Here is a 57500-nt window from a genome sequence, read left to right on the forward strand (position 1 = left end):
GTCCACGACCACGGTGACTACGACCTGGAGTGCGACACCAGCGCGGCAAGCCCACGTGAATGTGCACAGCGGATCAAGGGGTTTCTCCCGCACCGCCCCAGCCCCACCGCCTTCACCCGCCTCCGCCGACGCCACCTGACTGACGCCCGGGAACCACTGACGGCGTGAGGCATGCCTACTCGGCCGTTGGTTCGCTCGTGGCCGGCACCTGAGCCCCCGGGGCTGATCCTTACGGGCAAGAACCTGTTCATGAAGATCCACGTCTACGGCTGGAGTACAACAGGGCGTCCCGGGCTCCTGTGGGATCTCCCGCCTCACGAGAGCCCGCCCCGGGGTACGGGCCGGCCAGCACACGAGAGGCCACGGGAGACACTGTCCCGGGCCTCCTGCTGTTTGATCCGCCAACCTCGTTTCATTTCACTAGAGTTGTTGGTAAACCGGGGGCCAGTGCCCCCACCACGTGACTTTTGCGAGCCTGGGCCCGGCGTCCTGGGTGAGCGGTCCGCAGTGCGGTCGCGAATCGCGCTATGCACCAAGCCGAAGAGGGAGGGTGGCCATCGGACGGCCTTGGCCAGGCCAACCCCAATGAGCCCCAGACGTCGGTGGGCCTCAGCTAGACCACACGTGTGTCACGTGGTGGTCGGGCTGAGGTCTGACACCCGGCCCGGCCACCCAACTGGGAAAGGGTTCGGACCGTTGAACCTCACGTTCGGTGTCAAGGTGTTGGTGGTTCTCCTCTGCATCTTGCTGTCCATCATCGTGGCCATGGTGGCTGGCTTCCTCAGCCACTCCCCCGGCTCCCCCGTCGGCCAGGCCATCCTGTACGGCGGTGGCGCGTTCGCAGGTTGCCTCCTGCTGTGCTTGGCGGTGCTTTCGGCCCTGAGCGTTCTCTGACGCATGGAACCCCGGAGGGCTTTCCCTCCGGGGTTCCGGCATACCAGTCCGCAGCGCTCAGCCGGTCGGCTCTCTCGGCTCGATCTCCTTGGGCTGCTGGTCGGGAAGCAGCCGATTGACCATGGTCTTGGGCTGTGCCTCTATGCCCAACGCCTTCATCGCAGCCATTGAGTTGAGACGGTTCCTCTCTTGCGGGTCCTCGACACGATCAATGAAGGTCATCGCTACTTCGAGGTTGTGATCGTTGTCGATCTTTTTCTCGTTGCTCTCAGCCGCCTTGGCCAGGTTCGCCATCGTGCGCTTCGAGTGGAGCGCCAACGCGCCCCCGCCGCCGCTTGTCATCAATCCACCTGCCAAGCTCGTCACGAGCCGTACGTAATCGCGGTCGGACTTTCCGGCATTCACCAGCGCCAGTACACCCCCAGCCAAGACAATCCCCGCGCCGCCCGCCATGAACACCACGCTCAGGCGGAAGGTCCACTGGGACTGCTTCAGCGTGTGGTTCATGAAGTCGACCTGGAAGTCCTGCCGCTTCTCAGCAAGGCCTTTGGACTGTTCGATGAAGACGTTCTGGACCTGAACAACCCGTTCGGCCTTCAGCTCACCCCAGGATCGGCTGACGGTCCGCCACGCGCGCGAGACAAGAGCTGCTCCTGCTTGCCGAGCCAACTCCGCACCGATGATGCCTGCGATTTGGTAAGCGACCCCGCTTGCCTTCCCTGCCATCGAACCCGCCCCGTCCGCCTGAAGTGCCCCTATGTCAACAGGATTCAGGTTAGCGGCAGGGGACGGCAGCCCCGGACAAGCACGGAACCGGGCAGGGACGGCGCATTTACCTACCTGTCGGCGACGAACGCGCCGAGGCCCAGCTCTGTGCGCACCTCGCCGGTCCCCCGCAGGTGCGCGAGAGCCTTCTGGGCGGTGCTGGCCGCGATGCCGAACTCGGCGCTCAGCTCGACGATGCCCGGCACGCGGCTGCCCGGCGGATAGGTCCTGTCGGCGATCCGCTTGCTGATGATCTCGGACACCTGCCACCACACCGGGCGGGAACGATCAAGCTCACTCACATCGCGAACGTATGACTACGCGGTACCCCGCGCTACCGCAGCTTTATGCGATAACGCGAGATCGCGATATCTAGTGGTCACAGCGTTGCGAGGGGCCAGACGGCCGGGTTAAGCGTTCGGGTGTTGAGGTACGACGCCAAGACAGGTGAAACGCGCGAGGTCAGCGCGCGGAAGTAGTCGCCGGGGAGGCTCGGGGAATTTACGGGCGCATGCGGCGGGGCCGCCCGCTTCGCACGGGCGGCCCCGGGTGGCGCGGTGCGCGCGGCTACGACAGCTGGGACTGGACCCGGGCGGAGATCAGCTCCAGGTGGTCGAGGTCGTGCAGGTCGAGGACCTGGAGGTAGATGCGGCCGGCGCCGGTCTCGGCGTAGCGGCCGATCTTGTCGACGACCTCGGCCGGGGAGCCCGCCAGGCCGTTGGCCTTGAGCTCGTCGACCTCGCGGCCGATCGCGGCGGCGCGGCGGGCGACCTCCTGGTCGTCCTTGCCGACGCAGACGACGAGGGCGTTGGAGTAGACGAGGTCGCCGGGGTCGCGGCCGGCCTCCCGGGCGGCGTCGCGGACCCGGCCGAACTGGCGGGCCGTGTCCTCGAGGGAGGCGAAGGGCATGTTGAACTCGTCCGCGTACCGGGCCGCGAGGCGCGGGGTGCGGGTCGCGCCGTGGCCGCCGATGAGCACCGGCACCTTGGACTGGGCCGGCTTGGGGAGCGCGGGGGACCCGGTGAGGTCGTAGTACGTGCCGTGGTAATCGAAGGTCTTACCGGTCTCGGTGGCCCACAGACCGGTGACGATCTCCAGCTGCTCCTCGAGACGGGCGAACTTCTCCTTGGGGAAGGGGATGCCGTACGCCTTGTGCTCCTCCTCGAACCAGCCGGCGCCCAGGCCGAGTTCGACACGGCCGCCGGACATCTGGTCGACCTGGGCGACCTGGATGGCAAGCACGCCGGGGAGGCGGAAGGTGCCGGCGGTCATCAGGGTGCCGAGCCGGATGCGCTTGGTCTCGCGGGCGAGGCCGGCGAGGGTGATCCAGGCGTCGGTGGGGCCGGGCAGGCCGTCGGCGGAGCCCATGCTGAGGTAGTGGTCGGAGCGGAAGAAGGCGTCGAAGCCGAGGTCCTCGGTGGCCTTGGCGACGGTGAGGAGGGTGTCGTAGGTGGCGCCCTGCTGGGGCTCGGTGAAGATACGGAGATCCATGGCTCCATCCTGCACGCTCGCGGGGGTGTCTTTGCAGACCGGCGCCTTGCGGGTGCCCCGCGGTGGTGTGGGCGGGGGGTGGTCGCCCACCGGCCGTGGGCGTGCGGAGGTCAGCCGGCCTCCCGCTCCGACAGGGCCTCGTCGCGGTACGTCAGTTTGCGGAGCATCTCCAGGACCCGGTCGCGGGACTCGTCCGCCGCGTCGATGGCCTCCACGCACTGCCAGTACGTCGCCTCGTCGTCCGCGGAGCAGGCGAGCCCCACCAGGGCGATACCGACCTCGCCGAGCAGACCGCCGAGGTGCATCAGGACCGGGCGGGGCTCGCCCAGCTCGGTGAGCCGGGCCGCGCGCAGTTCGCCCGGGCCGAGCTCCGGCGTGCCCAGCACCCCGCAGCCACGTCCCGCCAGCTCGGTCAGTCCCAGCGCCTCGCCGCGCAGTTCGGGCGGGCCGGCGACGGCGAAGCGGCTCCCGATCGCCTGCGCCAGAGCCTGCGCCTGCCACACCTCGGTCAGCAGCTCCCGTACGCCGCCGCCCGCGGCCAGGGCGCGCCTGCTCGTCACCATGAGCCGCACAGCGTCCATGCGCTGCCCCCGTCTGTCCGACGCGCTGCCCACGCGTCCGCATCCGTTGAACTCCCTTGCTCACTACCCAGAGTGAGGGCACGTGAGACAAAAAGCCAGAGGAAGACCGAAATCTGCGGACAACGATTCGAACAAGGCCCACTTTACCCTCACGTAGAGTGACGAGGCGGCTCTCCCGCCGGAAACCTGTGCTCGTTGCGGTCGATCTTCGCGGCCAGCGCGGCCAGCGGATCGACACCGAGCACCTCGCAGAACTGGAGCAGATACGCGAGGACATCGGCGACCTCATCACGCACACGGTGCGCGGTATCCGGGTCGTCCATGACGCGGGCGGACTCCTCGGGCGTCAACCACTGGAAGATCTCCAGGAGTTCGGAGGCCTCCACGCTGAGTGCGGCGGCGAGGTTCTTGGGGGTGTGGTACGGCTGCCAGTTCCGCGCGGCGGCGAACTCGGCGAGGCGGTGCTGGAGCCCCGCGAGCCCGAGGGACTCACGGGGCGGCTCGGCGTCGTACGGATCAGTCACGGTTCAGGTGTACCACCGTCACCCCGCTCACCCCCGCCGCCCAGGAGGCGTCGCTCGACGCCCCCACCAGCCGGATGTGCCCGCGCTCGCACATCCGCGCCGCGAGGCGCAGCAGCGCGCCCCGCTGCCCCGGATCGAGCGCCCGGTCCAGCCCGTCGGCGAGGACCGTGAGGGTCTGGAGCGCGGCCGGGACCTCGCCGGGCGCGTCGACCTCCAGCACACCGGGCCCGGTGAGCAGCACCAGGGCGAGCGCGGCGTACCGCAGCTCGCCGTCGCCGAGGCGGCCCAGGTCCGTACGGGTGCCGTCGCCCCGGTCGAGGAAGGCGCGGACCAGGCGGCCGGCGTCGTACGGCTCGGCGAGCAGGTCGGTGACCGGCCCGGCGCATCCGGCGCGCACCGCGTCCACGAGGAGGGCGTGCCGGCGTCCGCACTCGGCGCGGGTGCGCCACAGGACGTCGGCGAGGTTGTCGCAGCCGCCGAGCAGCCGTCCGGTGCCGGCCGGGACGGGGGCCCGCATCCGCTCGGGGCGGGGATCGCAGGGGAAGACGGACCGCAGGGCGACCACCATCTGCTCGGCGGCGGCGAGCACCCTGCGCTGCCCGGGGGTCCTGCCCGCGACGCGCAGCGGCAGCAGCGCGGTGCCGAGCCGGTCGTCCGGCAGCGGGGCACGGGTCACCGGGGCCGCCCCGGCCGTGTGCCAGGCGGCCTGTACGGTGCGCCGGCCGGGGTCGCGCAGGGCGGTCTCCAGGAGGACCACCCCGTCCGCCGTCAGCCGCTCCCCCACGATCCGCAGCCCGGGTTCGGCCTGTACGGCGACCTCCAGCCGGACCGGCCCCTCGGGGCCGTCTGCCGTGCAGCCGATGCGGAATCCGCGGCGGCGCTGGGCGTCGGCGCGGGCCCGCTCCGGCACGCAGGCGCCGGGCTCCGGGAACGCCTCGCCCAGCTCGGCTCCGCCGCCGAGCCGGGCGAGCGCCCCGTAGGCCCGCAGCGCGCTGGTCTTGCCGCTCCCGCTGGGCCCGGCGAGCAGGGTGAGCGCCCCGAGCGGGAGCGTCACGCCGCGATGCCCGGCGAAGGCGGACAGCAGCAGCTCGGTGACGCGCGGCCGGTCGGGGTGGCCCACGGTGCCGTCGGCCCGTCCGGCCGTCAGGGGCCGCGGGCGGCCGTCGGCTCCACCGGGCCGCACGTCCGCTCGCGGCCCCTGTACGGCCGGCGGACCCGGTGCGATCTGCACATCCGGCGCGGTCGGCACACCCGACGCGGTCGGCACATCCGGCGCGGCCGACACACCCGATGCGGCCGACACATCCGGCGCGGCCGACACACCCGGCGCGGCCGACACATCCGGCGCGGTCGGCGGACCCGATGCGGCCGACGCATCCGGCACATCCGGCGCGGTCGGCGAATCCGGCGCGGCCGACACACCCGACGCGGCCGACACACCCGACGCGGTCGGCGGACCCGATGCGGCCGACGCATCCGGCACATCCGGCGCGGTCGGCGAATCCGGCGCGGCCGGGCCCGAGGACGCGGGCGACGGGATCGTGCCCGGCAGGCGGGGCGGGGAAGGCGGGGTCATGTGCGGGACGCTAAGGGGTCCGGTACGGGGCGAACCGTTCCGCTCGATCGCCTTCCCACGATCGGGCGACGCGCTCAGACCCCCGGTACCCCCACCCCCTCCATCAGCCCCGTGACCTCCGTGCCGGCCGGGGTCAGCAGGAAGACGTTGCGGTCGACCCGGTGCATGCCGCTGGCCAGGCCGAAGACGACGCCCGTGCTGAAGTCCAGGACCCGTTTGGCGACCTCGGTCTCCGCGCTGGTCAGGTCCAGCAGGACCGGTATCCCGGACATGAGTGTCTCGGCGACGTCGCGGGCGTCCGCGAACACGTTCACGCGCAGGACGACGAAGCGGCGGCGCGCCTCCGTCGCGGCCTCGGGCAGGGCCCGGTGGCCCACCGCGGACGGCCACGCGTCGCGGCCCCGCAGCGGAACGACCTGGGCGAGCCCCTCCCACTGTTCGTCGGTGACGTCGTGGCTGTTCACCGGCATGCTCCGTCCCCTGTCGCACTGGCTGTCTGCATCGGGCAATTCTTACTCATGGTCACCCGTTCGGCCCAATAACGACACGCTCCGCCATCTCAGGACCCGCACAGCGTGACGTTTGCCCCCGGTTTCCGTGGGGTAGCCGGCGCGCCGTCGGCGACTCTCCCCCGCCGGGACCGGGCCGCCCGGCCGCCGTACCGCGCGACCGCGTTGACCCGGGCCGCCCGGGCCGGTTGCATGGGCGCATGGCTGGTGAAGCGGATGGTGCGGTGGGACCCGTCGTCGCCTTCGAGACGCAAGGGGAGTGGGAGGCGTGGCTGGAGGAGCACCAGGGGGACGCCGACGGGGTCTGGCTGAGGATCCCGAAGAAGGGTTCCGGGATCGCCGGGGTCGACTACGCGACCGCGCTGGAGTCGGCGCTGTGCTACGGCTGGATCGACGGGCACAAGAAGAGGCTGGACGACACCCACTGGCTCCAGCGCTTCACTCCGCGCCGGCCGCGCAGCAGATGGTCGGAGATCAACCGGAAGAAGGCCCTCGACCTCATCGGGCAAGGGCGTATGCGGCCGTCCGGGCTGCGCGAGGTGGAGCGGGCGCGGGCGGACGGCCGCTGGGAGGCCGCGTACGCGAGCCAGAGCACGGCGACCGTCCCCGAGGACCTGCGGGCGGCACTGGACGCGGCGCCCGGGGCCGGTGACTTCTTCGGCACCCTCGACAGCCGCAACCGCTACGCGATCCTCCACCGGATCCAGGAGGCCAAGCGGCCGCAGACCCGGGCGGCCCGGATCGAGAAGTTCGTCGCCATGCTCGCCGAGGGGAAGAAGATCCACCCCTGACCGTCTCAGCCCGCGACGACCGCCTCCGCCGCCGCCACACCGCAGACGCGGGCCGCGCCGTACGTGGCGATGTGCGGGGCGCCGCGCGGCGGGGACTGCGGTACGCCCATCTCCACGACCACGGTGGAGGGGTCGGCGGCGAGCAGCGTGTCCAGGGCGGTGCGCATCCACGGGTGCCGGTGCTCGTCGCGGACCACGGCGACGACGCGGCGGCCGGCCGCCGCCGCCAGCGCCCGGTCACCGGCGTCGGGGCCGGTGAAGCCGCCCGTGGCCGTGCCCGGCAGCAGCCGTTCCAGCTCCGCGCCGACGCCCCACGGGGTCTCGTCGCCCACGGCGATGTTCGGGGCCGGGTGGAAGGTGGCCACGTACACCGGCCCGGTCACCGGCGCGGGGGCCGCGGCGCGGGTGACGGTCACCGCGCGGCGGGCCGCCGTGAGGCCGATCTCCGGCTCGGGTGCGACGGCCGCGGCCGGGGACCGGCGTACGGCGGCGGTCCAGTCGGCCAGGGCGCGCACCCGGGCGGCGGCGTCGGCGAGCCGCTCCTCCGGGAGTTCGCCGGAGCGTACGGCGTTCACCAGCGCGTCTTGGAGGCTCTGCACGGTGCCCTCGTCGCACAGCCCGCCGCCCACGCAGATCGCGTCGGCGCCGGCGGCGACGGCGAGGACGACTCCGTGCTCCAGTCCGTAGGTGCCGGAGATGGCGCGCATCTCCATGCCGTCGGTGACGATCAGGCCCTGGTAGCCGAGTTCGCCGCGCAGCAGGTCGGTGAGGATGCGCCGGGAGAGGGTGGCCGGGCGGTCGGGGTCGAGGACCGGCACCCGGATGTGCGCGCTCATGACGGCACGGGTGCCGGCCGCGATCGCCGCCCGGAACGGCTGGAGTTCGCGCTCGTGCAGCGTGGTGGCGTCGAGGTCGATGTGCGGGATCGCGTGGTGGGAGTCGACGCCGGTGTCGCCGTGGCCGGGGAAGTGCTTGGTGCAGGCGGCGACGCCGGTGGACTGCAGGCCCTCGACGTAGGCGGCGGTGTGCCGGGCGACCAGGGCGGTGTCGCCGCCGAAGGAGCGCACGCCGATCACCGGGTTGTCGGGGTTGGCGTTGACGTCGGCGGACGGGGCCCAGTTGAAGTTGACCCCGCACGCGGCGAGCCGGCGGCCCAGTTCGCGGGCGACGCCCCGGGTCAGGTCGGTGTCGTCGACCGCGCCGAGGGCGTGGTTGCCGGGGAAGGAGGAGCCGGTGCGGACCTCCAGGCGGGTGACGTCGCCGCTCTCCTCGTCGATGGCCACCAGCAGGTCGTCCCGCTCGGCCCGCAGCTGTGCGGTGAGGGCGGTGACCTGCTCGGCGGTGGCGACGTTGCGGCCGAAGAGGGCGACGGAGGCGAGGCCCTCGGCCAGCCGCCGGCGCACCCAGTCGGGCGCGGTGGTGCCGGCGAAGCCCGGCTGCAGTACGGCGAGCGCGTCCCGGGTGAGGGTGTCGGTGCCGGTGGTGAATGTCGTCATCGGGTGGCGTTATCCCTTCACGGCGCCCGCGGTGAGACCGCTGACGGCCCTGCGCTGCAGGAAGACGAAGAGGATCAGGATGGGGACGGCGAACAGGGACGAGGCGGCCATGGTCGCGCCCCAGTCGTCGCCGAACTGGGTCTGGAAGCTGGACAGCCACAGCGGCAGGGTCTGCGCCCCGGCGTCCTTGTTGAGCACCAGGACGAGGGGGAACTCGTTCCAGGCGGTGATGAAGCCGAACATGGAGGTGGACATCAGGCCCGGCGCGAGCAGCGGCAGGATGACCCGGCGGAACGCCTGGGCGCGGGTGCAGCCGTCGACCATCGCCGACTCCTCCAGCTCCTTCGGCACGGCGGCGACGAAGCCGCGCAGCGTCAGGACGGTGAAGGGCAGGATCATCATCATGTAGAAGGCCGTGAGCGGCACCAGGCTGTTCAGCATGGAGGCGTCCCGCACGATCATGTAGATCGCGATGACCATGACCTCCCAGGGCGCCATCTGGGCGAGCATGAAGCCGATGACGAAGCCGCGCCGGCCCCTGAACCGCATGCGCGCCAGGGCGAAGGAGCCGGCCAGCGCGATGACCAGGGAGAAGACGACGGCCAGGAGGGTGACGGTCAGCGAGTTGCGGACGTACGTCCAGAAGTGGTCGGCGTCGGTCGCGGTCCGGAAGTGCTCGAACGTGACGTCGGTCGGGAACCAGACGGGGGTCTCCGAGATGATGTCGCCGGTCGGCTTGAACGCCGTGGCGAACATCCAGTACACGGGGAAGACGCAGACGACGAACAGGACGACGGCCGTGACGTTGGGCCACAGGCGGCCGAAGAGCGAGCGCTTCACAGCTCGTCCTCCTCTTGCTTGAGCACGATCCTGAGGTAGTGGGCGGTCAGGCCGAGCATGATCAGGACGGTCAGTACGGCGATCGCCGCGCCCATGCCGTAGTGCTGGTTGCCGACGCCCTCGACGTAGGCGTAGACGGGCAGGATCTCGGTGAGCCGGTCGGGGCCGCCGCCGTTGAAGGTGAAGACCTGGACGAACGCCTTGAAGATCCAGATGACCTCCAGGAACGTCGTGGCGTAGAGGAACGGCCGCAGGAACGGCAGGGTGACCGCGGTGAAGCCGCGCCAGGCGCCGGCGCCGTCCAGGGCGGCGGCCTCGTACAGTTCGCCGGGGATGGTGGTGGTCGCCGCGTAGAGGTTGATCGCGACGAACGGGACGGACATCCAGACGATCAGCAGGGTGACGACGAAGAACGTCGACATCTGGCTGCTGGTCCAGCTGTAGTCGGCCATGGAGTGCCAGCCGAGCTTGTCCAGGACCCAGTTGACGACGCCGAAGCGCTGCGCGAACAGCCACTGGTAGACGGTGGTGGCGGCCACCACGGGCATGGCCCAGGCCAGCACCAGGCCGATCATCAGGGTCAGCCGCATCCGCTTGCCGAGGCGGGCGAGCAGCAGGCCGGTCAGCGCGCCCAGGACCATGGTCAGGATGACGTTGACCGCCGTGAACAGGATGGAGCGGAGGGTGACCCGCCAGAAGTCCTCGCCGGTGAGGACCTCCCGGTAGTTGTCGATGCCGTTCCACTCGGTGACGTGCTGGATCAGCTGCGCCATGTTGAGGTTCTGGAAGGACAGCAGTACGTCCTTCAGCAGCGGCCAGCCGAGCAGCAGCACGGTGGCCGCGCAGGCGGGCAGCAGCAACAGGTACGGGGCCAGCGCGCCGGTGCGCGACGCGGCTCGCGGTGTGGGCCTGCCGGGTCCCCCGTCGTCCGCCTTGCGGACGTCCGCCGGGCCGGAGGGCGGCCGTTCGGTCTGCACGGTCATGCTCGCGATCTCTCTTCTCGGCGTGCTCAACGCGGGGCGGGGGCCGTCACGTCGGTCGGCCCCCGCTCCGGTCGGAGCGCGTGCGCTACTACTGCTGCTGCGCCAGGCGCTTGTTGAACTCGCCCTCGACCTGCTTCGCGGCGTCGGCCGGGGACTTGCCGTTCAGCACGGCGGTCAGGTACGTCTTGATCGGGTTGGGCGCGTTCTCGACCGCGGCCCACTCGGGGATCAGCGGCGTGGTGCCGCCGACGGCGGCGGCCGGCGCGGCGGCCTCGGCGGGGGCGTTGCCCTTGAGGTTGCCCTGCAGCGACTCCTTGTTGGGGATCACGCCGTTGAGCTTGGCCAGCTGGCCCTCGAACCGGTCGGACAGCGCGATCTTCAGGAACTCCTTGGCGAGGTCCTGCTTCTCGCTGCCCGCGGCGACCGCGAGGTTGGAGCCGCCGAGGAAGACGCCCTCGGGCCGGTCGGCGGTCTCACCCGGGATGGTGAAGTAGCCGATCTCCTTCTCGATGTCCGGGTTGGCCTTGATCGCGATGCCGGCTTCCCAGCCCATGCCGATGAACGCGCCGGTCTTGCCCTTGGCGAAGACCTCGCCCTGCTGCGGGGTGGCCTCGTCCTTGTCCTTGGGGGCCTCGGACAGCGCCTGGAACTTCTTGTACGTCTCCGCGGCGGCGGCGACCTTCGGGTCGTCGAGGTTGGAGACGTACGTGTCGCCGTCCTTCTTGACCAGTTCGCCGCCCTCGCCGATCACCAGGCCGACGAAGTGGTACCAGTTCTGGCCGGGCAGGTAGATCGGCTCGGCGTCGGTCTTCGCACCGATCGTCTTGAGGGCGTCGTAGAACTCGTCGCGGGTCCTGGGGGTGTCCTTCAGCCCCGCGTCCGCCCAGACCTTCTTGTTGTAGAGGACGACGCGGTTGGCGAAGTACCAGGGCGCCGCGTACTGCTTGCCCTCGAAGACGGAGGACTCGTTGAGGGACTCGGTCCAGTCGCCGCCGATCTCGGACTTGAGGTCGGCGAGGTCGGCGAGGCCGCCGGTCTTGGCGTAGGCCGGGGTCTGGGTGTTGCCGATCTCGAAGACGTCCGGCGGGTTCTCCTCGGACAGGGCGGTGGTCAGCTTCTGCTGGATGCCGTTCCACTGCTGGACCTCGAACGTGACCTTCGCCTTGGTCTTCTTCTCGAACTCGGCGGCGAGGTCCTTCTGCCACTGGTCCGGCGAGGAGCCGTCCATCACCCACACGGTGAGCGTCTCGCCGGCGTACCCGTCCGCGCCGGCCTTCTTGCCGTCGTCACCGTCGTCGCCGCCGCACGCCGCGACGGAGAACAGCATGCCCGCGACCCCGATCGCGGCTATCAGCTTGCGCTTCACGCGCCACCCCTCCTCAGGAATGCCTTGCACACCCACGCCCTCGGCGGTGACCCTCACAACGGCGCAACAGCTCGGCGGGCTGGGACCCGGCTTCCTCTAAATGGTTTAGACCAGCAAGGGGAGCTTGGCCTAGACCTATGGCCCTGTCAAGGGTCGTGGACCCACTCCCGGACAACGGCTCCGACACCCCTGATGGAGCGCGGAACTCCGGCCAAACGGGGGCGGGTTGGCGTTTGGACTAGACCAAAGTGAGAACGCACCGTTATAACGGGATCGCCGAGCGTGCGGCGCCGAACCCGGCCGTCCGCCGACGTGCACCGCGGCCGGCACCTGCCGTCCGCGCGCCGGACACCGCAGCCGGAAGGCAGGTCATGAGCACGGACGTCAGCAGCGCCCAGGCCGACACGGGGGCGCCGGGCCGTACCGGTCGCGTTCCGAAGTACTACCGCATCAAGCAGCGGTTACTGCAGATGACCGACGAGCGCGCACCGGGCGCCCCGATGCCGGCCGAGCGCCTGCTCGCCGTCGAGTTCCGCACCTCCCGCACCACCGTCCGCAAGGCCCTGCAGGAGCTGGTCGGCGAGGGCCGGCTCGACCGGATCCAGGGCAAGGGCACGTTCGTCGCCCGTCCCAAGGTCTACCGGACGCTCCAGCTGACCTCGTACACCGAGGACATGCGGGCACAGGGACTCAACCCCACCTCGCAGGTGCTCGACATCGGGTACGTCGCCGCCGGCGCGGAGCTGGCGGCCCTGCTGGAGGTGGAGCCGGAGGACAGGGTGCTGCGCATCGAGCGGCTGCGCCTGGCCGGCGGGGAGCCCATGGCGATCGAGGCGACCCATCTGTCCGACCGGCGCTTCCCCCGGCTGCGCCGGAACCTGACCCGTCACACCTCGCTCTACACCACGCTCGCCGAGGTGTACGGCGTGCGGCCGGCGGAGGCCGACGAGACCATCGAGACCTCCCCGGCGACACCGCGGGAGGCGGCCCTGCTCGCCACGGACGTGGGCCTGCCGATGCTGCTGCTGTCGCGCCACTCGCGGGACGAGACGGGAACGCCGGTCGAGTGGGTCCGGTCGGTGTACCGGGGTTCGCGCTACAAGTTCACCGCGACACTGACGCGGCCGGAAGCCTGACCGGGCGATTCGCTCTCAACACCCGCCTTTTTCAAGGGCGTTCGGCGGCCACGCCGAAAGGGCGTTCCTTGACAGGGCTCATTGGTCCAGTCCAATATCCCAGGGGTCTGAACCAGTCGTGGCGCGTTCCTCCCGCAACCGCCGCGTGCACGGTCCCGCACGGAGGCACCGGGCGACATCGATGTCACGCAGCCGTCCCGGGGCGGCGAGGGCGCGGGCCGCACCGGGACGCCGTGGCGACGGCTTCCCGCCGAATCCTCCCCTTCCTCCCCTCCTTCCGCCTGTCCGCATGCCGTGAGTGATCCCGATCTCCGGAGTACCGCATGACGACGCACCACCGCTTCTTGCACCGCGCCGCCTCCGAGCGCCCCTACTTCAGCGCCGACGGTGAGACCTACCTCGCCGGGACGCAGCTGCGGCACCTGGCCAAGGACCTGCCGCTGCGGGTGCTGTCGAAGGAGCAGTTCGCGTCCTGGCAGGACCACGGTTACGTGGTGGTGCCGGAGGCGATCTCCCCCGAGGCGGCCGGGCTGCTGCTGGAGTTCGCCTGGGACTTCCAGGGCCTGGACCCGCGGCGCCCCGAGACCTGGTACGAGGAGCGCGCCTTCCGCTCGGACCTCGACCGGGACCTGTTCGTCTACGGCTTCGTCGAGGCGTACCAGCACCAGCTGATCTGGGACAGCCGGCAGACCCGGCGGGTGTACGACGCCTTCGTGGACGTGTGGGACTGCGAGGAGCTGTGGGTCACCCTGGACCGGCTCAACCTCAATCCGCCCAATGTGCGCAACCGTTCGCGTTCCCTCATCGACCCCACGGACGAGGGGTTCGACATCGAGCTGCACTGGGACGTGGACACCACGGCGAGCGTGCCGCCGCAGCGGGTGCAGGGCATCATCGCGCTCACCGACACCGAGCCGGACCAGGGCGGCTTCCAGTGCTGCCCGGAGCTCTTCCGCCGGTTCGAGGAGTGGAGGACCGGGCAGCCCGCCGACCGGGACCCGATCCGCCCGGGTGCCGACCGCACCGAGTTCCCGGTCGTCCGGCCCCGGTTGAACGCCGGGGACCTGCTGATCTTCAACGGGATGCTGGCGCACGGCGTGGCCCCCAACACCTCGGCCGGCGGGGTGCGCGCGGTGCAGTACCTGTCGATGATGCCCGCCCTCGAGGAGCACGAGGAACTGCGCCGCTCCCGGGTGGAGTCCTGGCGCACGCTCAGCACCCCGGAGTGGAACCCGACCCTGCTCGGCGACGCGCGGCGGCACGAGTCCCTGCGCTACGGATCCGCCGAACTCAACGAACTGGGCCGGAAGTTGCTGAGACTGGACTCCTGGCACGAGCGGACACGATGAGAGAGGGAGCCGACGTGCACCGGATATGCCTGAGCCTCCCCACCGACCGGGAGTGCTCCGCGGCCATCACCGCCATCGGCGGGGAGGCCTCGTACGCCGCCCGGCACTTCGACGTCGAGGTGCACCTGCTGATCCTCGACTCCGCCGACGAACGGACCCGCGAGGCCCATGCCCGGACGGTCGCCGCGCTGCCCGGGGCCGCGGGCGTCGTCGTGCACCACCTCGACGAGTCCGCCCAGCGGGACTTCCTGCGGCGCGCCGTCGGCCGGGCCGCGCTCCCGGAGCCGGAACGGGTCCTCGGCCTCATGCTCCCGGACGCGCTCTCGTACGGCGCCTGCACCAACCGGGCGTTCCTCGTCGCGGCGGCGCTGGGCTGCCGTTCGGTGCACCGGCGCGACTCCGACTGCGGCTACCAGGTCTTCGACGGCGAGCCCGTGTACCCCGTCCACCACGAGCTGGCCTCCCTGGGCAGGCGCGCCGCCGACGCCGCCGACGGGGTGTCGGAGGTGAGGCTCGGCCCCGCGGTCGCCGACCGGCCCGTGTCGATGGTGGGCGCCTCCTTCATCGGGGAACTCTCCGTCGACGTCGGCGGGATCCGGGAGCTCGACAAGGAGGTGTACGACGAGGTGGTCGGCCTGTGGGCGCCCGGCCACTGGTCCGCCGAGCGGAAGCGGGAGCTGGTCGAGGAGTCCTTCAAGGGCGCCGGGACGCTGCCCTTCACGGGCGACCGCTCGACGCTGACGCTGGTCGACCCGATGCGCGTCGACATGTGCAACATCGCCTTCGACCGGGACGTCTACGAGCGGCTGCCGCTGCCGCCCGCCACCGCGACCATCGGCAGCGACTACTTCCTCATCCACGCCGTGCACGACGCCGCGCTGCCCGGTGTCCTGCACAACCGGCACGTCGAGAACCGCTACACCGGGGAGCGCCGCACCCACGCCGGCTTCCTGGCGTACCAGACGCGGTTCGTGAAGTTCCTGCTCTCCATGCTGTACCTCCACTACGTCTACGAGCGGACGGCCGACGCGGGCGCCTCGCTGCTGGACGACGCCGGGCGGCTCGATCCCGCGCCCTTCGCCGCGTTCCTCGCCGAGAGCGTGCGGCTGGACCGCGCGGAGAACGAGCGGCGGCTGGACACGGTCGCGGCGGCGTACGGCCGACTGGGCGGGAGGTACGCCGAGTTCGCGCGCGGCATGACGGCGGACCGGGAGCGGCTGCTGGACGGGGCCGCGCTCGACATCGAGGACTTCGTGCTGCTGATCGGCGCCTGGGAGGCCCTCGTGCACGCGAGCCGGGGCGCTCTCCGGTGAACGCGGCCCTGCGCGCCGCCCTCGCGGCCGCCACCGAGGACGCGCTCGTCTACGACCTGGACGGGATCGCCGCCCGGTACGACGCGCTGACCGCGGAACTGCCGGGCGTGGACGTGCGGTTCGCGATGAAGGCGTGTCCCGTGGAGGAGGTCCTGGCCCGGCTGGCCGGCCGGGGCGCCGGTTTCGACGCGGCGAGTCCCCGGGAGATCGCCCGGGCGCTGGCGACGGGCGTGCCCGCGCACCGGGTCCACTACGGCAACACCGTCAAGTCCGACCGGGACATCGCGCGGGCCCACCGGCTCGGTGTCCGGGACTTCGCCACGGACAGCGTGGAGGACGTGGCGGCGCTGGCCGGACACGCCCCGGGCGCCCGGGTGTTCTGCCGGCTGGCGACCAGCGGCGAGGGTGCGCTGTGGGGGCTGAGCCGGAAGTTCGGGTGCGCGCCGGACGACGCCGTACGGGTGCTGACGGCCGCCCGGGACGCGGGGCTGGTCCCCGCGGGGCTGTCGGTGCACGTCGGATCGCAGCAGATGACCGCCGAGGCGTGGCAGCGGGCCTTCGCCGCCCTCGCCGAGGTGCTCACCGCGCTGCACGGCCGCGGGATCGTGCCGGACCACGTCAACCTCGGCGGCGGTCTGCCGGCGCTCGGCTACGCCGACCGCCGGGGCGAACGGCTCGACCCCCCGCTGGACAAGATCTTCGCCGTGCTGCGCGAGGGCATGGAGCGGCTGACCGGACTGTCGCCCCGGCCGCTGGACTTCCTCGTCGAACCGGGACGCCACCTGGTGGCCGACCACGGCGCGATCCGGGCGCACGTCTCCCGGCTGACCTCCCGCCGCCTGCCGGACGGGGAGCGCGCACACTGGCTGTACCTGAGCTGCGGCAAGTTCAACGGCCTGTACGAGATGGACCAGGTGCGCCACCCGCTGGTCTTCCCGTCCCACCCGGACACGGCCGACGCGGACCTGGTGCCGGTCGTCGTCGCGGGCCCCACCTGCGACAGCGACGACGCCTACGGCCACGAGCACCGCCGGGTGCGGGTGCCGAGGGCGGTCGCGTCGGGTGATCCGGTCTGGGTGCTGTCGGCGGGCGCGTACGCCGCCAGCTACACGACCGAGGGCTTCAACGGCTTCGGCCCGCTCCCCCGCGTCTGCGTGGGCGGGGGCGCCCCGGAGGTCCGCATACGGCGTGTCGCCGAGGACGACTGGCCGCGGATCGCCGCGCTGGAGGCCGAGGTGTACGGGCCGGCCTCGCTGTCCGAGGGCGTCGAGGCGCTCCGCTCCCGGGGCCGGGCCTCCCCGGCGACCTGCTTCGTCCTGGAGACCGGTGACCGTGTCGCCGGCTATGTGCTCGCCCTGCCCTACCCGTGGCTGCGGTACCCGGATCCGACCCGGCCGGAGGAGCGGGCGTACGACTCCCGCAACCTGCACCTGCACGACCTCGTGATCGCGGGCGATCTGCGCGGCAGGGGACTGGGCAGCGGACTGCTGCGGCACCTCACGGCGACCGCGGAGCGGTCGTCGTACGAGCGGATCTCCCTGGTCGCCGTCGGCGGGACGGCGGGCTTCTGGACCGGTCACGGCTACCGGCCCGAGCCGGGGGCAGAGCTCCCCGGGGATTACGGCGACGGTGCCGTCTACATGTCCCGCCCGGTCCGGCACCACCACACCGGCGGCCCGGAAGAGGGGTCCTGACGTCCATGCTGCCCACCCTCGGCGACTTCCGCCGTGACCAACTGGCGACCGCCGTCCTGTTCTTCTTCCTCGGCTTCCAGTACGCCACCTGGGCCTCCCGGCTGCCCGCCCTCAAGGAACGCTTCGGCCTGGGCGGGACGGAGGTGGGGCTGCTGCTGATGGCCGCCGGTGTCGGGGCGGCGGTGTCCTTCCCCCTGGTCGCCCCGCTGATGCGGCGGCTGGGCGCCCGGCGGCTGGCCCTGTGGTCCGCGCTGGGCCTGGCGGCGGTGCTGCCCGTGCTGGCCGCGGCCGGCAGCTATCCGCTCGCCCTGCTGGTGGTCCTCGTCGACGGTGTGGCCGTCGGCTGTCTGAACGTCGCCATGAACGCGCAGGGTGCCGCCCTCGAGTCCCACTACGGGCGGGCCGCGATGGCCCAGTTGCACGCGACGTTCAGCGGGGGCTCGCTCGGGGGCGCGCTGCTGGCCTCCGGGGTGAACACCGTGACGCACTCGGTGACCGCGCACTTCGCCGTGGCGGCGGTGCTGGGCGTGCTGCTGCTGGCCGGTTCCGGGCCCCGGGTGCTCACCGACGCGCCGGCGCCCCCGGGCGGGGAGCGGCCGGCCGGGGGCGGGAGGAAGGGCCTGCGGAACCTGACGGGCGCCTCGCGCGCGGCGCTCTGGCTGGGTTGCGCCATGGTGTTCGGCACGGTCGTCGAGGGCGCCATGAACGACTGGTCGGCGCTCTACCTGACGGAGGAGACCGGCGCGTCGGGGCGGCTGGCGCCGCTGGGCATCGCCGTCGTCTCGGTGATGATGGTGCTGGCCCGTCTCCTGGGCGACGGCTGGCGGAACCGGTGGGGCGACGCGCGGACGGTGCGGGTGGGCAGCACGGCGGCCGGCGCCGGTCTCGCCCTCGCCCTGCTGGCCGGCGGCACCTGGCCCGCGCTCATCGGCTTCGCCTGCGTCGGCCTGGGCATGGCGACGGTGACCCCCTGTCTCTACGTCGCCGCCGCCGCGGAGGGCCCGGGCGCCCTCGCCCTGGTCGCCGCCCTGGGCACCACCGGCCTCCTGGCGGGCCCGGCCGTGATCGGCTTCGTCGCCGACCACACGGATCTGACGGTCGGCATGGCAGTGGTCGCGGGGTCCGCCGTGCTGGTGGCGGTGTGCGCGTGGCGGGTCGGCTTCGAGGAGCGGGAGAGCGAGGCGGTCCCTCACCGAACGCCGAGGGGCTCCCGCACGTGAGGTCGGCGCGGGAGCCCTTCGACGGGTTCACGGGGCGGACGGCGGAGGACTCCCGCCCCGCTCCCCGGCGTCGAGGACCGGGACCGGGGCGGGGTCCCGGCCGACGTCGCCCCGGTGACCGTGGACCTGCCCGCCGTTCGGCCGGCGGCTCGCCGCCGTCACCGGCCGTGTCGTGCCGCCGGACCGAGTGCGGGATGTGCCCGGAGGGGTGGAGCGCCGGGTTCTCCCCCGGGCCGTTGACCGCTCCCCCTGTCTCCTTTGTCTCCTTCTCCCGCGCCCGCCGGTCATGTGGCGCGTCCGGAGGCCGTCGGGAGGAACAGCAGACCCGGCAGCACCGCCTGGCGCGCGTCCCGCAGGACGGCCCGGAACACCGTGGCGAGGAAGTCGATCTGGGCCGGGTGGAGCCTGTCCTGCGCTCGTGCCCCGTCCCTCGGCACGACCAGGGCACGGCCGAGGCGTGACAGCTCCGTCAGGATGCCGGCCGGCTCCAGCAGCGGGTCGATGGCGACCGGCTCCCCCACCGACAACAGGAGTCCCCGGGCGACCTGCTCCAGCTCGGGATCCTGTTCCACCGCCGCCCGGTACAGCCTGGACCGCCCGAAGGCCACCAGGCGCTCCAGCCCGGCCGGCTCCATCAGGGCCGTCACCGTCGGGATCCTGCCCCACAGGCCGTCCCTGCCCCGCCCACCGCCCAGCCAGGGGCCGAGCATGGGATCGACGTGCACGGCCCGCAGGGCGCGTTCCCCCACGTTGTACGCCAGGTCGACGGCGAACCCGGCCTCCTCCGGGTCGGTGGTGCTCCTCGCCGCGCTCAGCAGCGTCGCCCCGAGGAGCGGCAGGAGGTCCACCTCCTTCTCCTCCCAGTCCTCCTTCATGCAGACGTCGATCCAGTGGTCCAAGGCGTCCGCCGCCTCGCCGGACAGGTCCTCGGTGCCACCGGAGACCAGGTGGTTCCACGCCGCCCGCACGACTCTCTGGTTGGCGGGCGTCTCCCCGGCGCCGACGATCTCGAGGGCCGGGTCGAGACACAGCTCCCGGTAGCGCTCGAAGGGTGCGGCATGGGTGCCGGTGGCGGCCGACATCGCGACACGGGGCAGGTCGGGCACCGTACCGCGCTGGTTCCGCGGGACGGTGCGCACCTGCATCACCTCGTCGTCGGGGCGGTCGGTCAGCGCCTCCACCTCGCCGACGAGCCGCTCGTTCCCCCAGTGCTTGGACGACCTGCTGAGGAAGGACACGACGATGTCGTTGCTCTCCAGCCGGGCCAGGTACTCGTGCCGGCCGTGGCCCGGCCTGCGGTGCGTGATGCCGAGCACGACCAGGCGGACCGGCTGGCCGATCCTCAGGTGCCGGAAATGGCTGAGCGCCGACGCCGAGGCGGTGCACGACACGTGTCCGCCGGAACGCACCTGGGCCCAGACCGGCCGCCGCGGCCGGACCAGGCACTCGTGCAACTGCGTGCCCGTCAGTTCCGTCCAGGCCGCGTGTGCCGCGGGCAGCCAGCGCAGGGCACCGGAGCCGGTCTCCTGGCACAGCACGCCCGCCGGGCGCCGTTCGTCGCCGTCCCCGCGGACCACGGCGACCGGCAGCACCAGCCGCTCGGCCTCCTCCCGGATGCGCAGACCGCTCGCCGTCGTCCCGCCGGCCGTACGGTGCAGCCACAGCGCGTGGTTGCCGACGGCGGGCCGGTCCGGGTCGGTCAGCGCCTCGGCCACCGGGCCGGCGGCATCGGCCGGCAGTCCGGGGACCAGTTCGGCGAGGTGGAGGGCGAGCAGGGCACCGCCGCTGCGCAGCACGAGCCGGCCGTCCGCCAGCCGCCCCGCGGGCCACGCCGGCACCTGCCACGCCGCCCCGGGGCCGGACGGCAGCCGCGGCTGGGCCGAACGGGACACCGTCAGGCTGCCGTCGGCCCCGGTCTCCTCGACGGTCACGGGGAGCGCGCCGTCGACCATGGCCAGCAGGGAGGAGGCCCGTTCCGGGCCCCCCGCGAGCTCCCGGCGGATCCATGCGTCGTCCGCCCAGCCGTCGTCGGAGAGGGCGACGGCACCCGCCGGGAACCCGTGCACGAAGAGGACGCCGGTCCGGTCGCACCCCAGCAGCACGGCGTCGCCGCGCTCGGGGGCCCCGGACCAGGGGACGAGGCGGTTGTCCGGGGTGAGACGCACCGTGCCGCCCCCGGCGTGCTGTGCCGCCGCCGCACGGGTGACCGGATACTGCAGCTCCCGGCCGGCTCCGCCCAGGTGCAGCGCTCCGGAATCCGGTTCGCTCCTGAGCACCGTCAGCACCGCCGGTACGTCGCCCAGCGCTCCGCGCAGTCCCGGACGCCAGTCGTGCAGGACGACACAGGTGGGCTCCGTCATCCCGCGGTGGTGGGCGGAGACCCGCACCGTGTCACCGGGCCGGAACAGGTCCCAGCACAGCCCTTCCAGGGGCTCGGGGCTGCCGCTGTGCAGGGTGTGCATCAGGCCGCTGGGCACCTCGACCAGGCGGCCGGGCGACGACTCGAGCCACAGTCCGTCGGCCTCGCGCGTCCCGTCGGAGTGCCGCGCCGGGCCCGCGACGGTGTACCAGCGCGCCGCGCGTGCCGTCGCCGCCCGGCCGGACCCGGGCCCGGCCGCGGCCGGGCGGTCGGTGAGATGACCGGCGGGGAAGCCGAAGCGGCGGCCCTGCGCCGTCGGATACCGCAGGGAGGGACCGGTGGCGGGGACCACCGGCGGCGCGCTGCCCGCGCGGTCCAGTGACTCGGGCACCACGGACTCGGGACGCCCGTCGCGCCAGTGCCCGGTACGGCTGTCGTGGGGCACGTCGCGGGCGGAGGCGTGGCGTCCGGCGATCCACCGGGTACCGCGGTCCGCGAAGGAGAGCTGCGCCGGGTCGATCGGCGTCGACGGTGCCCCTCCCCTCCCCGCGGCGGGAACCACCGGGGTCAGCCGCGCCTCGAACGTGTCGGGGTCGACCGAGAGCCACGACACCGAGGACTCCCCGGCCTCCGGGGCCACGATCCCGAAGCCCGCCTCCTGTGCGCGCAGCCGGGCGACCTTCGGGTGCCGGTGCCGCATCACCCGTCCGACACGGGCGAGAACGGCGTCCTCGGACCCGGCCGACGGAGCGAGGAGTTCCACGTTGGGCAGTCCGGAGACGACGAACAGCGGCTGGCTCAGCTGCTTGCCGTCCGGCCGCCCTCCGCTCAGCAGGGGGTTCTTCGGGAACACCACGGCCTCGCGGCCGTCGACCGCGTAGGCGGAGTCGCCCGGCAGTGCCGCGCGGAGCCGGAAACGGTCGTCCCCGGTCCGGGTGACACGCACCACCATGCCCGGTTCGACGTCGCTCCACCCGGCGATGTCGGCGCGGCTCAGGACGACGTGGATGCCGGCCCGCAGCTCCAGCCGGATGTTCGGCTCGCGCTGCGTCACCGTGGCGAAGCACGAGGGGTCGCGTGCGGTGAGCCGGCTGAGCAGTGCCTTGGCACGCCGGGCCGGCGACTTGGTCAACCGTCCCTCGAAGGTGCCGTCGTCCTCCCGCCGGCCGCGCAACTCGACCAGGTAGGGCGTGCCCTTGAGGGCGTCCTCCTTGCCCTCGTCGAGGATCCGGCGCAGCAGGTCCTCCCGATGGGCGAAGGTCCGGCGGGTGACCCGGGCGACGAGCGGTTCCGGCTGCGCCTTCGGGCCGAGGTCCAGTCTCAGGTCGAGCGTGACGTCGTTGCGGCGGCGCTGGATCCGTTCGGCCCACATGAAGACGTGCTGTCCCGGACGGATGGCGTCCCTGGCCTTCCGGTCGATGACCGGCCTGAGGTGGAGGAACTCGGCCTCCCGCCCGTTGCTGCGGTCCCAGCGGCCCGTGTCCAGCCTCCCGAGCACCCGGACGACATCGGGTCCCGAGGGGTAGTGACGCAGGACGGACGCGGCCCCGCCCCGGGTCAGCCGGAGCCGGGGGGTGCTCGCCTCCCCGGGACGCTCTCCCGCACCCTCCTCGGCGCCGAACGACCCGCTCCGTGTCTGGACGTCGATGACGTGCGCCTCGTTCGCCGCCCGGTCGAGGCGGACCGTCAGCCGGGCGACGATGCCGAGGTCGGCGTCCTGGCGCAGACGCCGTTCGACGGACCAGCGGATCGCGTGCCCGTGGAGGTGCAGCCAGAACCTGTCCCGGGCCCTGCCCTGCCCGCCCTGCCGGCTCTTCGGGACGACGGTGAGCCGGGTGACCTCGTCACCGTGGAAGAAGGGCAGTTCCCGGGCGTCCCGCAGCGGGCGGTCGTCCAGCATCACGTCGTTCACGTGGACCCGCAGTGTGCGCCCGTATCCCCACTCGAAGAGGAGCCACTCGAACGGGTGACGCCCTCGCCCCGGCCGCTCCTGCCGCTCCGGGCCCACGAAGTACAGGGAGGTCTCCGTCTCACGGCCCTCCACGATGTTCTGCACTTCCATGAAGTCGCCCAGCCCCAGCGGCGGGACCTGGCGGTAGGAGGCCGTGTGGGAGGCGGTGCCCGCGGCCGGACCGGGGACCGGCCGCACCACGACACGGGCGTGCTTGCGGGAGTACGCCGCCCCCTCGACGTGGGGTCGCTCGTCCGGCTCGAGGGGCACCGGCGGCAGACTGACGCGGCGGGTGCCGCCGTCGACCGGGACGGGGAGGAGCACCGCCGTCCCCTCGCCCAGCTCGGCGTTCCAGCCGGTCGCCTTCATGACCACCGGCCACGCCTTGTCGTGCAGTCCGTCCGCGTCGGCGGTGCGCGCCTCGGTGAGGGCGAAGAACCGGCGCACCTCGCGCAGATGCGTGCCGCCGACCGGCCGGACCCGCAGGTTCACGGAATCCACCTGCCACGCCTGGTCCGTCTCGCGGGACCCCTCGGCGAAGCCCCAGGCGGTACGGCCGCGGCCCAGCCGCACCTGGACACGCCGGAGCACGGGCTCCTGGGCCCGTCCGCTCCCGTTCCACTCGCGGAAGGGAGGGCCGAGCGACACCTGTGCCGACTCGAACTCGTCCCGGCCCCGCTGCCGCGCCGAGGGCAGCTCGGCCAGCTCTCCCGGCCTGCTGTGCGACTGCCAGTAGGTGGACCGCTGCGCCGACACACCGGGGGAGGAACCCACGTAGGTGAGGCCGCCCTTGGCCGACTTGGTGATGCGCCACAGGCAGCGGGTGAAGACCCGGCGCCGGCACGGGGTGAAGACCCACTCCCGGCCCGTACGGAAGGCCCGGACCTGGTCACCGCCGGCGGTTCGGGACTCGGTGAAGGCCTCCCACGGGACGTGCAGGTCGAGCACGCGGTGGCCCACCCGCAGCCACACCCGCGGCGCCTCCCCGGAATGCGACGGGGGTGCCGACAGCAGCACTCCGTCGAGGTGGTCCTCCGCCGCGAGCAGTGCGCCGGCCTCGGCGGCCGCCCGGTCGTCCAGTCCGGCGAGCAGGTCGTCGGTGGAGACCGGCCCGCGCACGTCGCGCGGGCCGGCCGCCGGGGGGTTGCGGTTGTCCCAGGTGACCCGGGTGACGACCGCCTCCCGGCCCCGGACCGCGCGCCGCCAGTCGTCGGTGTCGCGGGCGGGCCGCAGCATGACGGACTCCGCCTCGACGGAGACCAGCGCGTTCCCGTCGACCGTCCACGCGCCGTAGGAGCCGTTGCGGGGCGCGGCCGACGCACCGGCGCGCAGCCGGACGAGGTGGCCCTTCCGGAGGTCGTGGAGCGCGTGGAACGCCTCGGGGGTCGCCTGCTGCCCGGTGAGGTGCGGATTCTCCCGGGCCTTGACGCGGCCCGTCCGCATCGCCTGCTCGTCCCAGCCGTCGATGGTCTGCTCGACGGTGTCCGCCACATGGGGAGGCATGTCGTACACGACCACGTCGGGGAAGCCGGGGATGTCGTGCTCCACCCGCCATCCCCCGTCCTTCCTGGTCACCTGGACGGTGTCGGCGAGACACAGGTCGCGCCAGCGCAGGTTGCGGGTGTCGAGGCCGTCCACCGCGGCGTCGAAGTGCTGGTTCGCGGGCACTCCGGCGGGCGGCTCGGTGACGAGGGCGAGCCGGGGCGGGCGGTCGCCCTCGGGCTCGGCCACCCGTACCCAGCAGCGCAGCCCCTCGGGGTCCTGCGCCTCGGCGATCTCCTCGTGCAGCCGTCTGGCCGAGCCCGGTTCCCAGCACCGCTCCGGGAGGAGGTAGGTGTGCCCCGGCCGCCAGGAGAACCGCCACGCGCCGGGTTCCGCGCCGGTGTCCTCGATCAGGGTCAGGACGACCGCCGTCCCGTCGCCGTACGGCAGCCGGGCGGCGAGGAACTCGGTGAAGCCGCGGTCGACGGGGCGCCAGCCGTGCTCCTCGTACCGTGCCACCGTCTCGACGACCGCGTCGCCCTCCCCGCCGTCGGTGAACCCCCTGGAGAGGTCCGGATCCCATTCGGCGAGCGGCCCGTGGTCCTCCTCGGTGAAGGCGGGGGCGTCCGCGAGGACCACGCCCGCCGTCGCCTTCTCCGGGCGCAGCGTGACGCGCACCCGGCGCACGTCGCCCACCCGGTGCGTCACCGGAAGACGCTGGGGCACGCCCTTGATCTCGACGCCCGCGTAGTGATCGTGGCCCAGCTGGAACCGGACGGGGTCGCCGACCCGGGCCCCTTCGTAGGGATAGGCCTCCAGAGGTCGCCCCATACCGCAGTTGACCAGCAGCCGCTCACCGTCCGCGGTCCGTCCGCACACCACGCCGAGCAGACTCGGGGACTTGCCCATGGTCGCCTTCTTGACGGCCTCCTCGCACCGTTCCGGGTGCTGGTACAGGTCGTAGGTGTCCAGTCGGTCCGGCTCGACCGGCAGGTGGTGGAACACCACCTCGTCGCTGCTCCGGTACGCGAGCTGGGCCACCACCGTGCGCGCGTCGGGGAGTCCCCTCCCCCGGCCGGACCCGGCCGCGTGGTGCGCGGAGGTGCCGAGCGGCACGGTCCGCGACCGGAGGACGGGCGTGAGGACCGAGTTCTCCCAGGACCTCTCGACGAACTCCCGGTTGCGCCGGCTCTCCGCGGAAGCGCCCCGCGTCAGGGTACGGACCAACCGGTCGAGTTGCCGGCCGAGCGCCTGCTCGGTCTCCCGGTACATGGCCCGCTCCCAGACGTCGAGGGAGGCCCGGGCGGCACCGGCCGCGGCCAGCCGGCCGTCGTAGGACAGGCTGAGCAGACGGGTCCGTACGGTGGTGTCGACGTGGGAGGCCAGCCGGTCGAACAGAAGCTCCTGGTCGGTGGGCGTGCGCAGACCGAACTCGGTGAAGACGTCGAGGAGTTTGCCCAGTACCCGGGTCTCGTGCTCGTCGTCGCCCCGGACGACGTCGAAGATCTGGAGCAGGTACCAGCGGGTCAGTCGCGCCAGCTCCTTGGGTGCCCGGATCTGGTCCATCCGGGCGGCCCAGGCCTCGACGATGCGGCCGAGGTCCGGGTCGGCCGGACCGCCGCGGGGCCGCGACAGCGCCTGCAGCAGCCGCACCGACGCCCCCGCCAGCCCGACTGCCGAGCCGTTGCTCCTGGCCTTGGCGGTCCAGGAGTCGAAGGCGGCCACGTCCTCACGGGTCTCCAGGTCGCCCGGGGCCGTGAGCAGGACCTCCTGGAAGGTCTGCGGCCGGCGGCCCATGTCACGGTCCTCGGTCAGGCGGTCGGCGGTGACGTCCCGGCGCAGCAGCAGCCGCAGGAGCAGCAGCGCGTTGCCGAGGTGGTGGCGCCGGAACCACGGGTGGAGCCGGCGGGCGGCCTGGTCCAGCAGACGTTCGACGATGGGCGGTTCGCCGTCGAACCAGCGGCTCTGCGGGGTGCGGTCCAGCGGGCCGGAGGCCCCCGAGAGGGCGTCCAGTACGGCGGACACCAGCACGTTCAGGGCTCCCCCGTCCTGGTGGAGCAGCTGGGACTGACGGTAGAAGCGCTGGGTGGAGTCCTTCCACGCCCCGAGGTCCGCGCCGGCGATCGCGCGGTGGGCGAACACCTCCGGGTGCAGTTCCGGGTACACGCCGCGCAGGGCGTACGTCCCCGTCCGGTAGGCGGAGAGGGCGAGCGGCACCAGCATGGACGGGAGGGGCGCGTCCTCGTGCTGTTCGTTGCCGTGGGTGAGGTTCAGCATGTACGCCCCGAGCTTTCCCTCGGTGAGGACCTCGGTGGCGTGCATCACCAGGTCGGCGAGGAAGCGGGCCTCCTCGCCGCCGTGCCGCATCAGCCTGACCGCCGTGCGCAGTGACGACAGCAGCCGCAGGAGCACCACCGGATCGTGTGCCGCGGGGAAGCGGCCGTCCCCGCCCGCGGCGTCCCTGCCGGTCCGCGCCCGGTCCAGCCACGGCGAGAAGGCCCAGGTGGACACGCCCGGGAGCCTGGGTGTGTCGAGGTGGCCGGTCCTGATCACCTGCGGTCCGGCGGAGCCGTCCTGCCGCGCCGGGACCGCCGGTCCGGTCCGCAGGTGCCAGAGGTCGGTGAGCTGACGCGCCCAGGCGCCGAGTTCCCGGTCCTCGACGGGCCCGCCGAACCGCACCGGATAGCGGGGCTGACCGCCGGGTGCGCCCCACCGGTTCGCCAGGACCGCCGCGGCCTGCTCGGGGTGCGACCCGGCCGCCAGGTCCCAGAGGACCTGCTGCCACAGGACGGCGGGCAGGGCGGGGGGCACCGGCGCGTCGCCGGGCAGACCGAGACGGTCGAGGACGCGCTCGGCCCCGGTGCCCGGCCGGGCGTCGCCCCGCAGTCTCCTCAGGCGGCGGAGTCCGTTGAGGGTGACGGCGTCGGCGTCCAGGGCGGCCACGGTCCGTTCCGCGTCCGGGCCGGTGCCCGGGTGCAGCAGGCGTGCCGCGGCGGCCATCAGGTCGGGCTCCAGGTCGGCCCAGCCGACGGCCGGCCGGCAGAGCGCCTTCAGCAGCCGGTTGTGCTCGGCGGCGGTGGAGGCGGTCCCGCTCAGGGCGCGCAGGGCGAGCAGGAACGGCAGGCGTCCCCATTCGTGGTGCAGGGCCCGGCGCGTGAGCTCGTCCAGCCAGGAGTCCTCGCCGCGCAGGTCCGAGGTGATGTCCTCGGCCGCCTCGGGGTGCCGGACGAGGTGCGCGGTCACGGCCAGCAGGAGGGTTTCCTGCGGGTAGTGGGTGAGTTCACGGAACGGCTCCTGGGTGGTCCTGGGTGTGGCGTCGCGGCCCCAGACCTCCGCGGCGTGGCGCAGCCGTGCGGCCGCCCGGGCCGGGCTCTCCTCCGCGCAGGCCCGTAACGCGGCGGTGAGTGCCTCGCCGACCGGGCCGCCGCCGGCCGTGCCGGCCACCGTCCTCAGCAGGTGTTCCATGCACAGGTCCGCGCTGTCGCCCCTCCGGGTGGCCAGGGCCAGCAGCCGGGGAACGACGTGCAGGGCGGTCCAGGGTTCGCAGCCGTCCAGTGACTCCAGAGCGTCCGGAAGCGTCCCGTCCGGCGTCACGGGCGCGTCGAGCACGTCCAGCACGGCCAGGTAGGCGTGAGCGGCGTGCGGGGTGTCGCGCATCGCGGCGCAGAAGTACCAGTCCTCGATCATCATCGTGCCTTGTCGGTCTTGGAGGGGCGGGAGGCGGTGGACGGCGCTCGGCCCACCGCGATCCGTATGGCTTCGGTGCGCAGGGCCGCGTCGAAGCCCGGAGGCGGCGGGCCCGTCCGGTTCAGCCCGAGTGCGTGGCGTTCCAGGGGCGGCCGCAGGAGCAGCCGGCCCAAAGCCTCGTTGTCGACGCCGGCGGCGCGCAGGAGCGGCCCCGGATCCCTGGTGTAGGGCAGCGCGGCGAGGACCTTCCCGGCCTGTACGTCGAGGCCGGCGCGGGCCGCGGCCGGGGCGCTGTCCGGGTGCGCGGCAAGCCATCGGGCCACTTCGGTCCCGTCGGGCTTCCGGTGGGCCCAGCCCTCGAGGAACCGGCGCACCAGACGGCGGACGGGAACGGACAGCACGGGGTCGTTCCAGGCGAGCAGGTCACCGTCGGAGAGCCTCGGGACGTGCGTCAGGAGAGCCAGGGCGATGGTGTCGGCCCGCTCCGAGTCGATGTCCAGGGGCAGGTCACCCGGGCGGGGCACCGGCCGGTCCGCTCCGAGCGCCCGGACCCAGGCACGCATGTCGTCGTCGTACTCGGCGGCGGCCTTCAGGGAGGCGGGACGACCGGGCAGCCCCTCGTCGGCCGCCAGGCGTTCCAGCTCCCGTCCGTACCGCCCGGGGTCCAGCCGCCGCAGCGCCAGCAGCGCCCGCTCGTCGGCGGGGTGGGCTCCGCCGTCCGGGAGGGCCGCCCCGTCGTCGCGGTACCGCTTGCCGGGGCGGTGACGGCTCAGCGCGGTGACCGGCGTCCCGAGACGGTTCTCCAGGTCGTCCCGCACCTGCGTCAGGACGCCGGGTCCCCTGTCCTCCAGAACGGGCGCCGGTCCCCGCAGGACCACGATGAACGGCCGTTCCAGGCGGCCGTTCCCGTCCCGCAGACGCCGCAGCCACTCGGCGATCCTCTCCTGCCACCAGTCGGGGAACCAGTCGGTCAGCTCGGTGCGCAGGACCCAGCCGTCGTCGGCCCTGCGTTCGACGACATCCGGGGTTGCGGGGTCGAACCTGTCGAAGTCCTCCCGGAAGTCGTTCCACTCGCCCTCGGTGGACGTCGCGTACCGCTCCCAGGAGACCAGCGGCCGCGGAGGCCGGTCCACGTCGGTGGCGAACCACCGGCGGGCGGGCAGGCCGCCCTTCCGCAACAGCACGGTCCAGGCCTTCTCGTGGTGGTTCAGGTCCTGCGCGAGGTCGTGGTCGGGGACGTCGAGGAGGACACCGGCGAACGGCCGTCGCTCCAGCCCCCACACGACGTCGAGCCGCACTCTCCTGCTGTCGGTCCCCCACGTGGGCACGGCGCCCCGTGGCCTCTCGCCGTGCTCGCCGGCCGGGGGGAGCGGGACGAGGGGATAGGCGTGTGCCGGGCCCCGTACCGGCCCCGGTGGGGCTTCACGCAGGCGCAGGCTGCTTCTGCCGGTGTAGAGGGCGGGGACGGCGAGGTTGCCGACGATGTCCGTCAGCTTCCCGACTTCGGTCAGGCCGTTCGCCATCGCGGCATGGATCTCGCCGTCCTCCGCCAGCCCGGTGACCAGACCGATGAGGAACTCCTGCCCCAGGTGCTGCCTCACGGGTGCCTGCATGGCCACCACGGCGGGGACCCGCCGGGCCACGATGTGGTGGGCGGCGGTGCCCCAGCCGCTCCGGGAGGCGTTCAGCCCCGCGGTGTCGCAGGAGATCAGTACGACCAACTGGGTGCCCGACACCCGGAAGAGCTCCGCCAGCTCACGGGCCGGTACCCAGTCGGGGCCGGCGCCCTGGGGTCCGTGCAGGACGATGCCGCACTCCTCGTCCCGGTCCATCCACCCGTGGGCGATGACGCACACCACGTGGACGGTGGTGCGCAGCCGCTGGGCGAGCTGCGCGCGGGTGGCGGCGTGCAGCAGTTCGGCTTCGCCGATCACCTTCAGCCGGCGCACCGCCTCGCCGGCCGCCTCCCGCGTCCAGTCGATCCCGCTTCGGGGCGCCCCACCGGCCCGGTCCTCCCGGCGGATCGCGTCCGCCGCCGTGACCACCAGCGAACGCAGGCCCGTCCTGTTCCCCGGGGGAGCGGCTGATTCGAGCACCCGGGAGACCACGAGCCGGCCCGGGGCGCTGACGAGGTGTGCCGTCCGGCCGGAGCCCACCGGATCCGACGCCGACGTGGCGAGCGTGGTCCGGGTCAGTTCCCAGGGCAGCGCGGAGAACACCAGGTTGACGCACCCGATCCTCACCCGCAGCAGGGCGTCCTCCCGGAGGGCGTCGATGTAGGCCTGTTGCAGGGCCTGTTCGACGCCCTCCGGTAAGAGGAGCGGCCGCAGGGCCAGGCCGATGTCCTCGGTGTCGCTCACCTTGTCCCGGAATCCGGCGACCAGCGCGCCGAGGCCCTCGCCCCTGCCGTGCCCCGTGACCCTGCCCCGCGGGCCGGACAACGCGACGGACGCCGTCCAGAGCTCCGTCCCGTCCGCCAGGTCCTCCACCTCGGCGTTCGTCAGCGTCAGTTCGACCTCGTGCGCTCCGCCCATCTCTGAACCCCCGTGTTCATTCGTTCAGCCCGCGAGAAGCAGCACAGCCGCCTCGACGACCAGCACGGCGGCGGCGACCTGCCACTGGAATCTGCGCAGCCGGCCGCCCGGCAGGACCCGCCGGCCCGGTGCCGGCGCACCGCCGCCGGCCGGTGCCGGGCCCGGCGGCCGGACGGCGTGCGACACGGCCAGCCATGCGATCTCGCGCCCGGGGATCGCCAGACGTATGTAGGCGGCGGGCCAGGAACCGTCCCCCGACGTCTGATCCTCACGGAACAACTCCACGCCCTTGAGGACCAGTTCACGCCGGTCCACCTCGGGGTGGGTGTTCATGGTGTGGAAGAACCCCGACACACGGTATCCACCGCTTTTCAGCGCGACCACCAGTTTGGGACGTTTGCCCGCCGGGACGTCGTTGTACAGCAGTTCGTACCACACGTCGTCGAAACTCTGGATGCCGCCGCTCGTCGGAGGGCGGACCAGACCGACGGCGAGCAGCGCCAGTGCCGTGGCCGCGAAGAGTTCCGCCGCGAGCCCGGTCGCGGTGAGCTCCGGATGCGCCGTGACGTAGCGGGCCGGGTCGGCCAGCAGTCCGGTGGGACTCGGCAGGCTTCCCGGCCGCACCTCACGTATGGCGATCAGCAGCGCGGTCGCGGAGGCCGTGCACAGGGCTCCGGCCAGCACCACCCGGGCGGTCTCCACGAACGGGCTCTCCACGCGGGAGGGGCTGCGGCGGCGCAGGCTCAGTTCGAAGGCCAGTCCCGGCACCACGACGACCAGGAAGACGAGGACGGCCGTGAAGGAGGTGGGCAACCCCGACGTCACCCCGCGGAATCGTCGGACTGCCGGGTGGGCTCGGGCGGCGACGCCGTCGTGGCGGAGGCCGGGGCGCCGATCTCGAAGCGCGGCGACACCTCGTCGTGCTGCGGGTCGTCGTGGGAAGGATCCGCGCGCACCACGCCGTAGTGGTCGTCGCCGCCGTCGCCGGACAACCGGACCGGGCGCGGGGGTACAAAGGCCGGCGGTTCGTCGTCCTCGTACGCCTCGTGGAAGGGATTTGCCTCGGACATGCGAACCACCCCCGTGGAACGTCCTGTTCGGAGGAACAACATATATCGCCCGCCGGTCCCTGTCCGGCGGGCGGAGATCTTCCATCCGTTCGGGCGGCGCACCCTGCCGCCCGAACGGATCCGGCGCGGCTACTCCGGCACGGCGCCCAGCGTCTTGAGGACCCCGTACACGCCGACGCACAGGATCGCGGCGCTGCTGAGGACGAGGGCCGCGGTGAGCCAGGGGCTGGTGCGGAAGCGCTCGGGCACTCCGGTGTGGCGCAGGCGCCAGACCGCGACGACCACGGCGAGCAGGAAGATCCCGCCGCCGATGCCGCCGATCTGCACCATCAGCACCGGCGACTGCATCCAGAGGAAGAAGCAGGTCCACAGCAGCGGCAGGCACCAGGTGAGGATGCGGATGGTGCGGGTGCGGGCGCGGACGTCGCTCCAGTCGACGACGCCGAGCAGGCCGAGGGTGTTGGTCCACAGCCGGGGCACGGAGGCGGTGGAGCCGATGAGGGTGGAGAAGAGGACGGCGAAGGCGCCGACGAGGAACAGGTACTCGGCCCAGGGGCCCATGGTGTCGGTGTAGATCCGCGAGAGCGTGGTGATCATCTCGTTGCCCTCGGGCACGAGGCCCTGCGGGTGGAGCACGGCCGCGCCGATGACGTAGAAGGACAGGGTGCACAGCACACAGACGGCGAGGCCGGTGAGGGCGTCCAGGCGCATCACCCTGATCCAGCCCTCGGCGCGTCGGGCGCGCTCCTCGCTGCCGTCGTCGGGGCCGGTCCAGCGGGCGTAGCCCTTCTCCAGGCACCAGTAGGTGTACGTCGTCATCTCGTCGGCGCCGACGCCGGTGATGCCGAAGACGGCCAGCGCGATGCCGACGGTGCCGGCCGGGATCTCGAAGCCGAAGCCGCTGCCCAGTTCGGACGCGCCGTAGCCGAACCCGGTGCCGGGCAGGCCGACCGCGAGGCTGACGGTGACCAGGGTGAAGACGACGACGGAGACCAGGCAGGCGCGTTCGACGAGGCTGTACTTGCCGGACTGCAGCAGCAGGATCGCGGCGACCGTGACGACGACGGCCCACAGCGCCAGGGAACCCCGGCTCAGCGGTTCGCCGATGACCGGCCACAGCACCGAACACGCGGCCGCCGTACCGCCGATGATGCCGCCGCGCTGGAACATCTTGGCGAAGTCCATGCCGATCCAGAGCCAGTTGATCCAGCTCAGCCGGCCGATGCGCGGGCCGACCTCGCGGTAGCCCTCCAGCGCGGTGCGTCCGTTGAGGATGGTCCACCGGGCCAGTTCCATCTGGACCCAGACCTTGACCGCGGTCGAGACGATCACCAGCCACAGCAGCGCGAAGCCGGCCTGGGCGCCGAGCGCGGTGGTGGTGATCAGCTCCCCGGAGCCGACCACGGCGGCCGACAGCACGAAGCCGGGGCCGAGATGGCGGATCCGGTCGCGGAAGGTGGTGGGCGCCGGGCGGGCGTCCTCGGGGCGCAGGGCGTACGGATCGGCCTGCGCGTGCTCCGCCGCTGGGGCGGTGGCGGTGGTCGACATGGCGGTGTTCCTTTGCTGGTTCCGGCGCCGTCGCCGGAGCGGAAGGCAAACAGGGCAGGGCGAAGCAACGGGGGGTGACGTGGTGGGGCGGCGGCGGGGTCAGCCGGCCGCGTGGCGCGGGGGCTCGCCGGCGAGGACACGGAGTACGTCCTCGGCGACCATCAGGCCCATCGCGCGGTTGGCCTCCGGGGTGCAGGCGGCCATGTGGGAGGTGAGGGTGAGACGGGGGGCCGTGCGCAGGACGTGGCCGGCCGGGAGGGGCTCGACGGCGAAGGCGTCGAGCGCGGCGGCGGCCAGGTGCCCGGAGTGCAGGGCGGCGGCGAGCGCGGTGTCGTCGACGAGGCCGCCGCGGGCGGCGTTGACGAGGATGGCGCCGGGTTTCATGGCGCCGAGGCGGGCGGCGTCGAGGAGCGGGGCGCCGGCGGGCGGGAGGTGCAGGGTGACGACGTCGGCGCGGGCGAGGAGCGCGTCGAGGGCGGCGGGCTCGGCGTCCGCCGCGGTCACCGCGTCGTCGGGGACGTACGGGTCGTGGGCGAGGACGCTCATTCCGAAGGCGCGCGCGTAGCCGGCGACGAGCCGGCCGATCCGGCCGAAGCCGACCACGCCGAGGGTCCGGCCGTGCAGTTCCGGGCCGAAGAGCTTGGGCCAGCCGCCTTCGGTGACGGCGGTGTGCGAGGCGCTGATCCGGCGGGCGGCGTCGAGCACCAGCCCGAAGGTGTACTCGGCGACCGCCCGGGAGTTGGAGCCGGGCGCGCAGACGACGGGGATGCCGCGGTCGCGGGCGGCGGCGACGTCGATGGTGTCGGTGCCGACGCCGTGCTTGGCGATGACCCTCAGCCGCGGGGCGGCGTCCATGACCTCGGCGGTGACGGGGTCCATGCCGGCGACGAGCGCGTCGGCGCCGGCGATCCGGTCGAGCAGTTCGTCGTACGGCAGGGCGCGGTCGTCGTACGGGCGGACCGGGCCCGCGCCGCCGTCGGCGAGCAGGGTCCACGGGTCGGGCGAGTGGCGGGCGAAGGTGGGGGTGGTGATGAGGGTGGTGCGGGTCGGTGTGCTCATGCCCGGCCCTTCCGCGCGGCGTCCAGGTGGGTGGCGGCGATCTGCTGGAGGTGGACCACGTCGGCGGCGACGGACGCGAAGGTGAAGCCCTCGTCGAGCCGGCGGGCGGCGCTCGCGCCGTCGCCGTTGTGGATGCCCGCGGCGATGCCGGCGGCCTCGGCGGCCTCGCGGACGCGGGTGAGGGCCTGCTCGAACGCGTCGGCCACGTCCGGGTCGGTGGAGGTCCTGCCCCCGATGGCCAGGCGCAGGTCGGACGGGCCGACGTACACGCCGTCGAGACCCGGGGTGGCGCAGATCTCCTCGACGTTCGCGAGACCGTCGGCGGTCTCGATCATGGCGAGGACGGCGGTCTGCTCGTGGGTGTCGGCCGGGTCGGGGCCGATGCGCAGCTGGGCGCGCATCGGGCCGTAGGAGCGGCGGCCGTGCGGCGGGTAGCGCACGGCGGCGACCGCGTCGGCGGCGTCCTGCGCGGTGTCGACGAGCGGCACGATGACGGCGGCGGCGCCCGCGTCGAGCGCGCGGCCGATGTACGTCGGGTCGTTGGCCTCGACGCGGACCACGCCGACGGCGGTGGAGCCGCGGGTGTCGGTGGCGATGAGGTTGTTCAGCAGGCCCTGGTAGCCGAAGAGGCCGTGCTGGGCGTCGAAGGCCAGGTAGTCGTAGCCGAGCCGGGCGAGGCGTTCGGCGGCGACGGGCGAGTCGAGCAGCGACCAGTAGCCGATGAGGGGGCGGCGGTCGCGCAGTGCGGCGGTGAAGTGCGCGGCGGTGGTCATGAGGGGTCTCCGGACTGCTGGGATCGGGCTGGTCAGCGGTGGTAGGCGGGCATCGGGCCGCGCAGCGCGGAGCCGACGGCGTCGCAGGCGGCGGTCACGTCCTCGGGCAGCGGGCCGGCCTCGGCGGCGGCGATGTTGGCCCGCAGGTGTTCCGGCCGGGAGCCGCCGAGCAGGAGCGCGTCGGTGGAGGGGCGGTCCAGCAGCCAGCGCAGGGCGAGTTCGGTGAGCGGGAGGCCGGCTTCGTCGGCGATCGCGGTGAGCTGTGCGACGGCGGCGAACAGGTCCTCGTTCCAGTAGCGCTCCCGGTACATCGCGGCAAGCCTGGAATCGCCGAAGCGGCCGGTGGCGGGGTCGGCCCCGAAGCGGTGCCGGCCGGTGAGGAGGCCGCCGCCGAGCGGGTTGTAGACCATGGTGCGCAGACCGCTCACCGCCGCGTACTCGGCGTACTCCTCCTCGATCCGGCGGGCGAGGAGGTTGTGCAGCTGCTGCGCGACGACCGGGCGCGGGGCGCCGACCTCGTCGGCGGTGCGGGTCAGCTCGGCGATCCGCCAGGCGGCGAAGTTGGACACGCCGAGCGCGCGGATCTTCCCCTCCGCGACGAACTCCGCCACGGCCGTGAGGGTCTCCGCGAGCGGCGTACGGCGGTCCGGCTGGTGCAGGTAGAAGAGGTCGACGTGGTCGGTGCCGAGCCGCTTGAGGCTGCCGTCGAGGGCGGCGCGCAGACCGGCCGCGGAGAGCGGGGCGTGCTCGCCCTGGTCGGGGTGCGGGATGCCGGCCTTGGTGGCGAGCACGATCCGGTCCCGGCGCCCGGGCAGCAGCCCGGCGAGGATCCGCTCGCTCTCGCCGCCCGCGTAGCCGTTGGCCGTGTCCACGCCGGTGAGGCCGGCGTCGAGGGCGGTGTCCAGCATGGCGGCGGCGCCCGCGCGGTCGACGGTGTCGCCGAACGTCATGGTGCCCAGGACCAGGCGGGAGAGCGGTACGGGGACGGGCGGGAGCTCGATTCCCTGGGGGCTTCCGTGCGGGCCGGGGCGGGTGCCGGTGCTCACGAGCGGTTCCTTCCGGGGCGGTGCGGGTTGCTTCTCGGTGGGTGAACGCTCGCATGACTGCGCGTTATGCGCAAGAGTCTCGCGCGAATCGCGCAAGCTATGTCATCATCGGGGCACCGCGACAGCGAGTTCCCGGAGGAGGTCCGCATGTGCCGTCGAGGCGACACCGCGGTCGTCGCGCTCGCCGACGACCTGTCGGGGGCGGCGGAGGCCGCCGCCCTGCTGCGGCTGCCCGCGCGGCTCGTGCTGCACCCCGACGACCTGGGGATATGCGGTACCAATGGAGAGGCCGTGGTGGTGGACCTCGACTCGCGGTACCTGGACGACGCGGCGGCGGCCGCCGCGGTACGGGCCGCGGTGGACGCGGTGGGGACGGCGGCGGAACGGGCCGCGGCCGACGGGCGCCTGCCCGGGACCGCCACCACCTCTCGCGCGTTTCGCGCAGTCAAGTCCCGCGACCCGTACGCCAGTCCGCTCTGGTTCAAGAAGTGCGACTCCCTGCTGCGCGGACCGGTCGGCGCCGAGGCGGCCGCCTTCGCGGAAGGGGCCGAGGTCCTGGTGATCGCGACCGCCCTGCCCGCCGCACGGCGCGTGGTGCGCGGCGGCGTGGTCCTGGTCGACGGGGTGCCGCTGCACGAGTCCCCGGCCTGGCGCGCGGAGGAGCGCACCCCGCCGCGGTCCGTCGCCGGGGCACTGGCGCCGCTGCCGACCGCGGACGTACCGCTGGAGACCGTACGACAGGGGCCCCTCGCCCTCGCCGGCCGCTTCCGGGAGCTGGCGGCCCGCGGACGGCACCCGGTCTGCGACGCGGAGACCGACACCGACCTGACGGTGATCGCCACCGCGGCGGACCTCCTCGGCCACGGCGCCCGGCTCCTGGGCAGCGGCGGCCTGGCGGCGGCCCTCGGCCGCCGGCTCGCCTCGCGGCGCGCGCACGGGGCGTCGACGGGAACCGGGCCCACGGCCGCCCGGCCGGCGGCGGCACCGTTCCCGACGCGGCCGACGGTGGCCTCGGTGCCGACGGACACCGGGCCGGCGTCACAACCGCCGGCGGCGGCCGCGCCCACGCCGGCCGGAGCGGCCGCCCCGGCGGTCGCGGCCGGGGCTCCGGTCCGGGTGGCCGTCGAGGACGGGGGGCCGGCGGGTGCCGGGGACGTCGCGCGGCCGCTGCTCGTCGTCGCCGGGAGCGCGGAGCCCGTGGTGGCCGAGCAGGTCGGACGGCTGGTCGCGGCCGGGGCCCGTCATCTTCCTCTGGCACCGGGTGAGCTGGCCGGGGCGGAGGGCGTCGTACTGCCCGGGCTCGCGCCCGGCGCGGTGACCGTGGTGTCCGTGGACGGGTCCGACGGGATCCGGCCCGGTGCGGCACGCGCGGTCGTGGCCGGACTGGCCCGGGCCGTCTCCGCGGTGCCGGGGCGGCCGGACCTCGTGCTGACCGGGGGCGAGACGGCCCGCCGGGTGCTCGACTCGCTCGGCGTCACGACGCTGTGGCCGGTCGGCGAGATCCACCACGGTGCCGTGCACTGCAGGACCGCGGACGGCCGGTCGGTCGTCACCCGCCCCGGGAGCTTCGGCGGCCCGGACTCGTTCGTTCGTATCGCGGCGGCACTCCGCCCCCGCCATCCCTCTCAGCAAGGAGACACCCCCGTGAACGCGCAGCAGCCCCTCCCCCTCATCGGTGTCACCATGGGCGACGGCGCCGGTATCGGGCCCGAGGTGATCGTGCCCGCGGTACTGGACGCCGCGACGCTGGGCCGGTGCCGGCCGGTGGTGATCGGTGACGCCGCGCGGCTGCGGGAAGCGGCCCGGATCCTCGGCGTGGACTGCGAGGTCGTGTCCGTGCCGACGCCGGCGGCGGCCGAGTCCGCGCCGGGCCGCATCAACGTCGTCGACCTCGCACTGCTGCCCGCGGACCTGCCCTGGGGCACCCTGTCCGCCGAGGCCGGCGACGCCGCGTACGAGTACGTCAGGCGGGCCGCGGAGCTGGCCCTCGCCGGGGAGATCGACGGCATCTGCACCGCTCCCCTCAACAAGGAGGCGCTGCACGCCGCCGGGCACGTCTACCCCGGGCACACCGAACTGCTCGCCCACTTCACCGGGGTGGAGGAGGTGTCGATGATGCTCTCCACCGAGAAGGTGAAGGTCATCCACGTCACCACCCACATCGGCCTCGTCGACGCCGTCAACCGGATCGAGCCCGGCCTGGTGGAGCGGACCGTGCGCCGCGGCCACGAGGCCATGGTCCGGGCGGGGGTGGCCGCACCCGTCATCGGCGTCTGCGGCATCAACCCGCACGCCGGCGAGAACGGGCTGTTCGGCTACGGCGAGGAGGAGGAGAAGATCGTCCCCGCGCTGGAGACGGTGCGCCGCGACGGCATCGACGCGCGCGGCCCGCTGCCCGCCGACACCGCGTTCTTCCTGGCCTCCCGGGGCGACTACGACCTCATCGTGGCGATGTACCACGACCAGGGCCACGGCCCGGTGAAGGTGCTCGGCATCGAGGCGGGCGTCAACCTCACCGTGGGCCTCCCGGTGATCCGCACCTCCGTCGACCACGGCACGGCTTTCGACATCGCCGGTACGGGCAAGGCCGAGGCCGGTAGCATGATCGAGGCGCTGCGGCAGGCCGCCGAGATGTCCACCGCCCGCTGAAACCCCGCACCGCGAAGGACACTTGATGCCGCCCAACGGATCCCAGGCTCGGCGCGAGGAGATCCTCAGGCTCGCCACCACCACCGGCCTGGCCAGCGTCGAGGAGCTGTCACGGCACTTCGGCGTGACCGCGTCCACCATCCGCCGCGACCTCGCCCGGCTCACCGCCGACGGCCGGCTGGCCCGCACGTACGGCGGGGCGATGGCGCTGAACGCGCACCCGGAGGCGTCGCTGCGCCAGCGCACCACGGAGGCGTACGCGCAGAAGCGGGCCATCGCCCGGTGGGCGGCGGCGCAGGTCCAGCCCGGTGAGACCGTGCTGCTGGACGCCGGGTCGACGGTCGGGGCGCTGGCCCACGAGCTGCGCACGGCGCGGGACCTCACGGTCGCCACCACCGGCCTGACCGCGCTGCACGAACTGGCGGACGTGGAGTCCGTGCACGTGGAGTGCCTGGGCGGCACGCTGCGCCCGCTCAGCCAGGCCTTCGTCGGCCCGCTGACGGAGGCGGCGCTGGAGCGGATGACGTTCGACCGGGTCTTCCTGTCCGCGGACGGGGTGACCGCGGACGGCGGGATCTGCGAGGCGGACCTGCGCCAGACCCGGCTGAAGGAACTGATGGCCCGCCGGGCCGCCCGCGTCTACGTCCTGGCGCACGCGGCGAAACTGGGCCGGGCCCCGTTCCACGCGTGGGCCACGCTGCCGCCCGGCTGGACGCTGGTCACGGACGCCTCGGCGACGGACGCCGACGTGGCCGCGTTCACCGGGCGCGGCACCCGGGTGGTGCTGGCCGAGCCGGTGGAGGAGCCGGTACCGGACCGGCCCGCGCCGCCGGACGGGGACTGAGGGCGGCGCTCCCCGCCGATGCGTTTCGGTCAGCGCACGAGGACCGACAGGGGGGACGGGCGGAGGGGGGCCAGGGGCACGGGGTCCTCGCGGAGGATGACCTGGAGCGTCTCCTTCAGACGGCGGGACGGCTCGATGCCGAGGTGGTCGGTGAGCTGACGGCGGGTGCTGTGGTAGGTCTCCAGGGCCTCCGCCCGGCGGCCGACGCGGTACAGCGCGAGCATCAGCAGTTCGGTGATGCGTTCCCGCCACGGGTGCACCACGCCGATCGCCCGCAGCTCGCCGATCGCGTCCTCGGTGAGACCGCAGCGCAGTTTCAGCTCCAGCTTGGCCTCGTGCGCGGCCAGGTACTCCTCCTCCAGCTGGACCGCCGTGCTGTGGCACAGCGGACTGGTGCCGGTGTCCTGCAGCGGCTTGCCCTGCCACAGGGCGATTCCGGACTCCAGCAGGTCGATGGCGGCCATCGGGTCCCGGTCGGCCATGCCCCTGGCGTCCGCGATCCGGCGCCGGAAGCCGTTCATGTCGATCCGGGCGGGGTCGACCTTCAGGACGTACCCCGCGGAGTGGGTGACGAGGGCCGGTGCCGGCTCGGACGGCTCGGCGAGGCGGTTCAGCGTGCGGCGCAGCCGGGAGACCTGGGCCTGGAGCGCGTTGTGCGCCGTGTGGGGCAGGTCGTCGCCCCAGAGTTCGCTGTAGAGCTGCTCGTTCGTCAGCAGCCGACTGCCGCTGACGAGAAGTGAGGCCAGCAGGATCCGTTGACGGGAGCCGGCGATCGGAACGTGCTCGTCCTTGGTGATGATCCCGACAGGGCCGAGGAGCGTGAATTCCATGGCGAAAGCCTCACACGCTGCGCTCGTCCGATTCTTGAGGCGCATCTCATGCGCCTCTGGACTCCCGCTGGAGACGAGTTTCAGCCAAGCCGGTCATATGACCGTTCATGTCGGACTGGTGATCGGGGGCACTACTGGAACTACGCGCGTCGTGTCAGCATCGAACCGCTGGCAACACACGGGGAGAGGTTGGCTGTGGAGATCAAGCTGTTAGGCACCCTGACTGCCAACTTTGGGGAAGCGTTCTGGACACCCAGCGCGGCCAAACACCGTCAGGTACTGGCCCTGCTGGCGCTGCGGGCCCGGCGCACGGTACCGGTGTGGGAACTGGTCGACGAGCTCTGGGGAGACCACCCGCCGCGCAGCGCCCAGGCGACGTTGCAGACGTACATGATGCAGTTGAGGCGCGGGATCGCCGCCGTGTGCGGCATCGGCGGCATGGTCCGGGCCAAGGAGATCCTCGCCACCGCGCACGGCGGCTACGTGCTCAACGCGACGCCCGACCAGGTGGACGCACTGGAGCACGAGAGCCTGGTGTCCGCGGGACTGGCCGCGGCCCGCAAGCGGGACCACCGGCTCACGTCCGACCTGCTCAACCAGGCTCTGGGGCTGTGGCGGGGCGATGTGCTGTTCGACGTACCGCTGGGTCCGGTGCTGCAGGTGGAGGTGCTGCGGCTGCAGGAGTCGCGGCTGAGCGCGTTCGAGATCTGCGTCGCGGCCGACCTGGCCCTGGGCCGGGGCATCGAGGTCCTGGCCAGGCTCACGGAGCTGGCGGCGCGCTATCCGCTGCACGAGCGCTTCCACCTCCAGCTGATGCTGTCGCAGTACCAGGCGGGCCGGATGTGGCAGGCGCTGGAGACCTACCGGCGGCTGCACACCCGGCTCGTGACGGAGCTGGGTCTCGAGCCCTCGGAGGCGGTCCGCGAGGCGCACCAGCGGATGCTGCGCGGTGACTCGCCGGTGCCCGCCGCGGTCGTCGGCGACTGGGACTGGGGCATGCGGACGGATTTCGGCCACGTGCCGCTGCGCAGCGGCGAGCCCGCGTGACGCTCGCCGCTGCGCGGCGGCGAGCCCGCCTGACGCGGTCAGCGCGCCGTCAGGGCGGTGTGACCGGCCCCGGCTACGGTACCCGGCGGCGGAATCCACCGCCGTGCGCGGTGCGCCGATCGGGGGTCACGGGTGACAGCGACGGGTACGACCACTGCGGAGCCGGCGCTGCTGCTCGTGAGCCACGGCAGCCGCGACCCCCGGCACGCCGGGACGGTGCGGGCGCTGACCGGCCGGATCCGGTCGCAGCGCCCCGGCCTGACGGTGGTGACCGCTTTCCTGGAGTTCGACACACCGGGGGTGGCGGGCGCGCTGGAGGACCTGCGGCGGGCCGGCGTCGGGGCGGCCGTGGCGGTTCCGCTGCTGCTGACCCGCGCCTACCACGCCAAGACCGACCTGCCGGCGGCGCTGGCGGGGGTTTCGGGGCCGAGCGTGCGCCAGGCGGCCGTGCTGGGCGGCTCGGCGCTGCTCGTGCGGGCGGTGGAGCGGCGGCTCTTCGAAGCCGGCCTGTCCCCCGCCGACCGGGCCACGACCGGGGTCGTCCTGTCCGCCGCGGGTTCCAGGGACCCGGAGGCGATCGAGTCGGTCGGCGCGGCGGCCCGGGAGCTGCGGCGGGCCGGGTGGCTCGCGGTGCGGCCGGCGTTCGTCACCGGCCCGCTGCCCCGGCCCGGCGACGTCGTCCGCGACCTGCGCGCGCTCGGTGCGCCGCGGGTGGCGGTCGCCCCCTACGTCCTGGCGCCGGGCCTGCTGCCCGACCGCATCGCGGCCGAGGCGGCCTCGGCCCGGGCCGACGTCCTCTCGGCGCCGCTCGGCGACGCCCCGGAACTGGCCCGGCTCGTCACCCGGCGCTGGCACGAGGCCCACGCCGTGACGAACGCCTCCGCGGTGTGAACCTCCGTGTGCGCCGGCCGTGCGGATCGTCGGCCGACGCACACGGGGAGCGACCCCCGCACGCCCGCACCATGACGGACGCACCCGCCGTGCGAGGCTTCGCGGACGCCCACCGTGCGGACCGCCCACCGGCACACACGGAGAACGACCCCCGCACGCCCGCACCATGACGGACGCACCCGCCGTGCGAGGCTTCGCGGGCGCCGGTCGGTGCGTGCGGGGGACGGCGGCCGCGCCCCCGCCGTCCGGCGGGGGCGTGCCGTGTGGTGGGTTCGGCCGGGCGGGGGTCACGTCAGGGCGTGGAAGGCCCGCCGGTACCACAGGAGTGCGTCCGTCGGGGTGCCCTGGACGGGGCCCTGGCGCACGGCGGTGAGGGCGCCGACCAGGAGGGTGTGGTCGCCGACCGGGATCGTCCGGTGGGTCAGGCAGCGGAAGGCGGCCGTGGCGTCGGGGAACCAGGGGAGGTCGGTGCCGGGCCAGGTGGTGAAGCCGCTGCCGGCGAAGCGGTCGATGTTCTGCCGGGCGAACCGGTCGGCCAGCCGGCGGTGCCGGTCGGCGAGGACGTGGACGACGAACTCCCGCGAGGTGACCAGGGCGTGGTGGCAGCTGGAGGTGTGGGCGACGGCGACCTGGAGGAGCGGTGGGTCGAGGGACACCGACGTCACCGAGCTCGCGGTGCAGCCCCGGCGTCCGCCCCGGCCGTCCGAGGTGGTCACCACGGTGACGGGAGAGGCCAGCTCGGCCATGGCGTCCCGGAACTGCTGGGCGCTCACCAGGGGCGCCTGCTGGGATGTGGGTGTCGACGTCATGATCGCCCTCCTGGGGTCGCGGCAGCGGTGAGTGGCCGGGGCGTACGGGTGGGGCGGATCAGCCGAAGCGGTTCGGGGACATGAAGTCGATGGGCACCGTCGTCTCCTCGCCCCGGACGATCTGGGCGAGGGCCTCCCCGATCCCGGTGGCGTGTTTGAAGCCGTGCGCGTTGTCGCCGCCCGCCACCACGACGCGCGGATCACCGCCGGGCCGGCCGATGACGAACTGGCCGTCCGGCGTACGGGTCAGCATGCAGACCGCGACCTTCGACGGCAGCGGTTCGAGACCGGGCAGCTTGGCCGGCAGCAGGGCGGCCAGGGCGGACCAGTCGAGCGGTCCGACCGAGCGGTCGTAGGCCTCGGGGTCGAGGGGCAGCGCGTCGGCCCGGTCCTCGATGCCGAGCTTGACGTCGTGGCCGCCCTCCGCGCCGTTGCCCCACAGGATCGTTCCGTCGTCCAGTTCCCGCATGAACACGGGGAACTGCTCCAGGCCGAAGGTCTCGTCCTGCGGCTCCAGTGGCCGGAACCAGGTGATGGGCATCCGCACGGTCCGCAGCGGCAGCCCGCCGACCAGCGAGGACAGCCAGGAGCCGACCGTGAACACCACCTGCCGCACCCGCAGTTCACCCTGGGACGTGCGCAGCACCACCCCGCCGGGGACCAGGTCGTAGGTGGTGATCCTGGTGTCGGTGAGGACCCGGGCGCCGCACTTCTCGGCCCGGTTCACCGCCGCACGGATCGACAGCTCCGGCCTGATGATGCCGGCGGACGGCTCCCGGACGCCGATGTGGCCCTCGGGGACCCCCACGTGACGGGGGTAGTGGAAGCGCAGCGCCTGTCCGGTGAGGGTGCTCACCTCGATGCCGTGGCGGTAGGCGGCGGTCAGCGTGCCGCCCGCGACCCGGCCGTCCTTCGGGCCGATCAGCAGGCCGCCCACGGGGAAGAACAGCTGCTGGTCGGCGGAGTCCTCCAGCCGGCCCCACAGTTCACGGGAGCGCCGGGCCAGCGGGACGAGCCCCGGGTGCTCCAGGCAGGTGACGCGGAACATCCGTGAGCCGCCGTGCGAGGAGCCCAGCGAGTGGCCCGGCTGGTGGCGCTCGACGCCGATGGCGTCCACGCCGCGCTCGGCGAGCTGCCACAGCGCGCACGCTCCCCACGCCCCCAGGCCGACCACCGCGACCTCCGCGTCCCACTGCGCCATGTGTCCTCAACTCCTCACCTGTGGCTGCGACCACGACAGGGTCCAGACGACCACGGCGCGGGCGGCCGGATCGTGAGTAGCCGCCACTCACTCCGCCGGACACCGCGGTCACCGGGGCGGCGGCCGAGATGAGTACCCGGCACTCAGGCGGGCGGACGGCGGTCCGGGGTCAGCTGGGCAGGAGCAGGGGTGTGCGACCGCGGAGGTGCAGATGCAGTTTCGAGTGCTGGGCGTCCCCGAGCTCCACGACGACGTCGCGGACCGGTGGGTGCCCCTGACCAGTCCCAAACAGCGGCAGCTCCTGGGGGCGCTGCTGGTCCGGCCCGGGGTGCCGGTCCCCACGGACCGGCTGATCGAGGAGCTGTGGAGCGGGGGTGCGCCCAGCAAGGCGGTGAACGCCCTCCAGGCGCACGTGTCGCGGCTGCGGCAGCTGCTGATCGAGGCGGAGCCGTCCCGGGCCAACACCCCGCGGCTGGTCGCCCGCGACACGGGCTACGTGCTGGAGGCGCGCCCCGAGGAGCTGGACAGCGCCCGGTTCCGGCTGGGCGCGGCGCGGGCCGCCGCGCTCCTGGCCGGTGACCCGCGCGCCGCCTGCGCGCTGCTGAAGGAGGCCCTGGGCCTGTGGCGGGGGCCGGCGATGGCCGGCAGCACCAGCGGTCCGCTGTGCGCGGGGGCGGCGGCGGAGCTGGAGGAGGAGCGGCTGGCCGCCCGGAAACTGCTGTACGACACCTACCTGCGCCTCGGCCTCCGCCACCAGGCCGTTCCCGAGCTGCGCGGTCCGGCTCCCGTCACGCCGGGGGACCGTGGTGAGCTGGTGCGGCTGCGGGCCCGGGTCGACGAGCTCGTCGACGAGCAGCGGCTGCTGCGCTCCCAGGTCGAGGAGCTCTCCCTGCTCCTGGGCTCCGGGGCGCTCAGCCGCCGCTGACGACCGGTCTCACTCCGTGAAGGCGGGAGCCACCTCCTGGGCGAACAGTTCCATGGCCCGGGCGGCGCGGCCGTAGGCGAGGCCGCCGGGGCTGAACTGCAGGCTGACCGTCAGATCCGCGCCGAACTCCTCGCGTGTCCGCTGAAGTTGCGCGCGCACCTGTTCCGCGTCGCCGGCGTACACCTTGTTCGCCGCCAGGGACGCCGCGAAGTCGTAGTTCCTGGCCTTCTCCAGGAATTTCTCGTAACCCGGGTAATCGGCCCGCGTTCCCTTCGCGAGCGGCTCCACCGCCTTCGCCATGTGGTCGATGTAGGAGCGCTCGTAGAATTCGCCGGTCCGGCGGGCCTCGGCGGCGTCGTCCGCCAGATAGCAGGTGTACTTGATCTGAATGCGGCGGGCCGCCGGGTCGTGGCCCGCCTCGTCCCAGGCGGCCCGGTACTTCTGCAGCATCGCGGAAAGCTGCTCGGCGCTGGTGACCGACGGCACCACCTGGAGGTGGTGGCCGGCCGCGCCGGCGGCCGCGCACGATTCCGGGCTCGTCGCGGAGGCGATGAAGACCGGCGGGTGGGGAGCCTGGTACGGCCGGGGCAGCAGGGTGACGGGCCCGAAGCGGTGGAAGCGGCCCTCGAAGACGACGTCCTCCTCGCTCCACAGCCGTACGCACGCCTCGACGCCCTCGTCGAACCGGGCGCGGCTCTCGTCCATCGGGATGCCGAACGCCTCGAACTCCGTGGGCAGGAAGCCGCGGCCGAAGCCGACGTCGAGCCGGCCGTGCGAGAGGTGGTCGAGCATGGCCAGCTTGCCCGCCAGTTTGACGGGGTGGGTGAACGCCGGGACGACCGCGCCCGTCGTGATGCGGATGCGGCTCGTGCGGGCGGCCATCGCGGTCAGCAGGGTGACCGGATCGGGGGAGTAACCGCCGTACCCGGTGAAGTAGTGCTCCACGGTCTGGACGTGTTCGAAGTCCAGCGCCTCCGCGAGTTCCACCAGGCGGAGGGTCTCGTCGTAGTAGGCCGTTGCGCTCTTCTGCGCGGGATCGATCACCGGAAAGAAATTCACGCCGAATTTCATAAACGCTTCGCCCCTCGTGTCGACTGGGTGTACGGCCCTCTCGTGCGGTTCTTTCCGAATCATGAGCCCGGACTTCCCGGCGGAGCAAGCCTTCCCGGGCAGATTGACGGCGTGTCAAACCCGTGTCAGGCCAGCGCACTTGCCGCATCGGCGGGCCCGTCACAAACGTAGAGTCGTTCGCGTCGCCCATGTCGGCGACGGGAAGACAATCCCCGAATCCTGCCGGAGGGTACTTATGCGCGGGGCCTACAAAGTTCCGTACGCGAGTCGCGGAAGCATCCTCGGTGCGACGGAGGCGGCGGCTCTGGGAAAGCTGCTCGAATCCGGTGAGTCACTGTCCATGGGTTCCTGGAGGGAGCGGTTCGAGCGGCGTTTCAGCGAGTACGCCGGCACCCGGTACGCGCTGAGCGTCACCAGCGGCACCGTCGCCCTGGAACTCGCCGTCCACCTGCTCGACCTGGCGCCGGGCGACGAGGTCGTCGTCACCCCGCAGACCTTCCAGGCGACCGTGCAGCCCCTGCTCGACCGACAGGTCCGGGTGCGGTTCTGCGACATCGACCGGGAATCGCTCAACATGGACCCGGCGTCGCTGAAGAACCTCATCACGGACCGGACCCGGGCCATCCTGCTGGTCCACTACGGCGGCTGGCCCGCCGAGATGGACGAGATCGTGACCATGGCCAGGGAGCGGGGCATCCTCGTCGTCGAGGACTGCGCGCACGCGCTGGGGGCCCGCTACGACGGCCGGCGCCCCGGTTCGCTCGGCGACATCGGCTGCTTCAGCTTCCACGCGTCGAAGAACATCACCACGCTCGGCGAGGGCGGCATGCTCACCTTCGACCGCGACGACTGGGCGGAGCGGATCGACCGGCTGCGCTCCAACGAGGTCGACGGGGTGTTCGTCGCCGGGAGCGCGTCGCCGCTGGAGGCGCCGGAGCTGCTGCCCTGGATGAAGTACTCGTCGTCGGTGTACCGGGACGCCTGCCTGGGAGTGCGCCGCAGCGGCACCAACGCGACGCTGTCGGAGGCCGCCTGTGTGGTGGGGCTGCACCAGCTCGACCGGCTGGAGGACCTCGTCGACCGGCGGCGGGCCATCGCGGCGCGGCTGAACGCGGTGGTGGACCGTCATCCGCACGCCAGGGCCGGCCGCCCCCGTCCGGGTGTGCACCACGCCCAGCACCTGTACACCTGCTTCGTGTCCGGGCCCCGCGGCACCCGTGAGGCCCTGGTGCGCGGACTCGACGCGCGGGGCGTGGAGGTGCAGCTCCGCTACTTCCCGCTGCACCTGCTGCCGGAGTGGCGGTCCCGTGGGCACGGGCCCGGCGAGTGCCCGGTGGCCGAGGAGCTGTGGTTCACCGAGCACGTCAACCTGCCCTGCCACCCGGGGCTGAGCGACGAGCAGGTGGACCACCTGGCCGAGGCCCTGGACGCGGCCCTGGAGGACGCGCGCACCGTGATCGAGAACGCCGGGAACCGTACGACCGTACCGAGCATGAAGGAGACCTCCCATGCCGCTCATTGACGTCAAGCTCTACGAGGGCCGCCTGGACGGCGCCACCGAGACGGAGCTGATCGCCCGGATCACCGACGCGGTCGCCGAGGTGTTCGGCGACTCGGCGCGCGCCGCGACCTGGGTCGTCCTGCAGGAGGTGCCCGCCACCCGCTGGGGCATCGCCGGCGTACCGGGGAAGCCGCCGCTCTCGGCGCGGGGGTGAAGCCGGGAGCGGCGGCCACACCGGTCCCCCGGCGGGTCCGCGAGAGCGGCCCGCCGGGGGATTCTCAGTTGGCCACGGGTGTCTTCGCCAGGCGCCAGCCCCGGCTGCGGCTGCGCTCGGCCCAGAAGTCGGCGTACCGGCCGTCCTGGGCGATGAGCTCGTCGTGCGTGCCGCGCTGGACGATGTGGCCGCCGTCCAGCACCAGGATCTGGTCCGCGGCGCGCACCGTCTGCAGCCGGTGGGCGATCACCAGCAGGGTGCGGTCGCGGGTGAGCTCCGACAGGGCGTCCTGGACGGCTCGCTCGTTCGCGGGGTCCAGGGACGAGGTGGCCTCGTCCAGCAGGACGATCGGCGCGTCCTTGAGCAGCGCCCGGGCGATGGAGATGCGCTGGCGCTCACCGCCGGACAGTGCCGCGCCGCCCGCTCCGACCTGCGCGGACCAGCCGCCCGGGAGCCGTTCGGCGATCTCGTCGACCCGCGCCTGCCGGGCGGCCCGGCGCACCTCGGCGTCGGTCGCGTCGGGCCGGCCGGCCCTGATGTTGTCCTCGATGGTGCCCTCGAAGAGGTAGACGTCCTGGAACACCACGGAGATCCGGGACATCAGGTCCTCGGCCGGCAGTTCGCGGACGTCCACGCCGCCCACCCGGACGGCGCCCCCGTCCACGTCCCAGAAGCGGGCGATCAGGCGCGCGATCGTCGTCTTGCCGGAACCGGAGGGCCCGATCAGCGCGGTCATCGTGCGCTCGGGGATGCGGAAGCCGACGCCGTCCAGCACCTTGCGGCCGTCGCCGTAGGAGAACTCCACCGTGTCGAACTCGATGTCCGTGCCGGCCGGGTGGACCGGGCGCTCCGGCTCGGGCAGCGGCTTCTCGTCCAGCAGCCGCTGCACCCGGTCGAGGGCCGCGCTCGTCGAGCGCAGCGCCGAGCCGAGGTTGGCGGCCTCCGCCATCGGCTCCACGAACCGCGCGGCCAGCACCAGCAGGGCCAGCAGCTCGGGCACCTCGAGCGATCCGCCGAGGGCGAGGTAGGCGCCGTACACCAGGATCACCGTGAAGGCCGCCTGCACGGTGAGGGTGAAGCCGACCTGTCCGGGGACGCCCGCCACCATGACCTGGCGTCCGGCGTCCCGCTGGGCGGACAGCGCCTCGTCGAGCCGGCTGCCGCCGGCCGCCCCGGAGCCGGGGAAGGCGCGCAGCACCGGCTGCACCTCGGCGTATTCGATGACCCGGTTGGCCCCCTCCGTCATGGTCCCGGCGCGCAGCCGGTCGGCGGCGGCGGTGCGGTTGGTGCTCCAGCGCAGGACCAGCGCGATGAACGGGGCGGTGCAGGTCGCGGCGAGCGCGAGCCGCCAGTCGAACAGGTACATGAGCACGACCACCGCGGCCGGGGTGAGCAGCCCGCTGATCAGCGGGCGGAACAGGTAGCCGGGGACGCGCATGATGCCCATCACGGACTGGGTGGTGAGATTGCTCAGCTCACCGGTCCGGGTCGGGCCGAACCAGCCGAGGGGCAGCGTGGAGACGTGGTCGCCGATGCGGTGGTGCAGCACCCTGGAGAGCGCGGCGCCCGCCTGGAACCCGGCCTTGGTGGCCAGGTAGTGGACCGCGGACTGGGCCACGGCCGCGGCGGCCAGGGCCCACACCCAGGGCCACGCCCGGTCGGGATCGTCGCCCAGCAGCCGCTCGAGCACCGGCACGATCAGGACGAACGCCACCGCCTGCAGGACCGCTCCGAGGACCTGGAGGGCGAGTACGTTCCGCAGCAGCCGCCGCTCGGCGGGACCGACCACGGCCATCAGTTGACGGATCATCAGACGGCCTCCTCGACCGCGGGACGGCCGGCGACGGACGCGCGGACCGTGGTGTCGTCGGCGGACTCCTCCACGCCGCGGGGCTGCCAGGTGGTGCTGCGCTCGTGGGCCCGCCACATGCCCGCGTAGGTGCCCCCGAGGGCCAGCAGTTCGGCGTGGGTGCCCCGCTCCGCCACGCGGCCGCCGTCCAGGACGACGATCTGGTCGGCGTCCTTCACCGTGGACAGGCGGTGCGCGATGACCAGCAGGGTGCGGCCGCGGGTGAGCTCCGACAGGGCGTCCTGGACGGCCGCCTCGGACTCGGGGTCCGCGTACGCGGTGGCCTCGTCCAGGACGAGGACCGGGGTGTCGGCGAGCATGGCCCGGGCGATGGACAGGCGCTGGGCCTCGCCGCCGGAGAACCGGGCGTCCTCGCCGACCACGGAGTCGTAGCCGCGCGGCAGCTCCGTGATCCGGTCGTGGATGCGGGCCCGCCTCGCGGCGTCCATGAGCTCCTCGTCGGTGGCGTCCGGCCGGGCGATCAGCAGGTTGGCGCGGACGGTGTCGCGCAGCAGCCGCACGTCCTGGAAGACGAAGGACATCCGGCGGTAGATCTCCTCGGGGGCGAGGTTGCGCAGGTCCGTGCCGCCGACGCGGATGGTGCCCTCGTCCGGGTCCCAGAAGCGCGGCAGCAGCGACGCCAGCGTGCTCTTGCCCGCGCCCGAGGGGCCCACCAGCGCGGTGGTCGTCCCCGGTGCCAGGGTCAGGTCGACGCCGTCGAGGACGCGGTGCTCGCCGTCGTGGGAGAAGCCGACGCCCTCGAAGGTCACCGCTCCGGGGCCGGCCGTCGCGGGGTGCACGGGCAGGGGCAGTTCGGGGGTGGCCAGCACCTCGCCGATGCGGTCCGCGGCGGCCTTCGCGGCCCGGACCTCCTCCTCGGCGAAGCTGATCGTCAGCACCGGGGTGGTGATGCCCACGGCGAGCAGCGCGAACGGGACCAGGTCCTCGGGCGCGGTGTGGCCGGCGGTGATCAGGGCGGTGCCGCCGAGCAGCACGGTGAGCAGCATGACGGGCGCCGAGAGCACGATCTCGGACAGCGCCCTGGGCGCGACCAGCGAGTCGACCCAGCCGCGGAAGAACGCGGCGAACCGGTCGGCCGCGTCGGTGTAGCGGCGGTGGGCGCGCCGGGTCTGGCCGAAGGTCTTCACCACGGCGATGCCCTGGACGAACTCCACGGCCGCGCCGTTGATGTCGGTCATCGCGGCGTCCAGCGCGGGCAGGTTCTTCTTGAACGCCGCGCCGGTGCGGCCGAACAGGCCGATGCCGAGGACCAGCGGGATCATCGTGATCAGCGCCAGGCGCCAGTCCACCCAGAACAGGTAGGCGAGCGTCGACAGCGGCACGATCACGGCGGCCGTCAGCTCCAGCAGGGAGTGCGCGACCAGGTGGTGCAGTGCGTGCACGTCGTCCTGCACGGCCTTCTTCACGGCGCCCCCGCCGCGCCCCGAGAACCAGCCCAGCGGGACCCTGTCGAGCCGGCCGATGAGCAGCCGGCGGACGGAGAGCTGGAGGTCGTTCTCGGCGAGGTGGCTGACGGCGCTGGCGGTCACCAGGAACAGCAGCCGCACCAGGAGGCAGGCGCCCGCGAGGGCGGTGACGGTCCAGGCGCGGTCGCGGTCCACCGGACCGTCCGCGAGCAGCACCCGGGCCAGTTCGGCCACGGCGACGAACGGGGCGATGTTGAGCAGGGCGGCGACTGCCTGGCAGAGCACCGCCAGAGCCAGCCTCCTGCGGACGGGCTGCAGTAATGACGGAAGCGCGGCGGGTTCCGCGGGCATCGTCGTCCTCCAATTCGGATACGGGGCGTTACTACCCACTGGGTAATACTAGATGTTACTACCCACTGGGTAATAAGCTCTGTCCACCATACGATGGACCGGGCGGGCCGGGTCAAGGAACACCGGGCCACCGGATACCGAGGAGTGGATACATTGCCTGCCATGCCCAGTTCACCCGCACCCGGTGGCCGGGGACGGCGTCCTGTCGACCGGCCGCCGATCACCCCCACGGGCATCGTCGACGCGGCCCTGCGGCTCACCGAGACGGACGGGCTCGACGCCTGGTCGACCCGGCAGCTCGCCGCCGCGCTGGAGGTCTGGCCGCGCGCCGTCTACCACCACATCGGGGACCGTGACGCGGTGGCGGACGCCGTCGCCGACCGGGTGGTGAGCATGATTCCGCTGCCGCCGCAGGAGCTCGCGTGGCGGGAGTGGTTCAGCACGCTGCTGCTGGAGGGACGGCCGTTGCTGCGGCGGTACCGCGGGGTGGCGCGGCGGCTGGTGCGGATCGGGCCGATCATCCCGTCGGCGCTCACGATGATGGACCGGGGGATCCTGGTGCTGCAGGAGGCGGGGTTCGCGGAGGGGGCGACGGCGGCGTACCGGTACCTCACGAACTCCGCGTTCACGCTGGTGATGGTGGAGGACGACCGGGCGGAGAACCTGCCGGAGGCGCGGGTCCGGCTGGCCGGCGCGCTGGCGGCGCACCGTGACGATCCGGAGCGGCGGGGGCTGGCGGCCGTGGGGGCCGCCGTCACCAGCCGGGGCACGGACGATCCGGAGGCGATCGCGGCGCTGGAGGACGACTTCTACGCCTACACGGTGGAGCGCTCCCTGGACGGCGTGGCCGCGGTCCTGGACCGCCCGGACCTCGGCGGCCTGCCGGGCTGAGGGGGCCCGCGGCGGGCCGCGCGGACACCCCCCGGCCCGTACCCGCGCAGGGCACTTCAGACAGCGCCGGACGACACCGGCACGGGGCACCCGTGACGCGCCGGGCTGCGCGAACACCCCCGGCCCGCATCAGCACGGGGCACCCCCTGAGGCAGCGGGCCCGGCAGGCCCGCACCAGCAGGGGGTGCCCCGTGAAAGACCGGCCCGGTCAGTAGTACAGCAGGGCCTGGTCCCAGTTCTCCTCGGGACCGAACAGGCCCCGCGGCTTCAGCGCGTCCGGGTTGGCGGTCAGCACCTCCGTGGGGACCAGCTTGCCCGGGGGCAGGGCCTCCACCCGGCAGGGAACCGCGAGTTCCCGGGACACGGCCTCGGCCAGCCGGCGTTCCACCCCGGCCGCCCGCTCCTCGCGCGCCTCCACCTGGACGTGCAGCAGATCGCGGCCGGCCCGGGCGCGCCAGAACAGGACGCCGTCCGCCTCGGGCAGCCCGAACACCAGGTCCTCCACCTGCTGCTGGTCCACCGTCCCCGTACCCACCGGCCAGGCGAAACCGCCCCGGCCGAGCACCCGTACCACCGGCAGCCGCCACCCGCAGGCGCAGTCCGCGTACTCCACCTCCACCTCGTCGTCGAGGTTGTACCGCAGCAGCGGCATGGCCTCGCGGTACAGCGGCGTCACCACCAGCCGTCCGCGGCCCTCCTCGGACAGCTTCCCGCTCTCCGGGTCCAGGACCTCGCACAGCACCCGGTCCGCCCACAGGTGCAGCCGGCCCTCGGGGCACTGCCCGGCCAGCGTGCCCGTCTCCGTGGAGCCGTACTCCTCCACCACCGGCGCGTTCCACAGGGCGCCGATGCGCGCCCGCCGGGCCGGGGAGAGCGGCTCGCCGCCGACGAACAGGGCCCGCAGGGAGGGGAAGTCGGTCGCCGGGTCCAGGCCCGCCGCCCGGGCCGCGGCGGCCCACAGCAGGGTCTCCGTGGGGTTGGACCACGTCAGCGTGACGCCCAGCCGGTGCAGCAGCCGCACCGTCCGGGCCGCGGGCGTGGCCGCCGAGCGGCTGTCGGCGGGGACCACGGTCGCCCCCTTCGACCGGGCCGCGGCCTGCGCGAGATGGCCCGTGATCATGAGCGCGTAGGGCGTGCGGACCAGGAAGACGTCGCTCGGTTCGATGCCGACCCACTTGCGGGCGTAGCGCTCGGCGAGGTCCGCCCAGTCGTCCTGCGTGTAGTACGACGCGGTCGGCTGCCCCGCCGAGCCGCTCGACTCGTGGTAGGTCGCCAGTTCCGTGCGGTTCACCGCGAGCAGCCCGAACGGGTAGGCGTCGCGCAGGTCCTGCTTGCTCGTCGGTTCCAGGGAGCGCAGGTCGGCCGCGGTGGCGGGGGCCGTCCGGCCGGTGTGGCGGGACCGGTAGAAGGGGGAGCGGGCGGCGCGGGCGAGGAGCAGCGGCAGCTGCCGCTCCTGGAGCGCGCGCAGCTCCTCGATGCTCTTCCAGTCACCGATCCCCGGCCTGGTCACTGTCATGGCGGATGCCTCCTCGGGACGTCGCCCACGCCTGTCGGCCCAGCACAGCAGCCGCGGGCCGGCTTCCTCGTGAGTGCGCGCCACTCATCCGCCCGCGCCGTGGCCGTGCGCTCGGGCGGGCGGTGCCCGGGCGGGGGGCGTCCGAAGCTGAGTGACTGCTACTCAGGTGGCCCCCCGTCCCGGGGTGTTGTGCTGGCCGCGATCCACCGTGTGCACACAGCCAAGACGAGAGGGGCCGGGGTGAAGGTCGAGGACATCCATCTGTCGGGCGTGGGCTGCTACGTTCCCGAGCTCGTGCCGACCGACCTGGCGGTCAAGGAAGGCCGCCTCGACGCCGGGGTCCGGGAGGCGTCGGGCATCGAGTCCGTCGCCGTCGAGGACACCGTGCCGGCGCCGGACATGGCGATCCGCGCCGCGCGGACGGCACTGGCACGATCCGGGCGGGAGCCCGACGACTTCGCCGCGCTGCTGCACAGCAGCGCCTATCACCAGGGGCCCGACGGCTGGTCGGCCCCGCACTACGTACTGCTGAACACCCTGGACCGGCCCATCCCGGCGATGGAGATCCGGCAGGGCTGCCTCGGCATGGTGGCCGGCCTGGAGGCCGCGGCCTGCCGGCTGTCCCTGGACCGGTACACCGGGGGCGGGGACGGCAAGGACAGCGTCCTGCTGACGACGGGCGACAACTTCTCGACCCCGCTGGTCGACCGGTGGACCTCCTCCAAGCTGTTCCTGTTCGGGGACGCCGGTTCCTCGCTGGTGGTGTCGCGGCGCCCGGGCTTCGCCCGTGTGCTCGCCGTCGGCTCGCTGTCGGACCCGCGCATGGAGGCCCTGCACCGGGGCGGCGAGGCGCTGCTGCCGCCGAGCGTCACCGCGGGCATCCCGCTGGACTTCGACTCCCGGGTGCAGTACTGGCGCAAGCAGTGGGCGTCCGGGGTGAAACCGCCCATCGGGCACTTCGGCGACCAGGTCGCGGCGATCGCCGAACGCACCGCCGCCGAGGCCGGTGTCGCGCTGTCCGACATCCGCCGCTTCTGCCACGTCGGCTTCAACGAGGACCCGCTGCTGACCATGTTCCTGGAGCCGCTGGGCGTGAGCCTGGAGCAGGGCACCTGGGACATCTGCCGGCGGATCGGCCACACCGGGGTCAGCGACTTCGTCATCGCCCTGGAACGGCTGTGGCTGGACGGCGAGGTCGGCCCCGGCGACCACGTGATGCTCATCGGCGCGGCCACCGGCATGGAGGCCGGGTGCGCCGTCCTGGAGATCACCGCGGAGCCGACGGCCGAGCAGCGCTCGGTGACGTCGGGCGAGGAGGCGTGATGCTGGAGCACTGCACCCCCTGGCCGGCCGACCGGGCCGAACGCTACCGCCGTGAGGGGTACTGGCGCGGGGAGAGCCTGGTGCGGCTCCTCTCGGACGCCGCGCGCACCCACGGCCCGAAGACCGCCCTGGTCGGCGCCGGCCGCCGGATCAGCTACGCCGAACTGGAGCAGGAGGTGCGGCGGCTCGCCGCCGGCTTCCGGGACCGTGGCATCGGCGACCGCGACCGGGTCGTGGTCCAGCTGCCGAACACGCCGGACTTCGTCCGGGTGTGCTTCGCCCTGCTCACCGTCGGGGCCCGGCCCGTCTTCTCCCTGCCCGCGCACCGGGACGTGGAGATCCGCCACCTGTGCGAGCTCTCCGGCGCGGTCGGCTATGTGAGCCCGGGCCTGCTGCGGGGCTTCGACCACGCCGCCCTCGCCCGCCGCATCCGGAGCGAAGTGCCCACGCTGCGCCACCTGTTCGTGTGCGGTGACGACCCGTCCGGCACGGCGGACGACCCCGTCGTGCCCCTGTCCGAGGTGGACGGCGACCCGGAGGCGGGCGGTCCGTTCCCGGTGCTGGATCCGTCGGACGTGGCGTTCTTCCTGCTCTCCGGCGGGACCACCGCGCTGCCCAAGCTGATCCCGCGGACCCACGACGACTACGCCTACCAGGTGCGGGCCGCCGGTTCGGCGACCGCGCTGACCGAGCGGGACGTGTACCTGGCGACGCTGCCGGTGGCGTTCAACTTCACCTGGGGCTGCCCCGGCATCGTGGGCACGCTGCGGGCCGGCGGCACGGTGGTGTTCGCCGAGGACCCGACGCCCGAGACCTGCTTCCCGCTCATCGCGTCCGAGCGGGTGACCGTCACCTCGGTGGTGCCGAGCGTGGTGCAGCTCTGGCTCGAGGGCGCCGAGTGGCTCACCGACGATCTGTCGAGCCTGCGCACGCTGCAGATCGGCAGCGCCAAGCTGTACCGCGGCATCGCCGAGCAGATCGAGCCGGCCTTCGGCTGCCGCCTCCAGCAGGTGTTCGGGATGGCGGAGGGGCTGTGCACCTTCACCCGGGACGACGACCCGGCGGAGACGGTGCTCGCCACCCAGGGGCGGCCGATCTCGCCCGCGGACGAGATCCGGATCGTCGACGAGGACGGCAAGGAGCTGCCCGCCGGCGGGATCGGCGAACTCCTCGCCCGTGGCCCGTACACCCTCCAGGGCTACTACCGCGCGCCCGAGCACAACGCCCGCGCCTTCACCGAGGACGGCTTCTACCGCAGCGGCGACCTGGCCCGGCTGACCGAGGACGGCAACCTCGTGATCGAGGGCCGCATCAAGGACGTCATCATCCGCGGCGGCGACAAGGTCTCCGCCGCCGAGGTCGAGGGGCACCTCCAGGCGCTGGAGGGGGTGGCCCGGGCGGCGGTCGTCCCGGTGCCCGACGACTTCCTGGGCGAGCGCACCTGCGCCTGCCTGGTACGGGCCGAGGGCGCCGAGGAGATGCTGCTGCCGGAGCTGAAGCGGGCCATGCAGGCCCGCGGACTCGCCGAGTACAAGCTGCCCGACCGGCTCGTGTACCTCGAGGAACTGCCCCTCACCGGTCTCGGCAAGACGGACAAGAAGGCGCTGGCCGCGCTGGTCCGGGGCGAGAAGCCGGCGGAGGCGGGGGCGTTCGTGCCCGCACGCGACCGTACGGGCTGAGTGCCGTCCGCCACGCCCTGTCATCACACGACCGAAGGAAGGCCCGCACCGCCCATGGACACCAGTACACCGACCGGGGACCAGGAGTTGCGCGCACAGGTGCGTGACGCCGTCGCGAAGCTCCTGGGTACCGCGCCGGGGGACATCCCGGACGACGCCAACCTGATCCTGCTGGGGCTCGGCTCGCTCGAAGTCATGCGGCTGAGCAGCCGCTGGCGGCGCGGCGGCTTCCCCGTCGACTTCGACTCCCTGCTCTCCGACCCGACCGTGGCCGGCTTCAGCCGTGCCCTCGCCGAGGCCAGGGCGCGCTCCGGGGCGACCGGGGGTGCCGCATGAGCGCCCCCGAGCCGCTGCTGGTGCGCGGCGCGCACCTGTGCACGGCCGACGACGCCGAACGGGTCCTGCCCGAAGGGTCGCTGCTGGCCGTCGACGGCCGGATCGCCGC

45 protein-coding genes and 1 pseudogene (1 of these 46 running past the window's edge) are annotated in these 57500 nt (G+C 73.3%); 20 read left to right on the forward strand and 26 right to left on the reverse strand.

Going from position 1 to position 57500, the window contains the following annotated elements; genetic code table 11:
- A pseudogene (locus ACFY3N_RS32460) lies at positions 1–168 on the forward strand (chloramphenicol phosphotransferase); the annotation flags it as partial.
- Positions 169–696: 528 nt separating this feature from the next.
- A complete protein-coding gene (locus ACFY3N_RS32465; protein ID WP_390820384.1) occupies positions 697–894 on the forward strand; it encodes a hypothetical protein in 198 nt (65 codons plus the stop codon).
- 57 nt (positions 895–951) lie between these two features.
- Here ACFY3N_RS32465 and ACFY3N_RS32470 read toward each other — a convergent pair whose 3' ends face one another.
- The 7 genes from ACFY3N_RS32470 to ACFY3N_RS32500 form a co-directional block, all read right to left on the reverse strand.
- Positions 952–1620, reverse strand: a complete 669-nt coding sequence (locus ACFY3N_RS32470) for a hypothetical protein (protein ID WP_390820385.1) — start codon at positions 1618–1620, stop codon at positions 952–954.
- A gap of 110 nt (positions 1621–1730) precedes the next feature.
- Positions 1731–1961, reverse strand: coding sequence for a GntR family transcriptional regulator (locus tag ACFY3N_RS32475; protein ID WP_390820386.1), 231 nt, complete (start codon positions 1959–1961; stop codon positions 1731–1733).
- Positions 1962–2226: 265 nt separating this feature from the next.
- Positions 2227–3150 (reverse strand): LLM class F420-dependent oxidoreductase, encoded by a 924-nt coding sequence (locus ACFY3N_RS32480; RefSeq protein ID WP_390820387.1) that lies wholly within the window; start codon positions 3148–3150, stop codon positions 2227–2229.
- Positions 3151–3260: 110 nt separating this feature from the next.
- The gene (locus ACFY3N_RS32485; protein WP_390820388.1) at positions 3261–3731 is read right to left on the reverse strand and encodes a DUF6099 family protein; all 471 of its coding nucleotides are present in this window, start codon (positions 3729–3731) and stop codon (positions 3261–3263) included.
- Between the two features lie 149 nt (positions 3732–3880).
- Positions 3881–4255: a nucleotide pyrophosphohydrolase gene (locus ACFY3N_RS32490; protein WP_390820389.1), complete on the reverse strand. Its 375-nt coding sequence runs from the start codon at positions 4253–4255 to the stop codon at positions 3881–3883.
- Complete coding sequence (locus tag ACFY3N_RS32495; protein ID WP_390820390.1) at positions 4248–5438, reverse strand: ATP-binding protein; 1191 nt, start codon at positions 5436–5438, stop codon at positions 4248–4250. Before ACFY3N_RS32495 ends, ACFY3N_RS32490 begins: the two co-directional genes overlap by 8 nt.
- A gap of 467 nt (positions 5439–5905) precedes the next feature.
- Complete coding sequence (locus tag ACFY3N_RS32500; protein WP_390820391.1) at positions 5906–6301, reverse strand: cell division protein SepF; 396 nt, start codon at positions 6299–6301, stop codon at positions 5906–5908.
- A gap of 239 nt (positions 6302–6540) precedes the next feature.
- On the opposite strand from ACFY3N_RS32500, the gene ACFY3N_RS32505 reads away from it, so the two are divergent.
- Positions 6541–7131, forward strand: coding sequence for a YdeI family protein (locus tag ACFY3N_RS32505; protein ID WP_390820392.1), 591 nt, complete (start codon positions 6541–6543; stop codon positions 7129–7131).
- A gap of 5 nt (positions 7132–7136) precedes the next feature.
- On the opposite strand, the gene ACFY3N_RS32510 is transcribed toward ACFY3N_RS32505, so the two are convergent.
- From ACFY3N_RS32510 to ACFY3N_RS32525, 4 genes are all read right to left on the reverse strand, one after another.
- A complete protein-coding gene (locus ACFY3N_RS32510) occupies positions 7137–8627 on the reverse strand; it encodes a glycoside hydrolase family 3 protein (protein WP_390820394.1) in 1491 nt (496 codons plus the stop codon).
- A gap of 9 nt (positions 8628–8636) precedes the next feature.
- Complete coding sequence (locus ACFY3N_RS32515; protein WP_390820395.1) at positions 8637–9467, reverse strand: carbohydrate ABC transporter permease; 831 nt, start codon at positions 9465–9467, stop codon at positions 8637–8639.
- Complete coding sequence (locus ACFY3N_RS32520) at positions 9464–10450, reverse strand: carbohydrate ABC transporter permease (RefSeq protein ID WP_390820396.1); 987 nt, start codon at positions 10448–10450, stop codon at positions 9464–9466. Before ACFY3N_RS32520 ends, ACFY3N_RS32515 begins: the two co-directional genes overlap by 4 nt.
- A gap of 88 nt (positions 10451–10538) precedes the next feature.
- On the reverse strand, positions 10539–11816 hold the full coding sequence (locus ACFY3N_RS32525) for an extracellular solute-binding protein (RefSeq protein ID WP_390820397.1): 1278 nt from the start codon (positions 11814–11816) through the stop codon (positions 10539–10541).
- Positions 11817–12187: 371 nt separating this feature from the next.
- On the opposite strand from ACFY3N_RS32525, the gene ACFY3N_RS32530 reads away from it, so the two are divergent.
- The 5 genes from ACFY3N_RS32530 (at position 12188) to ACFY3N_RS32550 (ending at position 18528) form a co-directional block, all read left to right on the forward strand.
- The gene (locus ACFY3N_RS32530; protein ID WP_390820398.1) at positions 12188–12952 is read left to right on the forward strand and encodes a GntR family transcriptional regulator; all 765 of its coding nucleotides are present in this window, start codon (positions 12188–12190) and stop codon (positions 12950–12952) included.
- A 323-nt stretch (positions 12953–13275) separates the two neighbouring features.
- Positions 13276–14301: a phytanoyl-CoA dioxygenase family protein gene (locus ACFY3N_RS32535; RefSeq protein ID WP_390820399.1), complete on the forward strand. Its 1026-nt coding sequence runs from the start codon at positions 13276–13278 to the stop codon at positions 14299–14301.
- On the forward strand, positions 14298–15614 hold the full coding sequence (locus ACFY3N_RS32540; protein ID WP_390820401.1) for a DUF6271 family protein: 1317 nt from the start codon (positions 14298–14300) through the stop codon (positions 15612–15614). The genes ACFY3N_RS32535 and ACFY3N_RS32540 overlap by 4 nt, the downstream gene beginning before the upstream one ends.
- Entirely contained in the window at positions 15572–17308 is a 1737-nt protein-coding gene (locus tag ACFY3N_RS32545) for a GNAT family N-acetyltransferase (RefSeq protein ID WP_390820458.1), read from the forward strand. Before ACFY3N_RS32540 ends, ACFY3N_RS32545 begins: the two co-directional genes overlap by 43 nt.
- Positions 17309–17313: 5 nt before the next feature.
- A complete protein-coding gene (locus ACFY3N_RS32550) occupies positions 17314–18528 on the forward strand; it encodes an MFS transporter (protein ID WP_390820402.1) in 1215 nt (404 codons plus the stop codon).
- A gap of 284 nt (positions 18529–18812) precedes the next feature.
- On the opposite strand, the gene ACFY3N_RS32555 is transcribed toward ACFY3N_RS32550, so the two are convergent.
- The 8 genes from ACFY3N_RS32555 to ACFY3N_RS32590 all read right to left on the reverse strand — a co-directional run bounded on the left by ACFY3N_RS32555 (position 18813) and on the right by ACFY3N_RS32590 (position 36037).
- Entirely contained in the window at positions 18813–28010 is a 9198-nt protein-coding gene (locus ACFY3N_RS32555) for a hypothetical protein (protein ID WP_390820403.1), read from the reverse strand.
- A complete protein-coding gene (locus tag ACFY3N_RS32560) occupies positions 28007–30541 on the reverse strand; it encodes a CHAT domain-containing protein (protein WP_390820404.1) in 2535 nt (844 codons plus the stop codon). The genes ACFY3N_RS32555 and ACFY3N_RS32560 overlap by 4 nt, the downstream gene beginning before the upstream one ends.
- A 24-nt stretch (positions 30542–30565) precedes the next feature.
- Positions 30566–31366 (reverse strand): DUF6338 family protein, encoded by an 801-nt coding sequence (locus ACFY3N_RS32565; protein ID WP_390820405.1) that lies wholly within the window; start codon positions 31364–31366, stop codon positions 30566–30568.
- Positions 31363–31611, reverse strand: a complete 249-nt coding sequence (locus ACFY3N_RS32570) for a hypothetical protein (protein ID WP_390820406.1) — start codon at positions 31609–31611, stop codon at positions 31363–31365. The genes ACFY3N_RS32565 and ACFY3N_RS32570 overlap by 4 nt, the downstream gene beginning before the upstream one ends.
- A gap of 129 nt (positions 31612–31740) precedes the next feature.
- A complete protein-coding gene (locus tag ACFY3N_RS32575; protein ID WP_390820408.1) occupies positions 31741–33159 on the reverse strand; it encodes an Nramp family divalent metal transporter in 1419 nt (472 codons plus the stop codon).
- Between the two features lie 99 nt (positions 33160–33258).
- Positions 33259–34218 (reverse strand): phosphoglycerate dehydrogenase, encoded by a 960-nt coding sequence (locus tag ACFY3N_RS32580; protein WP_390820410.1) that lies wholly within the window; start codon positions 34216–34218, stop codon positions 33259–33261.
- On the reverse strand, positions 34215–34991 hold the full coding sequence (locus ACFY3N_RS32585; protein ID WP_390820411.1) for an HpcH/HpaI aldolase/citrate lyase family protein: 777 nt from the start codon (positions 34989–34991) through the stop codon (positions 34215–34217). The genes ACFY3N_RS32580 and ACFY3N_RS32585 overlap by 4 nt, the downstream gene beginning before the upstream one ends.
- 32 nt (positions 34992–35023) lie before the next feature.
- Entirely contained in the window at positions 35024–36037 is a 1014-nt protein-coding gene (locus ACFY3N_RS32590; protein WP_390820413.1) for an aldo/keto reductase, read from the reverse strand.
- Positions 36038–36184: 147 nt separating this feature from the next.
- Here ACFY3N_RS32590 and pdxA point away from each other — a divergent pair, with 147 nt between their 5' ends.
- Positions 36185–38686, forward strand: a complete 2502-nt coding sequence (pdxA, locus tag ACFY3N_RS32595) for a 4-hydroxythreonine-4-phosphate dehydrogenase PdxA (protein WP_390820414.1) — start codon at positions 36185–36187, stop codon at positions 38684–38686.
- Positions 38687–38711: 25 nt separating this feature from the next.
- Positions 38712–39530, forward strand: a complete 819-nt coding sequence (locus ACFY3N_RS32600) for a DeoR/GlpR family DNA-binding transcription regulator (RefSeq protein ID WP_390820415.1) — start codon at positions 38712–38714, stop codon at positions 39528–39530.
- 29 nt (positions 39531–39559) lie between these two features.
- Here ACFY3N_RS32600 and ACFY3N_RS32605 read toward each other — a convergent pair whose 3' ends face one another.
- Positions 39560–40360 (reverse strand): BTAD domain-containing putative transcriptional regulator, encoded by an 801-nt coding sequence (locus ACFY3N_RS32605; protein ID WP_390820416.1) that lies wholly within the window; start codon positions 40358–40360, stop codon positions 39560–39562.
- A 195-nt stretch (positions 40361–40555) separates the two neighbouring features.
- Here ACFY3N_RS32605 and ACFY3N_RS32610 point away from each other — a divergent pair, with 195 nt between their 5' ends.
- Together ACFY3N_RS32610 and ACFY3N_RS32615 are read left to right on the forward strand one after the other, a co-directional pair.
- Positions 40556–41407 carry a BTAD domain-containing putative transcriptional regulator gene (locus ACFY3N_RS32610; protein ID WP_390820417.1) on the forward strand — a complete coding sequence of 284 codons (852 nt, stop codon included), beginning with the start codon at positions 40556–40558 and terminating at the stop codon, positions 41405–41407.
- 132 nt (positions 41408–41539) lie between these two features.
- On the forward strand, positions 41540–42298 hold the full coding sequence (locus ACFY3N_RS32615) for a sirohydrochlorin chelatase (RefSeq protein ID WP_390820418.1): 759 nt from the start codon (positions 41540–41542) through the stop codon (positions 42296–42298).
- A 287-nt stretch (positions 42299–42585) separates the two neighbouring features.
- Here ACFY3N_RS32615 and ACFY3N_RS32620 read toward each other — a convergent pair whose 3' ends face one another.
- Positions 42586–43107 (reverse strand): flavin reductase family protein, encoded by a 522-nt coding sequence (locus ACFY3N_RS32620; RefSeq protein WP_390820419.1) that lies wholly within the window; start codon positions 43105–43107, stop codon positions 42586–42588.
- Positions 43108–43165: 58 nt separating this feature from the next.
- On the reverse strand, positions 43166–44308 hold the full coding sequence (gene solA / locus ACFY3N_RS32625) for an N-methyl-L-tryptophan oxidase (protein WP_390820420.1): 1143 nt from the start codon (positions 44306–44308) through the stop codon (positions 43166–43168).
- 211 nt (positions 44309–44519) lie between these two features.
- Here solA and ACFY3N_RS32630 point away from each other — a divergent pair, with 211 nt between their 5' ends.
- Complete coding sequence (locus ACFY3N_RS32630) at positions 44520–45233, forward strand: BTAD domain-containing putative transcriptional regulator (RefSeq protein ID WP_390820421.1); 714 nt, start codon at positions 44520–44522, stop codon at positions 45231–45233.
- A gap of 9 nt (positions 45234–45242) precedes the next feature.
- Here ACFY3N_RS32630 and ACFY3N_RS32635 read toward each other — a convergent pair whose 3' ends face one another.
- Positions 45243–46292: an LLM class flavin-dependent oxidoreductase gene (locus tag ACFY3N_RS32635; RefSeq protein ID WP_390820422.1), complete on the reverse strand. Its 1050-nt coding sequence runs from the start codon at positions 46290–46292 to the stop codon at positions 45243–45245.
- A gap of 247 nt (positions 46293–46539) precedes the next feature.
- Here ACFY3N_RS32635 and ACFY3N_RS32640 point away from each other — a divergent pair, with 247 nt between their 5' ends.
- Both ACFY3N_RS32640 and ACFY3N_RS32645 read left to right on the forward strand, forming a co-directional pair.
- Positions 46540–47826 carry a DegT/DnrJ/EryC1/StrS family aminotransferase gene (locus ACFY3N_RS32640; RefSeq protein WP_390820423.1) on the forward strand — a complete coding sequence of 429 codons (1287 nt, stop codon included), beginning with the start codon at positions 46540–46542 and terminating at the stop codon, positions 47824–47826.
- Positions 47813–48019, forward strand: a complete 207-nt coding sequence (locus ACFY3N_RS32645; protein WP_040905972.1) for a 4-oxalocrotonate tautomerase family protein — start codon at positions 47813–47815, stop codon at positions 48017–48019. Before ACFY3N_RS32640 ends, ACFY3N_RS32645 begins: the two co-directional genes overlap by 14 nt.
- A gap of 64 nt (positions 48020–48083) precedes the next feature.
- Here ACFY3N_RS32645 and ACFY3N_RS32650 read toward each other — a convergent pair whose 3' ends face one another.
- Positions 48084–49829 carry an ABC transporter ATP-binding protein gene (locus ACFY3N_RS32650; protein ID WP_390820424.1) on the reverse strand — a complete coding sequence of 582 codons (1746 nt, stop codon included), beginning with the start codon at positions 49827–49829 and terminating at the stop codon, positions 48084–48086.
- A complete protein-coding gene (locus ACFY3N_RS32655) occupies positions 49829–51646 on the reverse strand; it encodes an ABC transporter ATP-binding protein (RefSeq protein WP_390820425.1) in 1818 nt (605 codons plus the stop codon). Before ACFY3N_RS32655 ends, ACFY3N_RS32650 begins: the two co-directional genes overlap by 1 nt.
- Positions 51647–51808: 162 nt before the next feature.
- On the opposite strand from ACFY3N_RS32655, the gene ACFY3N_RS32660 reads away from it, so the two are divergent.
- On the forward strand, positions 51809–52537 hold the full coding sequence (locus tag ACFY3N_RS32660; protein WP_390820426.1) for a TetR/AcrR family transcriptional regulator: 729 nt from the start codon (positions 51809–51811) through the stop codon (positions 52535–52537).
- A gap of 208 nt (positions 52538–52745) precedes the next feature.
- Here the strand turns inward: ACFY3N_RS32660 and ACFY3N_RS32665 are convergent, their stop codons facing one another.
- Positions 52746–54053, reverse strand: a complete 1308-nt coding sequence (locus ACFY3N_RS32665; RefSeq protein WP_390820427.1) for a phenylacetate--CoA ligase family protein — start codon at positions 54051–54053, stop codon at positions 52746–52748.
- 210 nt (positions 54054–54263) lie between these two features.
- Between ACFY3N_RS32665 and ACFY3N_RS32670 the strand changes: the two genes are divergently transcribed.
- The 4 genes in view from ACFY3N_RS32670 to ACFY3N_RS32685 are tightly spaced (at most 54 nt apart) and all read left to right on the forward strand, a layout consistent with a single transcriptional unit that may run on beyond the window.
- The gene (locus ACFY3N_RS32670; protein WP_390820428.1) at positions 54264–55376 is read left to right on the forward strand and encodes a ketoacyl-ACP synthase III family protein; all 1113 of its coding nucleotides are present in this window, start codon (positions 54264–54266) and stop codon (positions 55374–55376) included.
- The gene (locus ACFY3N_RS32675) at positions 55376–57055 is read left to right on the forward strand and encodes a (2,3-dihydroxybenzoyl)adenylate synthase (protein WP_390820429.1); all 1680 of its coding nucleotides are present in this window, start codon (positions 55376–55378) and stop codon (positions 57053–57055) included. The genes ACFY3N_RS32670 and ACFY3N_RS32675 overlap by 1 nt, the downstream gene beginning before the upstream one ends.
- A gap of 54 nt (positions 57056–57109) precedes the next feature.
- Positions 57110–57391 carry a phosphopantetheine-binding protein gene (locus ACFY3N_RS32680; protein ID WP_390820430.1) on the forward strand — a complete coding sequence of 94 codons (282 nt, stop codon included), beginning with the start codon at positions 57110–57112 and terminating at the stop codon, positions 57389–57391.
- Positions 57388–57500 carry the 5' portion of an amidohydrolase family protein gene (locus ACFY3N_RS32685; protein WP_390820431.1) on the forward strand. It continues 1408 nt past the right edge of the window, so only the first 113 of its 1521 coding nucleotides appear in the window; the start codon lies at positions 57388–57390; the stop codon falls past the right edge of the window. The genes ACFY3N_RS32680 and ACFY3N_RS32685 overlap by 4 nt, the downstream gene beginning before the upstream one ends.

Origin of the sequence: Streptomyces sp. NPDC000348 (genome assembly GCF_042898795.1) — a bacterium.
Lineage (GTDB): Bacteria > Actinomycetota > Actinomycetes > Streptomycetales > Streptomycetaceae > Streptomyces.

Coding starts and splice junctions, on each gene's coding strand:
- ACFY3N_RS32470 (WP_390820385.1), bottom strand. CDS start 1,620: ATGGCAGGGAAGGCAAGCGGGGTCGCTTACCAAATCGCAGGCATCATC.
- ACFY3N_RS32480 (WP_390820387.1), bottom strand. CDS start 3,150: ATGGATCTCCGTATCTTCACCGAGCCCCAGCAGGGCGCCACCTACGAC.
- ACFY3N_RS32485 (WP_390820388.1), bottom strand. CDS start 3,731: ATGGACGCTGTGCGGCTCATGGTGACGAGCAGGCGCGCCCTGGCCGCG.
- ACFY3N_RS32500 (WP_390820391.1), bottom strand. CDS start 6,301: ATGCCGGTGAACAGCCACGACGTCACCGACGAACAGTGGGAGGGGCTC.
- ACFY3N_RS32505 (WP_390820392.1), top strand. CDS start 6,541: ATGGCTGGTGAAGCGGATGGTGCGGTGGGACCCGTCGTCGCCTTCGAG.
- ACFY3N_RS32510 (WP_390820394.1), bottom strand. CDS start 8,627: ATGACGACATTCACCACCGGCACCGACACCCTCACCCGGGACGCGCTC.
- ACFY3N_RS32520 (WP_390820396.1), bottom strand. CDS start 10,450: ATGACCGTGCAGACCGAACGGCCGCCCTCCGGCCCGGCGGACGTCCGC.
- ACFY3N_RS32530 (WP_390820398.1), top strand. CDS start 12,188: ATGAGCACGGACGTCAGCAGCGCCCAGGCCGACACGGGGGCGCCGGGC.
- ACFY3N_RS32535 (WP_390820399.1), top strand. CDS start 13,276: ATGACGACGCACCACCGCTTCTTGCACCGCGCCGCCTCCGAGCGCCCC.
- ACFY3N_RS32540 (WP_390820401.1), top strand. CDS start 14,298: ATGAGAGAGGGAGCCGACGTGCACCGGATATGCCTGAGCCTCCCCACC.
- ACFY3N_RS32550 (WP_390820402.1), top strand. CDS start 17,314: ATGCTGCCCACCCTCGGCGACTTCCGCCGTGACCAACTGGCGACCGCC.
- ACFY3N_RS32555 (WP_390820403.1), bottom strand. CDS start 28,010: ATGATGATCGAGGACTGGTACTTCTGCGCCGCGATGCGCGACACCCCG.
- ACFY3N_RS32560 (WP_390820404.1), bottom strand. CDS start 30,541: ATGGGCGGAGCGCACGAGGTCGAACTGACGCTGACGAACGCCGAGGTG.
- ACFY3N_RS32570 (WP_390820406.1), bottom strand. CDS start 31,611: ATGTCCGAGGCAAATCCCTTCCACGAGGCGTACGAGGACGACGAACCG.
- ACFY3N_RS32575 (WP_390820408.1), bottom strand. CDS start 33,159: ATGTCGACCACCGCCACCGCCCCAGCGGCGGAGCACGCGCAGGCCGAT.
- ACFY3N_RS32580 (WP_390820410.1), bottom strand. CDS start 34,218: ATGAGCACACCGACCCGCACCACCCTCATCACCACCCCCACCTTCGCC.
- ACFY3N_RS32585 (WP_390820411.1), bottom strand. CDS start 34,991: ATGACCACCGCCGCGCACTTCACCGCCGCACTGCGCGACCGCCGCCCC.
- pdxA (WP_390820414.1), top strand. CDS start 36,185: ATGTGCCGTCGAGGCGACACCGCGGTCGTCGCGCTCGCCGACGACCTG.
- ACFY3N_RS32600 (WP_390820415.1), top strand. CDS start 38,712: ATGCCGCCCAACGGATCCCAGGCTCGGCGCGAGGAGATCCTCAGGCTC.
- ACFY3N_RS32605 (WP_390820416.1), bottom strand. CDS start 40,360: ATGGAATTCACGCTCCTCGGCCCTGTCGGGATCATCACCAAGGACGAG.
- ACFY3N_RS32620 (WP_390820419.1), bottom strand. CDS start 43,107: ATGACGTCGACACCCACATCCCAGCAGGCGCCCCTGGTGAGCGCCCAG.
- solA (WP_390820420.1), bottom strand. CDS start 44,308: ATGGCGCAGTGGGACGCGGAGGTCGCGGTGGTCGGCCTGGGGGCGTGG.
- ACFY3N_RS32630 (WP_390820421.1), top strand. CDS start 44,520: ATGCAGTTTCGAGTGCTGGGCGTCCCCGAGCTCCACGACGACGTCGCG.
- ACFY3N_RS32640 (WP_390820423.1), top strand. CDS start 46,540: ATGCGCGGGGCCTACAAAGTTCCGTACGCGAGTCGCGGAAGCATCCTC.
- ACFY3N_RS32645 (WP_040905972.1), top strand. CDS start 47,813: ATGCCGCTCATTGACGTCAAGCTCTACGAGGGCCGCCTGGACGGCGCC.
- ACFY3N_RS32650 (WP_390820424.1), bottom strand. CDS start 49,829: ATGATCCGTCAACTGATGGCCGTGGTCGGTCCCGCCGAGCGGCGGCTG.
- ACFY3N_RS32655 (WP_390820425.1), bottom strand. CDS start 51,646: ATGCCCGCGGAACCCGCCGCGCTTCCGTCATTACTGCAGCCCGTCCGC.
- ACFY3N_RS32660 (WP_390820426.1), top strand. CDS start 51,809: ATGCCCAGTTCACCCGCACCCGGTGGCCGGGGACGGCGTCCTGTCGAC.
- ACFY3N_RS32665 (WP_390820427.1), bottom strand. CDS start 54,053: ATGACAGTGACCAGGCCGGGGATCGGTGACTGGAAGAGCATCGAGGAG.
- ACFY3N_RS32675 (WP_390820429.1), top strand. CDS start 55,376: ATGCTGGAGCACTGCACCCCCTGGCCGGCCGACCGGGCCGAACGCTAC.
- ACFY3N_RS32680 (WP_390820430.1), top strand. CDS start 57,110: ATGGACACCAGTACACCGACCGGGGACCAGGAGTTGCGCGCACAGGTG.